This window comes from Pseudomonas sp. WC1 (assembly GCF_050586565.1).
Lineage (GTDB): Bacteria > Pseudomonadota > Gammaproteobacteria > Pseudomonadales > Pseudomonadaceae > Aquipseudomonas.
The window spans coordinates 1-57443 of sequence record NZ_JBOBDQ010000011.1 but is presented as its reverse complement, the minus strand read 5'-3'; the positions used below and the strand labels follow the sequence as shown (position 1 = coordinate 57443).

The window sequence follows — 57443 nt, the reverse complement described above, 5'->3', positions numbered from 1 at the left end:
GTTGACCACCTTGGTCGGTGCCGCGGCACGCGCGCGGTGCCCCAGGCGGGTAAGCTGGATGCCACGTATATGCTCCAGCGGCAGGTTGGGGATATTGACGTTGAGCACGGTGCGCGGCGGCAGCTCCAGGCGCGACTGCGCCTCGACCAGGCGCCGGGCGATGTAGGCGGCGGTCGGCAAGTTGTCGGGCAGGCGCGACAGCAGCGAGAAGGCCAGCGAGGTGCCGCCGAGGAAGCGCCCCTCCAACGCCGCAGCCACCGTGCCCGAATAGAGCACGTCATCCCCCAGGTTGGCGCCCAGGTTGATGCCGGACACCACCATGTCCGGGGTTTCCGGCAACAGGCCGTTGAGCCCCAGGTGCACGCAGTCGGTCGGCGTGCCGTTGAGGCTGATGAAGCCGTTGGCCAGCGTCTGCGGATGCAGCGGCCGGTCCAGTGTCAGCGAGCTGCCGGCACCGCTTTTGTCTTGATCCGGGGCAATCACCACGCACTCGGCATAGTCCACCAACGCTTCATGCAGCGCGGCGAGGCCGGGTGCGGTAACTCCGTCGTCATTCGAAATCAGAATACGCATGGGCTGTCCGTCTGCCCTGCCGGCACCAGATCGACGAGTTCGCGCACCACCACGGTGGCGAAGCATCCGGCCGGAAGGACGAATTCCAGTTGCAGGATATCAGGCTCGGGATAATGCCACGTCAGCCGCCCAATAGGGAGCCGCAGGATGCGCCGTTCGTGATCCATGCCCGCTCGCGCCAGCCAATCGCACAGCGCCGGATGACGTCCGGCGACCGTGGACTCGAGGTCGAGGGTCGCGCCCTGGCTCGGTGCCGCACCGGCGCCCCACAGCGGGCCCGTCGGGTGCAGGTCGAGAATGGCCAGGCGCGGGTCGTTGCACTCGGCCTCGCCGGCCACGAAGAAGCTGCGCTTGTCGGTGAAGGCCAGCAGGTCGCCGACCTGGGCGCGCTGCCAGCTGCCATCGGCGACACGGGCGGCCAGCACCTGGTTGAACAGGTAGCTGCGCCCGGCCGACAGCAGCCGCGAACGCAGGTTGCGCTGCTCGGGCAGCGCCTGGCGAGCGGCCCAGCCCTGTGCGTCGTGCACGTTGCCACCGGCATGGCCGAAGCGCTGGCTGCCGAAGTAGTTGGGCACGCCCTGCTGCTTGAGTTGCTCCAGGCGGGCATCAAGGGCCTGGTGGTCGGCCTGCAGCGCGGTCAGGCGCAAGGTGAAGCCATTGGCCGAATGCGCGCCACGCTGCAGCTTGCGCTGGTGGCGCACCTGCTTGAGCACGCGCAGGGTGTCGTCCTCGGCACGGGACAGGTCTGGGTCGGCCTTGCCCGGCAGGTGCAGGCTGAACCACTGGCGGGTCAGGGCCTGGCGGTCCTTGAGGCCGGCATAGCTGATGGCACGCACCGGCACGCCGGCGGCGCGGGCCAGGCGGCGAGCCGCCTCCTCGGTGTTGAGGTCACGCTTCTCGACCCACAGCCACAGGTGCTCGCCCTGGCCGGACAGCGGGATATCGAGGACTTCATCGACCTGGAAGTCTTCAGCCACCGCCTTGAGCACCGCGGTGCCCAAGACATCGCCCGAGGCCCGAGGGCCTAGCAGTTCCAGTTCGGTCATGCTGGCAGCAGCAGGGCGACCGCATGCACGGCGATGCCCTCCTCGCGGCCGGTGAAGCCCAGCTTTTCTTCAGTGGTGGCCTTGACGTTGACCTGGTCGAGCTCGACCTGCAGGTCTGCGGCGATGTGCTGGCGCATGGTCTCGATGTGCGGGGCCATCTTTGGTGCCTGGGCGACGATGGTGGCGTCGACATTGCCGACCTTCCAGCCCTTGTCACGCACGACAGCGACCACGTGGCGCAGCAGCACCCGGCTGTCGGCGCCCTTGAACTGCGGGTCGGTGTCGGGGAAATGCTTGCCGATGTCGCCCAGCGCCGCGGCACCCAGCAAGGCATCGCTCAGGGCGTGCAGCAGCACGTCGCCGTCGGAGTGGGCCAGCAGGCCGAACTTGTGGGGGATACGCACCCCGCCCAAGGTAATGAAATCACCGTCGCAGAAACGATGGACATCGTAGCCGTGGCCAATACGCATAGAAGAACGCCCTGATTGAGTCAGGGCGTGATTCTACCTGCTTTTGCGGTATTGGGGCTGCTTCACGGGCCTGCGGCTCAGACCCTGCCCAGTGCCACCGCATGATGGCGCAGGTGTTCATCGATGAAGCTGGCGATGAAGTAGTAGCTATGGTCGTAGCCTGGCTGCAGGCGCAGGGTCAGCCCATGGCCGCCCTTACGGGCCGCCTGCTCCAGCGCCTCTGGCTTGAGCTGCTTTTCAAGGAAGTCATCGCGATCCCCCTGGTCCACCAGCAGCGGCGGGCATTCATCCGCCTCGGCCAGCAGCACACTGGCATCCCACTCGCGCCACTGCGCCCGGTCTTCGCCCAGGTAGCGGCTGAAGGCCTTCTCACCCCAAGGGCAATCCATTGGATTGCTGATCGGTGAGAACGCCGACACCGAGCGGTAGCGCCCCGGGTTGCGCAAGGCGCAGACCAGCGCGCCATGCCCGCCCATCGAGTGGCCACTGATACTGCGCTGGCTTGACGCCGGGAAATGCTCCTCGATCAACTCCGGCAACTCGTGCACCACGTAGTCGTGCATCTGGTAGTTGCGCGCCCAGGGCTGCTGGGTGGCATTGAGGTAGAACCCCGCGCCGAGGCCGAAGTCCCAGGCACCGTCCGGATCACCCGGCACCTGCTCGCCACGCGGGCTGGTGTCCGGGGCGACGATGATCAGCCCAAGCTCCGCGGCCAGGCGCTGGGCGCCGGCCTTCTGCATGAAGTTCTCGTCGGTGCAGGTCAGGCCGCTGAGCCAGTACAGCACCGGCAGCTTTTCGCCCTGCTCGGCCTGGGGCGGCAGGTACACCGCGAACACCATGTCGCAGGCAAGCACCTTGGAGCTGTGCCGGTAACGCTTGTGCCAGCCGCCAAAGCTTTTCTGGCAAGAGATGTTTTCCAGCGTCATGGCGAGGGCCTCAGAAGTGGATTACGCTGCGGATGCTCTTGCCTTCGTGCATCAGGTCGAAAGCTTTGTTGATGTCCTCCAGGCCCATGGTATGGGTAATGAAGGTGTCCAGCGGGATCTCGCCTTTCTCGGACATTTCCACGTAGCTCGGCAGCTCACTGCGGCCACGCACGCCGCCGAAGGCCGAACCGCGCCAGACGCGACCGGTGACCAGCTGGAACGGACGGGTGGCGATTTCCTGGCCGGCACCGGCCACGCCAATGATCACCGACTCGCCCCAGCCCTTGTGGCAGCATTCCAGCGCCGCGCGCATCAGTTGCACATTGCCGATGCACTCGAAGGAAAAGTCCACGCCGCCGTCGGTGAGATCGACGATCACTTCCTGGATCGGGCGGTCGTAGTCTTTCGGGTTGATGCAGTCGGTGGCGCCCAGCTGGCGGGCGATCTCGAACTTGGCCGGGTTGATGTCGATGGCGATGATGCGCGAAGCCTTGGCCTTGACCGCGCCGATCACTGCCGACAGACCGATGCCGCCGAGGCCGAAGATGGCCACAGTGTCACCCGGCTTGACCTTGGCGGTGTTGAGCACCGCGCCGATACCGGTGGTCACGCCGCAGCCGAGCAGGCAGACCTTTTCCAGCGGGGCCTCTTTCTGGATCTTGGCCACGGAGATTTCCGGCAGCACGGTGTACTCGGAGAAGGTCGAGGTGCCCATGTAGTGGAACAGCTGCTGGCCCTTGTAGCTGAAGCGGGTGGTGCCGTCGGGCATCAGGCCCTTGCCCTGCGTGGCGCGGATGGCCTGGCACAGGTTGGTCTTGCCCGACAGGCAGAATTTGCACTTGCCGCATTCCGGGGTGTACAGCGGGATCACGTGGTCGCCGACCGCCACCGAGGTCACGCCCTCGCCAACCGCCTCGACGATCGCCCCGCCCTCATGGCCGAGAATCGACGGGAAGATGCCTTCCGGGTCGGCGCCAGACAGGGTATAGGCGTCGGTATGGCAGACACCCGAGGCGACGACGCGCAGCAGCACTTCGCCGGCCTTGGGCATGGCCACGTCCACTTCGACGATTTCCAGGGGTTTCTTGGCCTCGAAGGCTACAGCAGCGCGTGACTTGATCATCAAAGGTCTCCAGACAAGAGTGTCGATTGCAGGCAAGCAGTGTAATTCACTGCCTTTTGATGAATAATCCGGCCATTCACAAAACATTATTGCCACACAGGGATAATCCATTGAGCAGCCGCTGGGAAGGCATCGACGAATTCGTCGCCGTGGCAGAAATGGGCCAGTTCACCGCCGCTGCCGAACGCCTCGGAGTGTCTTCGTCGCACATCAGTCGGCAGATCGCCCGCCTGGAGGAACGCTTGCAGACCCGCCTGCTGTACCGCAGCACGCGGCGGGTGACCCTCAGCGAAGCCGGGCAGACCTTTCTCCAGCACTGCCAGCGCCTGCAGGATGGCCGCGAGGAAGCGTTGCGCGCCATGGGCGACCTGGCCAGCGAACCCAAAGGCCTGCTGCGCCTGACCTGCGCGGTAGCCTATGGCGAGCGCTTCATCGTGCCGCTGGTGACGCGCTTCATGGCGCTGTACCCGCAGTTGCGGGTGGAGGTGGAGTTGAGCAACCGCACCCTCGACCTGCTGCATGAGGGCATGGACCTGGCGATCCGCCTGGGCCGCCTGCAGGATTCCCGGCTGGTGGCCACGCGCCTGGCGCCGCGACGCATGTACCTGTGCGCATCACCGGCCTACCTGGCACGCTATGGGCGGCCGCACAGCGTGTCGGAGTTGGCGCGGCACAATTGCCTGGTCGGCAGCTCCGACCTGTGGGCGCTGCAGCAGGAGGGTCGCGAGATCAGCCAGCGGGTACAGGGCAACTGGCGCTGCAACAGCGGCCAGGCGGTGCTGGATGCGGCGCTGCAGGGGATGGGCCTCTGCCAGTTGCCGGATTACTACGTGCTTGAGCACCTGCATAGCGGGGCGCTGGTGTCGTTGCTGGAGGGGCACCAACCGCCGAATACAGCGGTATGGGCGTTGTATCCGCAACAACGGCATCTGTCGCCGAAGGTGCGGCGGTTGGTGGACTATCTCAAGGAAGGGTTGGCGCAGTTGCCGGAGTATCGCACCACGCCTTTGCAGGAGCGGCCTTAGCCGCGATGCGGGCAACGCGGTCAGGCACCCGCTTCGCGGGTGATCGCGGCTGAAGCCGCTCCTACAGGTACGGCGTCAGACCATCGCTCAGCGACGCCCAGCCCAGCGCTGGCGCAGCCACTCCAAGTCCTCTGGCCGAGTCACCTTGATATTGTCGCTGCGCCCTTCGACCAGGCGCGGCGCATACCCGGCCCACTCGATGGCGGACGACTCATCGGTGACTGCTACATCGGACACCAGGCACTCGGCCAGCGCCCGGTGCAACATGCCGAGGCGGAACATCTGCGGGGTGTAGGCTTGCCAGACGGTGCTGCGATCGACCGTCGCCGCCACCCTGCCCTCGCCGTCGGCACGCTTGAGCGTGTCCCGAGCGGGTACGGCGAGCAATCCACCGACGGGATCTTCAGCCAGGGCTGACAGCAACTTGTCCAGATCGCCACGCGCCAGATTCGGCCGCGCGGCGTCGTGCACCAGCACCCAGTCGTCATCCGACGCGCCCTGGGCGTGCAGCAGCAATAGCGCATTGAGCACCGAGTCAGCGCGCTCGTCACCACCCGGGGCACGCTGGATACGCGGATCGCTGGCACAGCGCAGGCCGGGCCAATAAGGGTCGTGTTCGGCAATGCTGACCACCACGCCCTTGAGCATGGAATGGTCGAGGAAACAGTCGAGGCTATGCTCGAGAATGGTCTGACCGCCCAGTTGCAGATACTGCTTGGGACGGTCGGCAGCCATGCGGGCGCCAATGCCCGCGGCGGGAATCACGGCCCAGAAGGCCGGCAGTTTGTTTGTCATTTCTGTGGCAGCTGGTAGAGGGTTTCGCCCTCCTTGACCATCCCCAGTTCATGACGAGCCCGTTCTTCCACGGTCTCCATACCTTTCTTCAACTCCAGGACCTCGGCATCCAGCACGCGATTGCGTTCCAGCAGGCGTTCGTTTTCCGCATGCTGGTCGGCGATCTGCTGCTTGAGTTCGGTCACTTGCGCCAGGCTGCCATTACCTACCCAAAGGCGATATTGCAGGCCGCCGAGCAGCAGGAGCAGGACGAGGAACAACCAATAGGGACTGCGCATGAAGATATCCAGGGTAAAAAAGGCCGCCGCAGCGAGCTTCCGATAGCACGAAGCCTGGCCGAGGCCAGGCTTCGTCGACAGAAACCCGTGGAGGCAACCGAACGATCAGTACGAACGTTCAGCAGGCCCCGGCTGCTGCCTTTTTACCATCTCTTGCTCAGCCGCGAAACTCGGCACGGCCGCGATACACGGCTTTGGCGCCCAGTTGCTCTTCGATGCGCAGTAGTTGGTTGTACTTGCTGACGCGGTCGGAGCGGCACAGCGAGCCGGTCTTGATCTGGCCAGCGGCAGTGCCCACGGCCAGGTCGGCGATGGTCGAGTCCTCGGTTTCACCGGAACGGTGCGAAATCACCGCGGTGTAGCCAGCGGCCTTGGCCATCTGGATGGCTTCGAGGGTCTCGGTCAGCGAGCCGATCTGGTTGAACTTGATCAGGATCGAGTTGCCGATGCCCTTCTCGATGCCTTCCTTCAGGATCTTGGTGTTGGTCACGAACAGGTCGTCGCCGACCAGCTGGACTTTCTCGCCGATCTTGTCGGTGAGGATCTTCCAGCCAGCCCAGTCGGACTCGTCCAGGCCGTCTTCGATCGAGATGATCGGGAAGCGCTCGGTCAGGCCCTTCAGGTATTCGGCGAAGCCTTCGGCGTCGAACGACTTGCCTTCACCGGACAGGTTGTACTTGCCGTCTTCGTAGAACTCGGAAGCCGCGCAGTCCAGGGCCAGGGTCACGTCGGTGCCCAGCTTGTAGCCGGCTTTCTCGACAGCTTCGGCGATGGCGCCCAGGGCGTCTTCGTTGGAAGCCAGGTTCGGGGCGAAGCCACCTTCGTCACCGACGGCGGTATTCAGGCCACGGGCCTTCAGTACGGCCTTGAGGTGGTGGAAGATCTCGGTGCCCATGCGCAGGCCGTCGGAGAAGGTCTTGGCGCCAACTGGCTGGACCATGAACTCCTGGATGTCGACGTTGTTGTCGGCGTGCTCGCCGCCATTGATGATGTTCATCATCGGCACCGGCATGGAATACTGACCCGGCGTGCCGTTGAGGTTGGCGATGTGCGCGTACAGCGGCAGGTCCTGATCCTGGGCGGCGGCCTTGGCGGCAGCCAGGGACACGGCGAGGATGGCGTTGGCGCCCAGCTTGGCCTTGTTCTCGGTGCCGTCCAGCTCGATCATCGCGCGGTCCAGGGCTTTCTGGTCCGATGGGTCCTTGCCCAGCAGCAGGTCGCGGATCGGGCCGTTGATGTTGGCGACGGCCTTCAGCACGCCCTTGCCCAGGTAACGGCTCTTGTCGCCATCACGCAGCTCCAGCGCTTCGCGCGAGCCAGTGGAAGCACCCGACGGCGCGCAGGCGCTGCCGATGATGCCGTTGTCGAGCAGTACATCGGCTTCCACGGTGGGGTTGCCACGCGAATCGAGAACTTCACGACCTTTGATGTCGACGATCTTTGCCATTGTTGTAAGCACTCCAGAATTGACGAAAACAACGCAGCTTTTGGGAATTCTTGCCGTTCACCAGGCGACATGGCACGGGCAGGCCTGGCGAAGGGAGCCCCTGACCGAAAGGTCAGGGGTGGAACGGGCGGTACTTTACCCGAGAAATGAGCTTTACGCGGTTTCTACCGTCGGAAAACTTTTCACCAGGTCGTCCAGCTGCTTGAGCTGTGCCAGGAACGGCTCAAGCTTGTCCAGGCGCAGGGCGCACGGGCCATCGCACTTGGCGTTGTCCGGGTCCGGATGCGCTTCGAGGAACAGGCCGGCCAGGCCTTGGCTCATGCCAGCCTTGGCCAGGTCGGTTACCTGGGCGCGGCGGCCACCGGCGGAGTCGGCGCGACCGCCCGGGGTCTGCAACGAGTGGGTCACGTCGAAGAACACCGGGTACTCGAACTGCTTCATGATGCCGAAGCCGAGCATGTCCACAACGAGGTTGTTGTAGCCGAAGCTCGAGCCGCGCTCACAGAGGATGAGCTGGTCGTTGCCGGCCTCGACGCACTTGGCGAGGATGTGCTTCATCTCGTGGGGCGCCAGGAACTGCGCCTTCTTGATGTTGATCACCGCACCGGTCTTGGCCATCGCCACGACCAGGTCGGTCTGGCGCGACAGGAAGGCCGGCAGCTGGATGATGTCGCACACCTTGGCCACCGGTTCGCACTGGTAGGGTTCGTGCACGTCGGTGATCACCGGCACGTTGAAGGTCTGCTTGATCTCCTCGAAGATCTTCAGGCCCTCTTCCATGCCCGGGCCGCGGTACGAGTTGACCGACGAACGATTGGCCTTGTCGAAGCTGGCCTTGAACACATACGGGATACCGAGCTTCTCGGTAACCCGCACGTACTCCTCGCAGACCTTCAGGGCCAGGTCACGGGACTCCAGGACGTTCATGCCGCCGAAAAGGACGAACGGCTTGTCGTTGGCGATCTCGATGTTACCGACGCGAATGATCTTCTGAGTCATGGATCAGGCCTTGTTCTTCTGTGCCAGGGCAGCCTTGACGAAACCGCTGAACAGCGGATGACCGTCACGTGGCGTCGAGGTGAACTCCGGGTGGAACTGGCAGGCGACGAACCATGGGTGATCCTTGGACTCGACCACTTCAACCAGCGCGCCGTCTTCGGAGCGACCGGACACCTGCAGGCCAGCTTCGACCAGCTGCGGCAGCAGGTTGTTGTTGACTTCGTAGCGGTGGCGGTGACGCTCCGTGATGATGTCCTTGCCGTAGCAGTCGTGCACCTTGGAACCGGCAGCCAGTTGGCAGTCCTGAGCGCCCAGGCGCATGGTGCCGCCCAGGTCGGACGCTTCGGTACGGGTCTCGACCGCGCCGGTGGCATCGGCCCACTCGGTGATCAGACCAACGACCGGGTGGCCGCTGTTGCGGTCGAACTCGGTGGAGTTGGCGTCTTTCCAGCCCATCACGTTACGGGCGAATTCGATCACGGCAACCTGCATGCCGAGGCAGATGCCCAGGTACGGGACCTTGTTCTCACGGGCGTACTGCACCGCGGTGATCTTGCCTTCAACACCGCGCAGGCCGAAACCGCCCGGGACCAGGATGGCATCGGCGCCTTCGAGCAGGCTGGTGCCCTGGTTCTCGATGTCTTCGGAGTCGATGTAGCGCAGGTTGACCTTGGTGCGGTTGGTGATGCCGGCGTGGCTCATCGCTTCGATCAGCGACTTGTACGCGTCCAGCAGCTCCATGTACTTGCCGACCATGGCGATGGTCACTTCCTGCTCAGGGTTGAGCTTGGCGTCGACGACCTTGTCCCACTCGGACAGGTCGGCGCTGTTGCACTGCAGGCCGAAGCGCTCGACGACGAAGTCGTCCAGGCCCTGGGCATGCAGCACGCCTGGGATCTTGTAGATGGTGTCGACGTCTTCCAGCGAAATCACCGCACGCTCTTCGACGTTGGTGAACAGCGCAATCTTGCGGCGCGACGAGGCGTCGACCGGGTGGTCGGAGCGGCAGATCAGCACGTCAGGCTGCAGACCGATGGAGCGCAGTTCCTTGACCGAGTGCTGGGTCGGCTTGGTCTTGGTCTCGCCGGCGGTGGCGATGTACGGGACCAGGGTCAGGTGCATCAGCATGGCGCGCTTGGAGCCCACTTCGACGCGCAGCTGGCGGATGGCCTCGAGGAACGGCTGCGACTCGATGTCGCCCACGGTGCCGCCGATCTCGACCAGCGCGACGTCGGCATCGCCGGCACCCTTGATGATGCGGCGCTTGATTTCGTCGGTGATGTGCGGGATGACCTGGATGGTCGCGCCCAGATAATCACCACGGCGCTCCTTGCGCAGCACGTGCTCGTAGATACGGCCGGTGGTGAAGTTGTTGTTCTGGGTCATCGTGGTGCGGATGAACCGCTCGTAGTGGCCCAGGTCGAGGTCGGTCTCGGCGCCGTCGTGGGTGACGAACACTTCACCGTGCTGGAACGGGCTCATGGTGCCCGGGTCGACGTTGATGTACGGGTCCAGCTTGAGCATGGTGACTTTAAGCCCCCGCGCTTCCAGGATGGCCGCCAGGGAAGCCGAGGCAATGCCTTTCCCCAATGAAGAAACAACACCGCCCGTGACGAATATGTAGCGCGTCATGAAAAACCCTAGAAGTCTGCGTTAAGGCGGCCAGCGCCGCCGGAGAAAGCGAAGGAAGGCCGAAGCCCCCGATCACCTGCGTCAATCACAGTGCATCTCGAAAAACTGCCGCGTCTGTACAGACCAGGGGTGTCCCCGGCATGGAGCTCGCTCGTCATTTTAAGAAATCAGCCCAGCAAAAAACTGCTTGGTAATCGGCAACTGCTGTGTTTTCGCGGAACCCACAGAAGTTGTATCAAGAAGGGAGGGTAGTCTACCGGAATGTACCCTTCAGCTCAAACCTTGCACGTTCGTCGGCGGTTGCCAGTGCAGTTGACATTCGGCCTGAGCGAGTCCGGGCAGATTGGCCACCGCCAGCAATTGCTCGCCCCGGTACAGCAGTGGCAGGCGCGAGCGCACGAAGTGCGGGACCTGCAGCTCGTTGAGAAGACGCTTGAGGTCACGCCGGCCACGGCCACTGACCTCCAGCATTTCGCCGCCTTGACGGTAGGCGATGCGCAGGCCTGTGTTGTCCATGCAGCCTTCCAGCCACACCTGGCCGTTGCCCGGCAGCGCCAGGGGCGTGGACGGGTTCGGCCACGCCCATTCACCCGTCGGAGCTTGGAGCCATTGCCCGTCCAGCCACCAGATGCGCCCGTGGCTGCGCTGCAACTGACCGTCGGTCAGGCGCCAGATCGGGCAGGCATCGCCTGCCGCGCCACGCAGGTCATCCCAACCGGCCCAGTGGCGACTGTCAGGCAGGCGGGTGCGGCGACCGAGCCAGCATTGCAGGGCATTGCGCTGGCGCGCCGGTGACAGCGCCTCGAGTACGGCGAGGTCGAGGGAGGCAAGACCGAGCCAGGGCAGCGGCGCATTGTCGCACGCCGGAGCCAGGTCAGTGGCGGCCAGCTCGTCAAGCAGGCCGAGGGCCTCGCCCAGGTGCTCGGCGCTGCGCGCCAGGTTGCCCTCAGCCTGGGGCCAGCGACCGCGCAGCAGCGGGAAGACCTCTGCGCGCAGGAAGTTGCGGGCGAAGGTGGTGTCGGTATTTGAGGGATCGTCAACCCACACCAACCCCCTGCTCTGGGCATAAGCGTGCAAGCGCTCACGCGAAACCTTCAGCAGCGGGCGCACGAGCCTGCCCTGCCCCAACGAGCGCGCCTCGGGCATGGCCGACAGACCACGCAAGCCGGCGCCGCGCAGCAGACGAAACAGCAAGGTTTCGGCCTGATCGTCACGGTGCTGGCCGGTGAACAGCACAGCGCCTGGGGCAAGCTGCTTTTCGAACGCGGTGTAACGGGCATCGCGGGCAGCCTGCTCAAGACTGGCGCCCGGGGCTACCTGAACGTGAACAACGTCGAGCTCGACGCCCAGGGCATCACAGACGGTCTTGCAGTGAGCGGGCCATGCATCAGCGGCGGCTTGCAGACCATGATGCACATGGACGGCACGCAAGGGGGGCGCGGGATGATTGCGGGCGTAATCGGCCAGCAGGTGCAGGAGGACGGTGGAGTCGAGGCCGCCGGAGAAGGCGACGTACCAGGCGGTGGCATCGAGCCAACGGGCAAACTGGCGAGTGAGGTTGATCACCTGGACCTCACCGTGATGGAGATCGCGGGGGGCGTTTCACACCCCTTTCGCCGGCAAGCCGGCTCCCACAGAAGTATGCATTCCCCTGTGGGAGCCGGCTTGCCGGCGAAAGGGCCGCAAAGCGACCCCTGGAATCCATCAGAGACCGTAGCTCATCAGGCGGTCGTAACGGCGCTTGAGCAGCGCGTCGTTGTCGAGCTTGCCGAGCATGTCCAGCTGTTCGATCAGGTCGGCGCGGATGCTCGCGGACATCTTGGCCGGATCACGGTGGGCGCCGCCCAGCGGCTCCTGGATGACCTTGTCGACGATATTCAGGCTCTTCAGGCGCTCGGCGGTGATGCCCATGGCCTCGGCGGCGTCGGCGGCCTTGTCGGCGGTCTTCCACAGGATAGAGGCGCAGCCTTCCGGCGAGATCACCGAGTAGGTGGAGTACTGCAACATGTTCAGCTGGTCGCACACGCCGATGGCCAGTGCGCCGCCGGAACCACCCTCACCAATCACGGTGGCGATGATCGGCGTCTTCAGACGCGCCATGACGCGCAGGTTCCAGGCAATGGCCTCGCTCTGGTTGCGCTCTTCTGCGTCGATGCCCGGATAGGCACCCGGGGTGTCGATGAAGGTCAGGATCGGCATCTTGAAACGCTCGGCCATTTCCATCAGGCGACAGGCCTTGCGATAGCCTTCGGGACGCGGCATGCCGAAGTTGCGGCGCACCTTCTCACGCACCTCGCGGCCCTTCTGGTGGCCGATGACCATGACCGGCTTGTCGTCCAGGCGCGCGGTGCCACCGACGATGGCGGCGTCGTCGGAGAAGTGACGGTCGCCGTGCAGCTCTTCGAACTCGGTGAAGAGGTGGTCGATATAGTCGAGGGTGTAGGGGCGGCGCGGGTGACGGGCCAGACGGGCGATCTGCCAGCTGGTCAGGTTGCCGAAGATGCTCTCGGTCAGGGTGCTGCTCTTGTCCTGCAGACGGGCAATTTCATCGCTGATGTTCAGCGAGTTGTCGTTACCCACCAGGCGCAGCTCTTCGATCTTGGCTTGCAGGTCGGCAATCGGCTGTTCGAAATCGAGGAAATTCGGGTTCATAGGCTTCCGTCTTGGGTCTACGGCCAGGCGGCCGGCCGGTTGATCCGTTTGGCGCCCTACCTTAAGGGATCAGGCGCATATAGGTCGAGATTAAAATTCGTCGTTTCAACGGTATTGCAGGAAGACGTTCTCACGTCCGAACTGGTCACGCAGTGCCTGAATCAGGCCGTCGGCCGGGTCGATGGACCACTGGTCGCCGAATTGCAGCATGGCCTTGGCGTCGCTGCCGGTGTACTCCAGGGTGATCGGGCAGCCACCACGGTGGCGGGTGATCAGCTCGCCCAGCCAGTTCAGGCGGTCCCCCTTGAGCGCGTCGTGGGCGACCTTCAGGCGCAGGCTTTCGGCCAGCTTGGTACGGGCATCCTCCATGGTCATCACCGTCTTGACCCGCAGGCGCAGGCCACCGGAGAAATCGTCGTTACTGACCTCCCCCTCCACCACCACCATGGCGTCGGTCTGCAGCAAGGCCTGGGCGCCCATGAAGGCATCGGCGAACAACGAGGCCTCGATGCGCCCGGAACGGTCGTCGAGGGTGACGAAGCCCATCTTGTCGCCCTTCTTGTTCTTCATCACGCGCAGGGCAATGATCATCCCGGCGATGGTCTGGGTATCCCGCGCGGGCTTCAAGTCGACAATACGCTGGCGGGCGAAACGGCGGATCTCGGTCTCGTACTCATCAATCGGATGCCCGGTGAGGTATAGGCCGAGCGTGTCCTTTTCGCCTTTCAGGCGCTCTTTGAGCGTCAACTCCCTCACCTTGCGGTGGTTGGCGTAGACGTCGACATCCGCCTCGTCGAACATGCCGCCGAACAGGTCGACATGGCCACTGTCGGCGGTATGGGCCGCCTGTTCGGCAGCCTTGACGGCCTCACCCAGCGCCGAGAGCAGGGTCGCGCGGTTGATGTCGATGTTGGCCTGGTAGGCCTTGATCTCGTCATGGAAGTGCGGGCCGAGACGATCCAGCGCGCCACTGCGGATCAACGCATCGAGGGTACGTTTGTTGACGCGCTTGAGGTCGATGCGCTCGCAGAAATCAAATAGGTCCTTGAACGGGCCGCCCTGGGCACGCGCCTCGACGATCGCCTCCACCGGCCCCTCGCCCACCCCCTTGATCGCCCCCAGGCCATAGACGATGCGGCCATCGTTGTTGACGGTGAACTTGAAGTCGGAGAAGTTCACGTCCGGCGCGTCGAGGCGCAGCTTCATGCTGCGTACTTCCTCGACCAGCACCACTACCTTGTCGGTGTTGTGCATATCCGCCGACAGGACCGCGGCCATGAACGGCGCCGGGTAGTGGGTCTTCAACCACGCTGTCTGGTAAGAGACCAGGCCATAGGCCGCAGAGTGAGATTTGTTGAACCCGTAACCGGCGAATTTCTCTACCAGATCGAAGATGTTACCGGCCAGATCCGCATCAATGTTGTTGGCCACGCAGCCTTCGATGAAACCGCCACGCTGCTTGGCCATTTCCTCGGGCTTTTTCTTACCCATGGCCCGGCGCAGCATGTCGGCGCCGCCGAGGGTATAGCCGGCCATCACCTGGGCGATCTGCATCACCTGTTCCTGGTACAGGATGATGCCGTAGGTCGGCGCAAGAACGGGCTTGAGGCCTTCGTACTGGTAGTCCGCATGCGGGTAGGCCAACTCGGCGCGGCCGTGTTTGCGGTTGATGAAGTCGTCCACCATGCCCGACTGCAGCGGACCGGGGCGGAACAGCGCCACCAGTGCGATAAGGTCTTCCAGGCAGTCAGGCTTGAGCTTCTTGATCAGCTCTTTCATGCCGCGCGACTCGAGCTGGAACACTGCGGTGGTTTCAGCCTTCTGCAGCAACTCGTAGGTCTTGCGGTCGTCCAGCGGAATGAAGTCGATGTTGACGTCGGGCAGGTTCTTCTTGGCCTGCTCGCGGTTGATGATTTCCATCGCCCACTTGATGATCGTCAGCGTACGCAGGCCGAGGAAGTCGAACTTCACCAGGCCCGCGGCCTCGACGTCGTCCTTGTCGAACTGGGTCACCAGGCCGCCGCCTTCTTCATCACAGGCGATCGGCGAAAAGTCGGTAAGCTTGGTCGGGGCGATCACCACGCCACCGGCGTGCTTGCCGGTACCGCGGGTGACACCTTCGAGCTTGAGGGCCATGTCCCAGATTTCGCGGGCATCCTCGTCGCCCTTGAGGAAGTCGCGCAGGATCTCTTCCTGCTCGTAGGCCTTCTCCAGGGTCATGCCCACTTCGAACGGGATCATCTTCGACAGGCGGTCGGCCAGGCCGTAGGACTTGCCCTGCACCCGCGCCACGTCACGCACCACCGCCTTGGCGGCCATGGTGCCGAAGGTGATGATCTGGCTCACCGCGTTGCGCCCGTAGGCCTCGGCCACGTAGTCGATCACCCGGTCGCGGCCATCCATGCAGAAGTCGACGTCGAAGTCGGGCATGGAAATACGTTCAGGGTTGAGGAAGCGCTCGAACAGCAGGTCGTAGGCCAACGGGTCGAGGTCGGTGATCTTCAGCACGTAGGCCACCAGCGAGCCGGCACCCGACCCCCGGCCCGGGCCGACCGGCACGTCGTTGTTCTTCGCCCACTTGATGAAGTCCATAACGATCAGGAAGTAACCGGGGAAGCCCATCTGGATAATGATATCCAGCTCGAACTTCAGGCGGTCCAGGTAGACCTGGCGCTTCTCTTCGTAGTTGGGCGTGGTCTCCTTCGGCCAGAGCACCGCCAGGCGCTCTTCCAGGCCTTCGTGGGAGACATGCCGCAGGTAGTCGTCGATGCCCATGCCGTTGGGCGTCGGGAAGTCGGGGAGGAAGTACTTGCCCAGCTGCACGGTGATGTTGCAGCGCTTGGCGATCTCAACGGTGTTGGCAATGGCATCCGGCAGGTCACTGAACAGCTCGGCCATCTCTTCGGCGGACTTTAGGTACTGCTGGTCGCTGTAGCCACGCGGGCGGCGCGGGTCGTCCAGGGTCCAACCCTCGCCGATGCACACGCGGGTCTCGTGGGCGTCGAAGTCCGACTGCTTGACGAAACGCACGTCGTTGGTCGCCACCAGTGGCGCGCCGAGCTTGTCGGCCAAGGCCACGGCAGCGTGCACGTATTCCTCGTCACCAGCGCGGTTGGTACGCTGCACCTCGACGTAGAAGCGCTCGGGGAACATGCTCATCCAGTCAGCGAGCAGTACCTGGGCTTCGTCCTGACGATTGGCCATCAGCGCCATGCCGATGTCGCCTTCCTTGCCCGCGGACAGGGCAATCAGCCCCTCGCTGGCCGGGGCGATCCAGTCGCGCTGGATGATCACCAGCCCATTGCGCTGGCCATCGGTCCAACCGCGCGAGATCAGCTCGGTGAGATTGCGGTAACCCTTGGGGTTCATGGCCAGGAAACAGATGCGCGACAGTGGCGCCTCCGGGTCAACCCCTGCCAGCCACAGGTCGGCGCCGCAGATCGGCTTGATGCCGGCGCCCATGGCGGTCTTGTAGAACTTCACCAGCGAGCACATGTTGCTCTGGTCGGTGATCGCCACCGCCGGCATGTTCATCCCGGCCAGGGCCTTGGCCAGCGGCTTGATCCGCACCAGGCCGTCGACCAGGGAGAATTCGGAGTGCACGCGAAGGTGAACGAAGGAGACCGACATGGAGGATCCTGTAGCAGTGCTGAACGACAAGGGCGGGATTGTAGCGTATTGCTCTGCGCTTGCCTCGCCTGCAGGTCAGCGGTTGATTGCAGAATGCATCGCGGGGCAAGCCCGCTCCCACGCCAAGCCTGCAATGGAATCGGCTGCGTGGGAGCGGGCTTGCCCCGCGATGCATGGCGATAATCAGATCAGAAAGGTGGAAACGCCCTCACGAGCTTCCCAGGCAGCTCGAACAGGAGCGAACGAACGCCGATGAATGGGCGTCGGCCCTAGACGGGCCAGGGCCTCAAGGTGCACTGGGGTCGGATACCCCTTGTGCCCGCCGATCCCATAACCCGGGTAGATCAGCTCGAACGCGCTCATCTCGCGGTCACGGGTGACCTTGGCCAGAATCGAGGCGGCGGCGATTGCCGGCACCTGCGAATCACCCTTGACCACCGGAGCCGCCGGTACCGAAAGCTTCGGACAGCGGTTGCCATCGATCAGCGCCAGTTTCGGCGTGACGTGCAGCCCTTCGACCGCACGCTGCATGGCCAGCATGGTCGCATGGAGGATGTTCAGTCGGTCGATTTCCTCGACCTCGGCGCGAGCGATGCAGAAACTCAGCGCCTTTTCGCAGATCTCGTCGAACAGCGCATCGCGCTTGGCCTCGGTGAGTTTCTTCGAGTCGTTCAGCCCGAGGATCGGCCGGCGCGGGTCGAGAATAACCGCTGCGGTTACCACCGCGCCGCACAGCGGACCCCGCCCCACTTCGTCTACACCTGCCACCAGTTCCTCGACCAGGTTGAAATCCAGTCCAATCTGCATGTCAGCGGTCCTTCAACAGGGCAAGCACCGCGTCGGCCGCCTGGTTGGAGGCGTCGCGGCGCAGGGTGCGGTGAATCTGGTCGAAGCTGTCGGTCTGCTGCGCGCCATCCTTGACCAGCGGTGCCAGGGTTTGCGCCAAGGCCTCGCTGGTGGCGGCGTCCTGCAGCAGCTCGGGTACCAACAGCCGCTGGGCAAGCAAGTTGGGCAGCGACACGTAGGGGCTCTTGACCATGCGTTTGAGGATCCAGTACGTCAACGGTGCCAGGCGATAGGCCACCACCATCGGCCGCTTGTACAGCATCGCTTCCAGGGTGGCGGTACCCGAGGCGATCAGCACCGCGTCGCACGCCGCCAGCGCCTTGTGCGACTGGCCGTCGAGCAGGGTCAGCGGCAGCTCGCGCCCTTCGAGCATCTGCTCGACCTGGGCGCGGCGCGCGGCATTGGCGCACGGCAGCACGAAACGTGCGCCAGGCACCAGCTCGCGCAGGCGCTGGGCCGCATCAAGGAACAAGGCGCCCAGGCGCCCCACTTCGCCGCCGCGGCTGCCGGGCATCAGGGCGATCACCGGGCCATCACCCAGGCCCAGCTCGGCACGCGCCGCGCCACGGTCAGCTTCGAGGGGAATGGTGTCCGCCAACGGGTGGCCGACGAAGCGCACCGGCACACCCTGCTCTTCATAGAAGCGCGCCTCGAACGGCAGCAGGGTGAGCATCAGGTCGCACCCCTCGCGAATCTTCAGCACACGCTTCTGCCGCCAGGCCCAGACCGACGGGCTGACGTAGTGCACCGTCTTGATCCCGGCCTGGCGCAGCTTGAGTTCGATATTCAGGGTGAAATCAGGTGCATCGATACCGATGAACACGTCAGGCTTTTCACCGATCAGTGTCTCGATCAACAGCTTGCGCCGCTTGAGCAGCTCGCGCAGACGCCCAAGCACCTCGACCAGGCCCATGACGGCCAGGCGTTCCATCGGGAAGTAGGAGGTCATGCCTTCGGCCTCCATCAATGGCCCGCCGACGCCGATGAATCGCACATCGGGGTGGCGCGCCTTGATGGCACGCATCAAGCCGGAACCGAGGATGTCGCCGCTGGCCTCGCCCGCGACCAGCGCCACGCAAAGTTGGGCCATGTCAGCGCGTGATGCCGCGGGCGGAGTTGGCGATCGATTGACGGAACAGGTCGACTTCCGGGAACTGGCTCACCAGCTCGTCCAGCTCCTTGAGCGCCTCTTCGACGGTCAGGCCCTGGCGATAGACAACCTTGTAGGCGCGGCGCAGTGCATGCAGCACCTCGTCGCTGAAACCACGACGGCGCAGGCCTTCGAAGTTCATGCTGCGCGCCTCGGCCGGGCTGCCGAACACCGTCACGTAAGCCGGCACGTCCTTGCCGATCGCGGTACCCATGCCGGAAAAGGCATGCGCGCCGATATGGCAGTACTGGTGCACCAATGTGTAGCCCGACAGGATCGCCCAGTCGCCCACGTGCACGTGCCCGGCCAACGCGGTGTTGTTGACCAGGATGCAGTGGTTGCCGATGACGCTGTCATGGCCGATGTGGGCATAGGCCATGATCAGGTTGTGATCGCCCAGCGTCGTTTCCGAACGGTCCTGCACGGTGCCGCGATGGATGGTGACACCCTCGCGGATCACATTGTGGTCACCGATCACCAGGCGCGTCGGCTCACCCTTGTACTTCAGGTCAGGGGTGTCTTCACCGATCGAGGAGAACTGGTAGATGCGGTTGTGCTTGCCAATACGAGTCGGCCCTTTAAGCACGACGTGCGGGCCAATGACGGTGCCCTCCCCGATTTCCACATCGGGGCCTACGATCGACCAGGGGCCAACCTCGACGCCCTCGGCCAGCTTGGCCGAGGGATCGATGATCGCCCGTGGATCAATCGAACTCATAGGGAGCGTTCCGCACAGGTGATCTCGGCCGAGCAGACTGGCTTGCCGTCCACCAGGGCACGGCATTCGAACTTCCAGATCATGCTCTTGCGGCTGAGGAACTTCGCTTCCAGGACCAGTTGGTCGCCCGGCAGTACCGGTTGGCGGAAACGCAGCTTGTCGGAGCCGACAAAGTAGTAAAGCGTGCCGTCAGCCGGCTTGGCGTCGAGCATCTTGAATCCGAGAATCCCGGCCGCCTGGGCCATCGCCTCGATGATCAGCACGCCCGGCATGATCGGATGCGCCGGGAAGTGGCCATTGAAGAACGGCTCGTTGATGCTGACATTCTTGTAGGCACGAATGCTTTGGGCCTCGAAGTCCAGCTCCGTCACCCGGTCCACCAGCAGGAACGGGTAACGGTGAGGCAGGTATTCGCGAATCTCGTTGATGTCCATCATTTCGGGGGGAAGCCTGTATAAGAATAGGGAGCGCAGGTGCTGACCACACGCTCCTTTTGCAGATCCAAAGAGGAGCCAGCTAGCGACTGTAACGCTCACTCAGTAAATGGTATCAGCCTTCTGATGTCGGCTGGCCACCTGAGGTCACGGTGTCGACACGCTTTTCCAGCTGCTGGAGACGCTTGGACATCTCATCCAGCTGGCGAATGCGAGCGGCGCTCTTGCGCCATTCGGCCAAAGGTTGCATGGCAGTTCCGGAAGAGTAGCCACCCGGTTCGGTAATCGAACGGGTCACCATGGTCATGCCGGAGACGAAAACATTGTCGCAGACGTCGATGTGACCGACCATCCCGACACCACCGGCAATCATGCAGTGCTTGCCGATACGGGTGCTGCCCGAGATACCGACGCAGGCCGCCATCGCCGTGTGGTCACCGACCTGCACGTTATGGGCGATCTGGATCTGGTTGTCGAGCTTGACGCCATCACCGATGCGCGTGTCCGACAGGGCGCCGCGGTCCACCGCAGTGTTCACGCCAATCTCGACATCGTCGCCCAGGGTGACGCCGCCGATCTGCGCGATCTTGCGCCAGATGCCTTTCTCGTTGGCAAAGCCAAAGCCCTCGCCACCGATCACCGCGCCGGACTGGATGACCACGCGCTTGCCAATGGTCACGTCGTGATACAGCGTGACACGGGGTGCCAACCAGCCACCCTCGCCGATGATGCAACGGGCACCGATGAAACAGTGCGCGCCGACCGTCACGTTGGCGTCGATTCGCGCGCCGCTTTCGACCACCGCGAACGGACCGATGCTGGCGCTGGCATCCACCTGGGCATCCTCGGCAACCACGGCGCTGGGATGGATTCCCGCCACAGCCTTGGGCTTCGGATCGAACAGGTGCGAGATGCGCGCGTACGCCAAATACGGGTCGGCCACGATCAAGGCATTGCCGGCAAAACCTTCGGCGTCCTCGGCCTTGAGCAATACCGCGCTGGCCGTGGAATCGTCCAGAAACTTGCGGTACTGCTTGTTGGCGAGGAAACTCAGCTGCCCGGAAACGGCCTCCTGCAAGGTGGCCAACCCGGTGATTTCCAGCGCCTCGGGGCCTTTGAGCTCGGCGCCGAGGGCTTCGGCCAGCTGGCCGAGTGTCATGGTTACGGTCATATCAACGGGCTTGGTTCATGCGCTCGATGACCTGGCGGGTGATGTCGTACTGCGGCTTGACATCGATGACCGCGCCACGCTCGAGCACCAGGTCGAAGCCGCCCTTCTTGATCACTTCCTCGACAGCGCCATCAAGCTTGGGCTTGAGCTGCTTGAGCATGTCGCGATCCGCCACGGCCTTGGCTTCGTTGAGTTCCTTGGACTGGAACTGGAAGTCGCGGGCCTTTTGCTTGAACTCGAGTTCGAGACGCTCGCGCTCTGGCTGAGGCATCTTGTCGCCGCCCTTGATCAGGCGATCCTGGATGCCCTTGGCGCTGCTTTCCAGGCCCTTGAGCTTGGTCAGTTGCGGGCCGAACTTCTTCTCGGCGTCAACGGCGTATTTCTTGGCCGCGTCGGATTCCAGCAGGGCCATCTGATAGTTCAGCACGGCAACCTTCATTTCGGCGAAAGCCGGGGTGGCGACCAGCGCCGCGGCCACAAGGGCCAGTTGAGTCAACTTACGCACGATGCACTCCTGGATAATCCGTTGTCGTTATGCAAGGGCCGACCTCAGAAGGTCTGGCCCAGAGAGAATTGGAACACTTGCGTGTCGGCGTCGTCCGGCTTCTTGATCGGCATCGCCAGGCTGAAGCTCAGCGGGCCCAGCGCGGTGATCCAGGTTACGCCCAGACCGACGGAACTGGCCATGTCCGAGAAACCGACCTTGGTGCAGTCCGGCTTGGAACCGCAGTTGGTGTCGAACACGTTACCCACGTCCCAGAACACGGAGGTGCGCAGCGAACGCTGGTCCTTGACGAACGGCAGCGGGAACAGCAGCTCCACACCGCCCTGGACGAGGACGTTGCCACCGAACGGCAGCGGATCCTGGTCCGGGTCGGCGATGGTGCCCGGGTTCTTGCCGCTACTAGGCGTGCTGCGTGGGCCCAGGGTGCTGTCCTTGAAGCCGCGCACGGAGTTGAAACCGCCCGCGTAGTAGTTCTCGTAGAACGGCAGCCCCGAAGTGCCGCCAAAACCGTCACCGTAGCCCAGCTCGGTGTGCAGGCGCAGGGTGTAGTCGTTGTTGATCGGCTTGAACAGCTGGCCACGGTAGTCGAGCTTGTAGAACGACAGGTCGCTGCCCGGCACGGTGGTCTCGAGGGTCAGGCTCTGCGAGTGACCACGGGTGGCCAGCACGCCCTTGTTAAGGGTCGACTCGGACCAGCCGATCGACGCCTTGAAGTTGAGGAAGTTGTCGCCTTCGTCCTGGATGAACTTGAAGATCTCATCGACGGTGTAGCGGCCGGTCTTCAGCTTGTCCTGCTGCACGGTCAGGCCGTAGGTCAGGCGCGAAGTCTCGCTGATGGGGTAGCCGAGGCTGACGCCGGCACCCAGGCTGTCCACCGCATAGCTGGCCACGTCGACGTCGAGGTCGTCGTAGTCGGTGCTGCGGTAGAAGGCGTTGTAACCCAGGCTCACACCGTCGGGGGTGAAGTAGGGATCAACGTAGCCGAAGTTGTAGCGGGTCTGGTATTCGGAACGGGTCAGGCCGATGGAGACCTTGTTACCGGTACCCAGGAAGTTGTTCTGGCTGATCGAGCCACCCAGGATCAGGCCCGCGCTCTGGGCGAAACCGACGCTGGCGGTGATCGAGCCGGAGGCTTGCTCTTCGACGCTGTAGTTGACGTCGACCTGGTCGTCGGTGCCCGGCACCGGCGGCGTCTCGACGTTGACTTCCTTGAAGAAGCCCAGGCGCTCGAGGCGGGTCTTGGATTGGTCGATGAGGTAGGTCGAAGCCCAGCCGCCTTCCATCTGGCGCATTTCGCGGCGCAGCACTTCGTCTTCGGTCTTGGTGTTGCCGCGGTAGTTGATGCGGTTGACGTAGGCACGCTTGCCCGGATCGACGACGAACATGATGTCGACGGTGTGATCCTGGTCGTTCGGCTGTGGCACGCCGTTGACGTTGGCGAAGGTATAGCCTTCGTTACCCAGGCGACGGGTGATCAGGTCAGAGGTGGTGGTCATCACCTTGCGCGAGAACACCTGGCCCGGCTGCACCAGCAGCAGCGACTTGACCTGGTCTTCCGGCACTTTCAGGTCACCGGACAACTTCACGTCGCGGACGGTGTACTTCTCGCCCTCGTTGATGTTGACGGTGATGTAGACGTGCTTCTTGTCCGGGGTGATCGACACCTGGGTGGACGCGATGTCCATGTTGATGTAGCCGCGGTCCAGGTAGTAGGAACGCAGGCGCTCCAGGTCACCGGACAGTTTTTCGCGGGCGTACTTGTCGTCGTTCTTGAAGAACGACAGCCAGTTGGTGGTCTTGAGCTCGAACAGCTGGCCTAGGGTCTCGTCGTCGAAGACCGTATTGCCCACCACGTTGATGTGCTGGATCGCGGCCACGGTGCCTTCGTTGATCTTGATCTTCAGGCCGACGCGGTTGCGCGGCTGCGGCACGACTTCGGCGTCGACTTCGGCGGAGTAGCGGCCCTGGGCCACGTACTGGCGCTGCAGCTCGTTACGCACGCCTTCGAGCGTCGCGCGCTGGAAGATCTCGCCTTCGGCCAGGCCCGACTGCTTCAGCCCCTTCATCAGGTCTTCGGTGCTGATCGCCTTGTTGCCTTCGATCTCGATGCTCGACACCGAAGGGCGCTCGACCACGTTGATGATCAGGACATTGCCGTCGCGGTTCAGCTGGATGTCCTGGAAGAAGCCGGTCTTGAACAGCGAGCGGGTGGACTCGACCAGACGGCGGTCGTCGACCTGGTCACCGACGTTCAGCGGCAACGCGCCGAACACGCTGCCGGCGGAAACCCGCTGCAGGCCGTTGACACGAATATCGGAGATGGTGAAGGACTCGGCGTGAACTTCAGCGATCATCAGTGCGGAGAGCACCGCAGTTAGCAGCAGACGTTTCATGAAGTCCTTTTATTCCAACTGGCAATAAACAACCCGCCGCGAGAAAGCGGCAGGTTTCGCGATTGAGCGAAGCTTTTATAGTCGACCCAGATCGTTGATCAGGGCGAGCAACATCACCCCGACGACCAAACTGATACCGATCTGGACCCCCCAACCTTGCACCCGATCCGAGAGCGGACGACCGCGCGCCCACTCGATCAGGTAGAACAGCAAATGCCCCCCATCCAGTACCGGGATGGGCAGCAGGTTCAGAACCCCCAGGCTTATGCTCAGGTAGGCCAGGAAATTCAGGAAATCCCCAACGCCCGACTGGGCTGAAGCGCCCGCCACTTTAGCAATGGTTATCGGTCCGCTCAAGTTTTTTACCGAGAGCTCTCCGAACAGCATTTTCTTCAGCGATTCGAGGGTCAGGACACTCATGTTCCAAGTGCGGGACAAGCCCTCGCCCACCGCCTCCAGCGGCCCGTAACTGACCTCGCGAAGCATCTTCGCCGGCCATTCGCTCGCCTTGACCCCGGCGCCCAGATATCCAGCAGACGCCTGGCCTTCGCCCTTGCGTGCCAGGGTGACCGGTACCTCAAGGGCTGCGCCGTCGCGCTCGATGCGCAGGTTCACCGTGCGCTCGGGGCGGGCGCGGACCGCGTCGACCACCTGCTGCCAGTCGCCCAGCGCCATACCGTCGATCGCCAGCAGCTTGTCACCGGTCTTGAGCCCGGCGGCGGCGGCCGGGCCTTTCGGATCGATCTCCGCCAGCACCGGAACCATCGCCGGTCGCCAGGGACGCAGGCCCAGGGACTGGATCGGATCAGGCTCATCGGCGCCCTTGAGCCAATTGTTCAGGGTAATGTCGAGCTGGCGTTCGGCCGTTGCCCCTTCATCGAGCACACCTACTCGCAGCGTGCCGCTCTCCCCGAGGCGACGCACCAGCTGCAGATTGACCGCCGACCAGCCGTTGGTCGGCTTGCCATCAATGGAAACAATTTCCTGACCGACGCCGAGGCCAGCGCTGGCCGCCAGGCTGCCGGCCTCGACCGCACCAATGACCGGGCGCACCTGCTGCGAGCCGAGCATGGCCAGCACCCAGAAGAACAGGATCGCGAGGAGGAAGTTGGCGACCGGACCGGCCGCCACGATAGCGATGCGCTGGCGCACCGATTTACGGTTGAACGATTGTTCGACCAGCGCCGGCGGCACCTCGCCCTCGCGCTCGTCGAGCATCTTGACGTAGCCGCCCAGGGGAATCGCGGCAACGACGAACTCGGTGCCCTGGCGATCGTGCCAGCGCAGCAACGGCGTACCGAAGCCCACCGAGAAGCGCAGGACCTTGACCCCGCAGCGCCGCGCCACCCAGAAGTGGCCGAACTCGTGGAAGGTGACCAGCACGCCGAGCGCAATCAGCGTGCCGACAATCATGTAGAGCGCAGTCATGTCCTATCTCCGGATGACATTCGGCGGAGCCGGCCGCAGGCTTCAGCGGCCGTGGCGTCGCAACCATTCCCGGGACAGCTCCCGGGCACGCTGGTCGGCGGCGAATACCGCGTCGAGCGTGGGCAATGCCACCACAGGCTCCTGGTCGAGCACTTGTTCGATCATACCCGCGATCTCCGGGAAGCGGATACGCCGCTGGAGAAACGCTTCGACAGCCACTTCGTTGGCGGCATTGAGCACCGCCGGCGCACTGTTGCCCGCCTCGGCAGCCTGACGCGCCAGGCGCAGGCATGGGAAGCGCTGTTCGTCGGGGGCCTGGAAATCCAGACGGGCGATGGCGAACAGGTCCAGCGGCGCCACGCCCGAATCGATGCGCTCCGGCCAGGCCAGGGCATTGGAGATCGGCGTGCGCATGTCGGGGTTGCCCAACTGGGCGAGCACCGAGCCATCGACATAGTCCACCAACGAGTGGATGACACTCTGCGGGTGCACCACCACTTCGACCTGCGAAGGCTTGGCATCGAACAGCCAGCAGGCCTCGATCAGCTCCAGGCCTTTGTTCAGCATGCTCGCCGAGTCGACCGAGATCTTGCGCCCCATGGACCAATTCGGGTGAGCGCAGGCCTGTTCCGGCGTGACATCCAGCAAGGCTTCAGCCGGGGTTTCGCGGAACGGGCCGCCGGAGGCCGTCAGCAGGATCCGGCGCACGCCGACAGCGCCCAGGCCCCGGGCGTAGTCGCCGGGCATGCACTGGAATATCGCGTTGTGCTCGCTGTCGATCGGCAGCAGCACCGCGCCGCTACGCTGCACCGCCTGCATGAACAGGGCCCCGGACATCACCAGGGCTTCCTTGTTGGCCAACAGTACCTTCTTGCCCGCCTCGACCGCGGCCAGGGTTGGACGCAGGCCGGCAGCACCAACGATGGCGGCCATCACGGTATCGACCTCCGATGCGGAGGCGACCTGGCACAGCCCGGCCTCACCTTCCAGCACCTCGGTGGCACATCCGCTCCTGGCCAGCCCCGCGCGCAGCCGCCCGGCCGCCTCGGCACTCGGCACCACGGCGTACGCCGGGAGATGGCGCTCGCACAGGGCCAGCAGCTCGTCGATGCGCGAATAGCCGCTCAAGGCGAACACCTGGTAACGGTCAGGATGGCGAGCGATGACGTCCAACGTGCTCAAGCCAATGGAGCCGGTGGCCCCCAGCACGGTAATGCGTTGCACGCGACTCACATCACACCCCACTCAGCCGCCCACAACAATACGGCAAACATCGGAATCGCCGCGGTCAGGCTGTCGATGCGATCAAGCACGCCGCCATGGCCCGGCAGCAGGTTGCTGCTGTCCTTGATGCCTTCACGGCGCTTGAACATGCTTTCGGTCAGGTCGCCGACCACCGAAGACATCACCACCACCACGGCGCCCAGCAAGCCCAGCAGCACCTGGCCGACACTCCAGTCACGGGCAATGCCCACGCCCAGGGTGATCAGCAGGCTGACCGCGAGGCCGCCATACACGCCCTCCCAGCTCTTGCCCGGGCTGACCTGTGGCGCCAGCTTGCGCTTGCCGAAGGCACGGCCGGAGAAATAGGCACCAATGTCGGCCGCCCAGACCAGCACCATGACCGCCAGGATCAGCCAGTTGCCCAGCGGCCAGTGCTTGAGCAGCACCAGACCCTGCCAGGCGGGCAGCAACACCAGCAGGCCGATCAGCAGGCGGCAGGCGGCACTGCTCCACAGCTCGCCGCTGCGCGGATAGGTCAGCACCAGCCACGTGGCCAGCGCCCACCAGATCACCGAAGCGCCCAGCACCCAGGGCGCGAGATCCGGCATCAGGTAGAGCAGCATCAGCCCGCCCGCGACCACGGCGGCATAGGCGATGCGCAACGGTTGCGCCACCAGGCCGGCCAGGCGCGCCCACTCCCAGGCACCGAGCGTCACCACGAAACCGATGAAGAGGGCGAAATCCCCACCATTGAGCAGGAAGAAACCACCCACCGCGATCGGCAGCAGGATCAGCGCGGTAATGATGCGTTGTTTAAGCATTAAGCACGGGCTCCGGCTTCGACCTGCTCGCTGGTCTTACCGAAGCGGCGCTGGCGCGAAGCGAAATCGGCCAGCGCATTGCGCATGGCCTCGTGTTTGAAGTCCGGCCAATAGAGGTCGGAGAAGTACAGCTCGGCGTAGGCCAGCTGCCACAAGAGGAAATTGCTGATGCGGTGCTCGCCACCGGTGCGGATGCACAGGTCAGGCAATGGCAGGTCACCCGTCACCAGGCAGGTCTGCAACAGATCCGGCGTGATGTCCTCCGGCCGCAGATGGCCGGCCTGCACTTCACGCGCCAGGCGCTGGGCAGCCTGGGCAATATCCCACTGGCCACCGTAGTTGGCGGCGATCTGCAGGATGAAGCGGTTGCTGCCGGCGGTCGCAGCCTCAGCCTCGCGCATAGCAGCCTGGAGTTCAGGGTGGAAGCGTGAGCGGTCGCCGATGATGCGCAGGCTGATGTTATTGTCGTTCAGGCGCTTGGCCTCTCGGCGCAGCGCCTTGAAGAACAGGTCCATGAGGGCACTGACTTCGTCCGCCGGTCGCTGCCAGTTCTCACTGGAGAACGCAAAAAGCGTGAGCACCTCGACCTTGGCCTCGGCGCACACTTCAATTACGGCGCGCACCGCATCGACACCCGCTTTATGCCCGGCAACGCCGGGCATAAAGCGCTTCTTCGCCCAGCGATTATTCCCATCCATGATGATCGCCACGTGACGCGGCACCACGGAGGGCACAGTCTGCTTGGTCTTTTCCATGAAGGCGTCCTGACCCTTAGATGGCCATCAGGTCCTTTTCTTTTGCTTCGGTGGCCTTGGCGATCTGCGCCTCGAAATCCTTGATCAGCTTGTCGATGTCGGCACTGGCACGACGCTCTTCGTCTTCACTGATTTCCTTGTCCTTGGACAGCTTCTTCAGGTCACCCATGGCGTCACGACGAATGTTGCGCACGGCAACGCGGGCATCTTCGGCTGCGGCGCGGGCCTGCTTGGTGAAGCCCTTGCGGGTTTCTTCGGTCAGCGGGGGCATGTTGACCAGCAGCAACTCACCCAGGTTGGTCGGGTTGAGGTTCAAGCCGGCACTGCCGATGGCCTTGTCGATGGCGCCCAGCATGTTGCGCTCGAAAGGCACCACTTGCAGGGTCTGGTTGTCTTTCACGGTCACGTTGGCCACGCTGGTCAGCGGGGTGTCGGTGCCATAGTAAGGCACCATCACGCTACCCAGGACGCTGGGGTGCGCCTTGCCAGTGCGGATCTGGCCAAATGCGTGGATCAGCGACTCCAGCGACTTTTGCATGCGCGCCTGGGCGTCTTTCTTGATTTCGTTGATCATTTTTGAACTTCCTCGATCAGAGTTCCTTCCGCGCCGCCATGCACGATGTTCAGCAGGGCGCCGGGTTTGTTCATGTTGAAGACGCGCAACGGCATCTTGTGATCGCGGCACAGGCAGATTGCCGTCAGGTCCATTACACCCAGCTTGCGATCCAGCACTTCATCGTAGGACAGATGATCGAACTTCTCGGCATGCGGGTCCTTGAATGGATCTGCAGTGTATACACCATCGACCTTGGTTGCCTTCAATACCACGTCGGCATCGATTTCGATGGCGCGCAGGCAAGCGGCGGAGTCGGTGGTGAAGAACGGGTTGCCGGTACCGGCAGCGAAGATCACGACTTCTTTCGAGTTCAGGTGGCGCATGGCCTTGCGGCGATCATAGTGATCGGTGACGCCGACCATGGAGATGGCCGACATGACGATCGCGGTGATGTTCGCCCGCTCCAGCGCGTCGCGCATGGCCAGTGCGTTCATCACGGTGGCCAGCATGCCCATGTGGTCGCCAGTGACCCGATCCATGCCGGCCGCGCTGAGCGCCGCACCACGGAACAGGTTGCCACCACCGATCACCAGGCCGACCTGGACGCCGATGCCTACCAGTTGGCCGACTTCCAGCGCCATGCGATCCAGGACCTTGGGGTCGATCCCGAACTCTTCCGAGCCCATCAGGGCCTCGCCGCTAAGTTTGAGTAGAATGCGTTTATAGCGAGCCTGATGACCACTGCCCTGCTGAGCCATTGCGAATCTCTCCTGCGGCGTTTGTAAAAATCTGGCGGGCTGCTTCAGCCTGCGCGTAACTCTAGCGTGACGCAGCTACTGCGTCAGCGAGCAGCGGTCTGGTAAACCACTCCCGCTTTGACAAAGAGGCTGCGCGCGTGAGCGGGCAGCCTCTTTGGGGCGACAGACGAGTCCGTCTTACTGCTTGGCGGCAGCTACCTGTGCGGCAACTTCGGCAGCGAAGTCGTCAACCGGCTTCTCGATGCCTTCGCCAACCTTGAAGTAGGTGAAGGAAACGATTTCGGCACCGGCTTTCTTGGCCAGCGCGCCGACTTTGACTTCCGGGTCCATCACGAAGGCTTGCTCTTTCAGCGAGGCTTCGGCTTTGAACTTGGAGATACGACCGTTGATCATGTTTTCAACGATGTTTTCCGGCTTGCCGGCGATCTTGTCAGCGTTCAGCTGCAGGAAGACGTTCTTCTCGCGCTCGATGGCCTCGGCAGAGATTTCCGACGCATCCAGGAACTCTGGGTTCGAAGCGGCAACGTGCATGGCAATGTTCTTGGCCAGATCGACGTCACCGCCTTTCAGGACAACAACTGCACCGATCTTGTTACCGTGCAGGTAGGCACCGACAACGTCACCTTCAACGCGCACCAGGCGACGGATGTTGACGTTCTCACCGCACTTGGCGACCAGGGCTTCACGAGCGGCTTCACGCGAAGCGATCAGCGGAGCGGCGTCGGTCAGCTTCTCGGCGAAGGCCTGCTCGATGCTTTCGGCGACGAAGTTCTTGAAGTCGTCTTGCAGGGCCAGGAAGTCGGTCTGCGAGTTCACTTCCAGCAGGACGGCGGATTTACCGTCGGTCTTGACGGCGATGGCGCCTTCGGCGGCAACGTTGCCAGCCTTCTTGGCGGCCTTGATGGCGCCCGAGGCACGCATGTCGTCAATGGCTTTCTCGATGTCGCCGCCGGCCTTTTCCAGGGCCTTCTTGCAATCCATCATGCCTTCGCCGGTACGCTCGCGCAGTTCTTTGACCAGCGCTGCAGTAATTGCTGCCATTTCAAAATCCTCTTGGAAAGTTTTTCAACCATTCCACCCGTTCGTCACGGGCGTTAAATTCTGCAAATCCGCTGTTTTTACCTCAGCCGGCCCATGATGCGGGGCCTTCGCTGACAGCAGGATTTCAAGGTGGCAAAAAGGGGGCAAAGCCCCCTTTTTGCGTGCCAAGTAGACGCTAAGCGTCAATTACTCGGCAGCAGGTGCAGCCGCTTCTTCAACATAGACTTCAGTGCCGCCGGCAACGTTGTTGCGGCCGCGGATGACGGCGTCGGCCATCGAAGTCATGTACAGCTCGATAGCGCGGATGGCGTCATCGTTACCTGGGATGATGTAGTCAACACCTTCAGGGCTGCTGTTGGTATCGACAACGCCGATAACCGGAATGCCCAGCTTGTTGGCTTCGGTGATGGCAATGCGCTCGTGGTCGACGTCGATCACGAACAGGGCATCAGGCAGGCCGCCCATGTCCTTGATACCACCCAGGCTGCGGTCCAGTTTCTCCAGATCGCGCGAACGCATCAGGGCTTCTTTCTTGGTCAGCTTGGTGAAAGTACCATCTTCGGCCTGGGTTTCCAGGTCACGCAGACGCTTGATCGAAGCGCGGATGGTCTTGTAGTTGGTCAGCATGCCGCCCAACCAACGGTGATCAACGTATGGCGAACCGCAACGAGCAGCTTGCTCGGCGACGATCTTGCCGGCGGAACGCTTGGTGCCGACGAACATGATCTTGTTCTTGCCCTGGGCCAGGCGCTCTACGAAGGACAGAGCCTCGTTGAACATCGGCAGGGTTTTTTCCAGGTTGATGATGTGGATCTTGTTGCGCGCGCCGAAAATGTACTTGCCCATTTTCGGGTTCCAGTAACGGGTCTGGTGGCCGAAGTGCACACCGGCCTTCAGCATATCGCGCATGTTGACTTGGGACATGATAGTTCCTTGATAAGTCGGGTTGGGCCTCCACGTATCCCAATGACCAACCCGTGTTTCCAGGGAAACCGGGCACCCAGGCCATCGTGTCGACACGTGTGTGGGTTTGAGCTGACGGAGGACATCCCCCGAAAGCGGCGCATTTTATACCACAGCCGGCGAGCGAACGGAACCCGGATGATGCTTCGTCCGTCAGCGGCTTTTGCAGCCCCCGCCTTTTGGGGCCAGAATGCCCTCAATAGACCACCGGATCTGCTGGACTATCCCGACAGATCGACGCCGCGCTCTGGTAGAATCCGGCCTTTCCCGTTTGTTCGCGCCGCCCGCGGCGCCGTAGAGAGCCTGTAATGACCGTCACCATCAAGACCGCAGAAGACATCGAGAAGATGCGCATCGCCGGCCGCCTGGCCGCCGAAGTGCTGGAAATGATCGAGCCACACGTCAAGCCCGGTATCACCACCGAGGAGCTCGACCGCCTCTGCCACGACTACATCGTCAACGAGCAGAAGGCCATCCCGGCGCCACTGAACTACAAAGGCTTCCCCAAGTCGATCTGCACCTCGATCAACCACGTGGTCTGCCATGGCATCCCCAATGACAAGGCACTCAAGGATGGCGACACCATCAACATCGATGTGACCGTGATCAAGGACGGCTACCACGGTGACACCAGCCGGATGTTCCATGTCGGCACCGTCGCGCCGTGGGCCGAACGCCTTTCCAAGGTCACCCAGGAGTGCCTGTACAAGGCCATCGAACTGGTCAAGCCCGGCTGCCGCCTGGGCGACATCGGCGAGGTGATCCAGAAGCACGCCGAAAAGAACGGTTTCTCGGTGGTCCGCGAGTTCTGCGGCCACGGCATCGGCAAGGTGTTCCACGAAGAGCCACAGATCGTCCACTACGGCCGCGCCGGCACCGGCATGGAGCTCAAGGAAGGCATGACCTTCACCATCGAGCCGATGATCAACCAGGGCAAGGCCGACACCAAGGTGCTGGGCGACGGCTGGACCGCCATCACCAAGGACCGCAAGCTCTCGGCCCAGTGGGAACACACCCTGGTGGTGACCGCCACGGGCTACGAGATCTTCACCCTGCGCAAGGACGACACCATCCCGCGCACCTCGGCCTGATACTGAACCACAGGAACGCGACTCGATGCCCCAGGTGGATCCCGAACTGTTCGACCGCGGCCAGTTCCAGGCGGAACTGGCCCTCAAGGCAAGCCCCATCGCCGCTTTCAAGAAGGCCATCCGCATGGCCAGCGAGGTGCTCGACAAGCGTTTTCGCGAAGGCCGCGAGATCCGTCGGCTGATCGAGGACCGCGCCTGGTTCGTCGACAACATCCTGCAACAGGCCTGGCACCAGTTCAGCTGGGGCACGCCAGACGGCATCGCCCTGGTGGCGGTTGGCGGCTACGGCCGTGGCGAGCTGCATCCGTATTCGGACATCGACCTGCTGATCCTGCTCGACGCCGCCGAGCACGAGCAGTACCGCGATGCCATCGAGCGCTTCCTCACCCTGCTCTGGGACATTGGCCTGGAGGTCGGCCAGAGCGTGCGCACCGTCGACGAGTGCGCCGAGCAGGCCCGGGCCGACCTCACGGTCATCACCAACCTGATGGAAAGCCGCACCATCGCCGGCCCCGAGCCCCTGCGCCAGCGCATGCTCGACGCCACCAGCACCGCGCACATGTGGCCCAGCAAGGAGTTCTTCCTGGCCAAACGTGCCGAACTCAAGGCCCGCCATCACAAGTACAACGATACCGAGTACAACCTCGAACCCAACGTAAAGGGCGGCCCGGGCGGCCTGCGCGACATCCAGACCGTGCTCTGGGTAGCCAGGCGCCAGTACGGCACGCTGAACCTGCACGCGCTGGCCGGTGAAGACTTCCTGCTGGAGAGCGAAAACGAGCTGCTGGCCTCGTCCCAGGCCTTCCTCTGGCGTGTGCGTTACGCCCTGCACATGCTGGCCGGGCGCGCCGAAGACCGCCTGCTGTTCGACCACCAGCGCAGCATCGCCGCGCTGCTGGGCTACACCGACGAGAACCCCAAGCGCGCCATCGAACAATTCATGCAGCAGTACTACCGGGTGGTGATGAGCATCAGCCAGCTGTGCGACCTGATCATCCAGCATTTTGAAGAGGTGATCCTGGCCGATGACAGCGGCGCCACGCAGCCGGTCAATGCGCGGTTTCGCCTGCACGATGGCTATATAGAAGCGGTCAACCCGAACGTTTTCCGGCGCACCCCGTTCGCCATGCTGGAAATCTTCGTACTGATGGCCCAGCACCCCGAAATCAAGGGCGTGCGCGCCGACACCGTGCGCTTGCTGCGCGAACATCGCCACCTGATCGACGACAAGTTCCGCCACGATATCCGCAACACCAGCCTGTTCATCGAGCTGTTCAAGTGCGAGATCGGCATCCATCGCAACCTGCGGCGAATGAACCGCTACGGCATCCTCGGCCGCTACCTGCCAGAGTTCGGCCTGATCGTCGGGCAGATGCAGCACGACCTGTTCCACATCTACACGGTCGATGCCCACACCCTCAACCTGATCAAGCACCTGCGCAAACTGCAATACACGCCCGTCTCGGAGAAATTCCCGCTGGCCAGCAAGCTCATGGGCCGCCTGCCCAAGCCCGAGCTGATTTACCTGGCAGGGCTTTACCATGACATAGGCAAGGGTCGCCAGGGTGACCACTCCGAACTGGGCGCCGTCGACGCGCAAGCGTTCTGCCAGCGCCACCAGTTGCCGGCCTGGGACAGCCGCCTGATTGTCTGGCTGGTGCTGAACCACCTGGTAATGTCCACCACCGCCCAGCGCAAGGACCTCTCCGACCCACAAGTGATCAACGATTTCGCGCTGCATGTCGGTGACGAGACGCGCCTGGATTACCTCTACGTGCTGACCGTGGCCGACATCAATGCCACCAACCCCAGCCTGTGGAACTCCTGGCGAGCGAGCCTGCTGCGCCAGCTCTATACCGAAACCAAGCGCGCCCTGCGCCGTGGCCTGGAAAACCCGCTGGACCGCGAAGAGCAGATCCGCCAGACGCAAAGCGCGGCGCTGGACATCCTGGTGCGCGAGGGCACCGACCCGGATGACGTCGAGCAGCTCTGGTCGCAACTGGGCGACGACTACTTTCTCAAGCACACTGCCGCCGATGTGGCCTGGCACAGTGATGCGATCCTCCAGCAACCGGCCGATGGCGGCCCGCTGGTGCTGATCAAGGAGACCACCCAGCGCGAATTCGAGGGCGGCACGCAGATCTTCATCTACGCCCCCGACCAGCACGATTTCTTCGCCGTGACCGTGGCCGCCATGGCCCAGCTCAACCTGAACATCCACGATGCCCGGATCATCACCTCGAGCAGCCAGTTCACCCTCGACACCTATATCGTGCTCGACAACGACGGCGGCTCGATCGGTGACAATCCACAGCGGGTCAGGCAGATCCGCGACGGCCTGACCGAGGCGCTGCGCAATCCCGAGGACTACCCGGCGATCATCCAGCGCCGGGTGCCACGCCAGCTCAAGCACTTCGATTTCCCGCCGCAGGTGACCATCCTCAACGACGCCCAGCGCCCGGTGACCATCCTCGAGATCACCGCGCCCGACCGCCCCGGCCTGCTGGCCAGGATCGGGCGGATCTTCCTCGAGTTCGACATCTCACTGCAAAACGCCAAGATCGCCACTCTCGGCGAGCGCGTGGAAGACGTGTTCTTCATCACCGACGCCGACAACCAGCCGCTGTCCGACCCGCAGCTGTGCAGCCGCCTGCAGGAAGCCATCGTCCAGCAGTTGCAGGCCGGCCAGGCCAGCGACGCCAGCCCTACCCGCATGACCTTTTGACGCTAACGAGACCTTGCGCCGATGAACCACGCCCTGACCCAGCTCCAGCCCTACCCGTTCGAGAAACTGCGCGCCCTGCTGGGCACCGTGAAACCGGCAGCCGACAAGCGCGCCATCGCCTTGTCGATCGGTGAGCCGAAACATGAATCGCCGGCGTTCGTCGCCAGGGCCATGGCCGACAACCTCGACAAGCTGGCGGTCTACCCCAGCACCATCGGCCTCCCGGCCCTGCGCCAGGCCATCGGCCAGTGGTGCGAACGGCGCTTCGGCGTGCCAACGGGCTGGCTGGACGCCGACCGTCATATCCTGCCGGTCAATGGCACCCGCGAAGCACTGTTCGCCTTCACCCAGGCCGTGGTCAACCGCGACGACGACGGCCTGGTGGTCAGCCCCAACCCGTTCTACCAAATCTACGAAGGTGCGGCCCTGCTGGCGGGCGCCACCCCGCACTACCTGCCATGCCTGGAAAGCAACGGCTTCAACCCCGACTTTGACGCCGTGCCGGACGAGACCTGGGAACGCTGCCAGGTCCTGTTCCTGTGCTCCCCGGGCAACCCCACCGGCGCCCTGGTGCCGATGGATACCCTGAAGAAGCTGATCGCCCTCGCCGACAAGCACGACTTCGTGATCGCCGCCGACGAGTGCTACAGCGAGCTGTACTTCGACGAGGACGCGCCGCCACCGGGCCTGCTGAGCGCATGCGCTGCGCTTGGTCGCAGTGACTTCAAGCGCTGCGTGGTGTTCCACAGCCTGTCCAAGCGCTCCAACCTGCCCGGCCTGCGTTCGGGCTTCGTGGCTGGCGACGCCGAGATCATCAAACCATTCCTGCTGTACCGGACCTACCACGGTTGCGCAATGCCGGTGCAAACCCAGCTGGGCAGCATCGCCGCCTGGCAGGACGAGGCCCACGTGCGCGAGAACCGCGACCAGTACCGCGCCAAGTACGACGCGGTGCTCGACATCCTGCAGCCGGTAATGGATGTACAGCGCCCGGATGGCAGCTTCTACCTGTGGGCCAAGGTACCGGGCAGCGACGCAGAATTCACCCGCGACTTGTTCGAGGCAGAGCATGTCACTGTGGTGCCGGGGTCGTACCTGTCCCGCGAGGTGAACGGCATAAACCCAGGCGCCGGCCGCGTGCGCATGGCGCTGGTTGCTCCGCTGGCCGAGTGCATCGAAGCCGCAGAGCGTATTCGCGCATTCCTGAGCCGTTAATGTCATAACGCCCCTCTTCGGAGGGGCGTCGCCCCAGCAATATGCACAGCTCATGGCCTGCCCGCATCCCAGATACTTGCCACCCTCTCCAACCAGACGGTGACAACAAATGGTCGATTCCCTCCTTGCCTCATCCACCTATCGCCTGCGCAAGAAGCTGTACTCAGCCCATGCGCAGCACACACGCCGTAAGCGCTCGATAGGCGTAACCTCGGTATTCTGGTCTGCCGGCCAGACACTCAGGATCTCGTTCCTGAACGGTACCTGCCCCTGGCACAAGCAGGCGATCGTCGCCACTGCGTGCCATTGGCTCAGGTACGCCAACCTGCATTTCAAGCTTGTCAACGATGGTGACAGCCAGGCCGAAATCCGCATTCGTACCGATGTCGCCGAAGACATCAACTACAGCGTCCTGGGCAACCAGTCGCTGAATGAGGCGGACGAGAGCATGGCCATTGGCGCCAAGCTCTCAGACCCGCGCTTCGAAGCAATCGTCCTGCATGAGTTCGGCCATGCGCTGGGCATGGATCACGAGCATCAGCATCCCCACGCCAACATTCCCTGGGACCTCGCGGCACTGCGTCCGCTGTTGAGAGAAATCCTCGCCAAGGAAGTGGACGACCAGGAGGCGCTCGACGATGCGATCGAGGACGAGCTCGCCACCCAGTTTCTTCCGGTGCCTGACGATGGCACCCGATTGCTGCTGCCCTACGACAGGCAGTCAATCATGCATTATCAGGTCAGGCAGACGCACACAGTCGGTAACTGGAAGGCAAGGCGAAACCAGGTAATCAGTGAAAAAGACAAACGCTTCATGCGCCTGGTCTATCCCCACCCCTGTCAGTTGCGCTGCTAACGAACCTGCCCCAGGTTCGCCTCACTCATGTCCAACTCGCCCAGCACCTGGCGCACCACTTCATCGCCCACCCGGTGCTGGCGATGCAACTCATATAGCTCCAAGCGCTGCGCCCGCAGCGCACGGAGCCTCAGGCGGCGCTCCAACTGGTCCATCTGCTCGGCCAGCGCACGGGCCTCGGCGGTGTCGTTGTAGCTGTCCAGTTCATCCCGGTATTCGGCCATCAGCCGCGCTTTCAGCTCGGTGGCCAGGGTGGCCTGGGCGGCGTCCTGGGGCGCATTGGCATCGATCACCTCCTCGGCTTCCAGGGCATGGATAGCCGCTTCGGCGGTGCGCCGCCAGGCCTCCTGCACCTCCTGGTGCAAGCGTTCGTCAGGGCTCTTGGTCACGCCACGCAGCAGGATCGGCAGGGCAATCACCGCGCTGACCAGCGACAGCAGGATCACCCCGGCGGCAATGAAGATCAGCAGGTCGCGCTCGGGGAAGGCTTTGCCCGCCCCCATCAGCAACGGCACCGACATCACGCCCGCCAGGGTCACCGCCCCGCGCACGCCGCCAAAGGTCAGCAGCCAGCAGGAGCGCGCGGTCGGCATCAGCACCAGCGCCGGCTTGCCGCGCCAGCGCCGCACCACGCCGATCGCCCGCCAGATGCTCTGCACCCAGACAAAACGCAGCAGCACCAGCGCGGCGAAGATCGCCACCACGTCCAGGCAGCGCCAGGCCAGGGTCGGCCACACCGTCGCCTCGTCGGTGACCACCGCCTTGATGATGTCCGGCAACTGCAGGCCGAGCAGCAGGAAGATCAGGCCGTTGAAAGCGAACTCCAGCAACGACCAGACACTGCGATTGAGCAGGCGGGTGCTGGTCTGACGCGGCAGCAGGTCGAGCCAGCTCTGCATCATGCCCGCGGCCACCGCCGAGAGGATGCCCGACACGCCCAGGCGCTCGGCCAGCACGTAGGCGGCGAACGGCAGCAGCAGCATGAACACCACGTGGGTGGCCGGATCGTCCCAACCGCGGGTGATCATCCACATGCGCAGGCGCCCCACCAGCCAGCTCAGCGCCACGCCCACCGCCAGGCCGCCAAGGGCGACGAGCACGAAGGTCAGGCTGGCCTCGGTCAGCGAGAACACGCCGGTGATGGCGGCGGCCAGGGCGAACTTGAAGGTTACCAGGCCCGAGGCGTCGTTCATCAATGCCTCGCCCTGGAGCATGTGCATCAGGGGCGTGGGCAGGCGGTCCTGGGTGATGGCCGAGACCGCCACCGCATCGGTGGGCGACAGCACCGCCGCCAGGGCAAAGGCCACCGGCAGGGGAATGCTCGGCAGCAGCCAGTGGATGAAGTACCCGGCGCCGACCACGGTGAACAGCACCAGCCCCACGGCCAGAGCCACCACCGGCCCGCGGATACGCCACAGCTCGCGCTTGGGCATACGCCAGCCATCGGCGAACAGCAACGGCGGCAGGAACAGGAACAGGAACAACTCCGGGTCCAGCGCCACGTGCAGGCCCAGGGTTGGCCAGGCCAGCAAGGCACCGGCACAGATCTGCACCAGCGGCAGCGGCAGCGGCAACACCCGCCCCACCAGTTTCGACACGCTCACCAGCATCAGCAGGATAAGAACGGTATAGGCTGACTGCATGGGCAAGCTTCCTGTGTGATCGGAGAAACGACAGCGAAACATCGCCATTGAAACAATATGTTAGCGAGGACCTTCTATTGTGGACCGCTGCACGTTAGTCGCAACCCACCGGCGAATATGTAACACAATGCTACTTGAGACGATGTGACATACATCCCCCCGTACCTTCGGGCCCGCAGCCGTGGCGCCAACCCCATCGATACCGCATAATCGCTCCCACCCAATCTTCAAGGAGTATCGGGGACGCCAGCCCCCAGCCGGCAGCCCCAGGCATTTCAATGGCTTACACTCTCTACGGCATCAAAGCCTGCGACACCATGAAAAAAGCCCGTACCTGGCTTGAAGAAAAGGCCATTGGCTACGACTTCCACGACTACAAGACCCAGGGCATCGACCGCGACAGCCTGAACCGCTGGTGCGACGAGCATGGCTGGGAAGTCGTGCTGAACCGTGCCGGGACCACCTTCCGCAAGCTCGACGACGCCAGCAAGGCCGACCTCGACCAGGCCAAGGCCGTCGAACTGATGGTCGCCCAACCGTCGATGATCAAGCGCCCGGTGCTCGACCTCGGCGAGCGCACGCTGGTCGGCTTCAAGCCCGACCTGTACGCGGCGGCGCTGGCCTGATCACGCATTACGCTCCATCCCTTTTCGCATGAGGTAATCGCATGTCTCAATCGCTGTTCAGCCTGGCCTTCGGTGTCGGCACCCAGAACCGCCAGGGCGCCTGGCTGGAAGTCTTCTACGCACAGCCTGTGCTCAATCCGTCCGCCGAACTGGTCGCGGCCATCGCGCCGGTTCTCGGTTATGAAGGTGGCAACCAGGCCATCGCCTTCAGCACCGCCCAGGCCGCCCAGCTGGCCGACGCGCTCAAGGGCGTCGACGCCGCCCAGGCCGCCCTGCTGACCCGCCTGGCCGAAAGCCACAAGCCGCTGGTCGCCACCCTGCTGGCCGAAGACGGCGCCCTGGCCTCCACCCCCGAGGCCTACCTCAAGCTGCACCTGCTGTCGCACCGCCTGGTCAAGCCGCACGGTGTGTCGCTGGCCGGCATCTTCCCGCTGCTGCCCAACGTCGCCTGGACCAACCAGGGCGCGGTCGACCTGGCCGAGCTGGCCGAGCGGCAACTGGAAGCGCGCCTGAAAGGTGAACTGCTGGAAGTATTCTCGGTAGACAAGTTCCCGAAGATGACCGACTACGTGGTGCCCGCCGGCGTGCGCATCGCCGACACCGCCCGTGTGCGCCTGGGCGCCTACATCGGCGAAGGCACCACCATCATGCACGAAGGCTTCGTCAACTTTAACGCCGGCACCGAAGGCCCGGGCATGATCGAAGGCCGCGTCTCCGCCGGCGTGTTCGTCGGCAAGGGCTCGGACCTGGGCGGCGGCTGCTCGACCATGGGCACCCTGTCCGGCGGTGGCAACATCGTCATCAAGGTCGGCGAAGGCTGCCTGATCGGCGCCAACGCCGGTATCGGCATCCCGCTGGGCGACCGCAACACCGTCGAAGCCGGCCTGTACATCACCGCCGGTACCAAGGTGAACCTGCTGGACGAGAACAACCAGCTGGTCAAGGTGGTCAAGGCACGCGATCTGGCCGGCCAGACCGACTTGCTGTTCCGCCGCAACTCGCTCAATGGCGCCGTGGAGTGCAAGACCCACAAGTCGGCCATCGAGCTGAACGAGGCATTGCACGCTCACAACTGAGGCTCTGCCTGGGTTTGAGGTGATAAGATCGGGTCTGCTCCTACGGGCAGACCCGATTTTTCATTCCAGGCCCCGCGAACATGTTCCAGCCCTCCCCCTGGCGTACCGACTTCCCGGCCATCGCCGCCCTGCAACGGCAGCACCAGACCTATCTGGACAGCGCCGCCACCGCGCAGAAACCCCAGGCCTTGCTTGATGCCCTGAGCCATTACTACGGGCATGGTGCAGCCAATGTGCACCGCGCCCAGCACCTGCCCGGCGCCTTGGCGACACAGGCCTTCGAGGGCACACGGGACAAGGTCGCCGCCTGGCTCAATGCAGCCGATGCGCGCCAGATCGTCTTCACCCACGGCGCTACCTCTGCATTGAACCTGCTGGCCTATGGCCTGGAACATCGCTTCGAGGCAGGCGACGAAATCGCCGTCAGCGGCCTGGAGCACCACGCCAACCTGCTGCCCTGGCAACAACTGGCGCACCGCCGCAACCTGCGACTGGTGGTCCTCCCGGTCACTGACCAGGGGCATGTCGACCTGGAGCAGGCCCTGCAACTGATCGGCCCGCGCACTCGCCTGCTGGCGATCAGCCAACTGTCCAACGTGCTGGGTACCTGGCAACCGCTGGCGCCTTTGCTGGCACATGCCCGCGCCCAGGGCGCGCTGAGCGTTGTCGATGGCGCCCAAGGCGTGGTTCATGGCCGGCATGACGTGCAGCAACTGGCGTGCGACTTCTATGTGTTCTCCAGCCACAAACTCTATGGTCCGGACGGAGTGGGCGTACTTTACGGCCGCCAGGATGCGCTGGCGTTGCTGCATCACTGGCAATACGGCGGAGAAATGGTGCAGATGGCGGACTACCAGAACGCCAGCTTCCGCCCCGCGCCACTGGGTTTCGAAGCCGGCACCCCGCCGATTGCCGGGGTTATCGGCCTGGGGGCCACCCTGGACTACCTGGCCAGCCTCGACGCCAATGCCGTGGCCGCGCATGAAAGCAGCCTGCACCAGTATCTGGTACGGGGCCTGGCCGATCGCGAGGGGGTTCGCCTGCTCGGCTCACCCGAGGCGGCTTTGGCCAGTTTCGTCATCGATGGCGTGCACAACGCCGATATCGCCCACCTGCTGACCGAACAGGGCATCGCCGTGCGCGCCGGGCACCATTGCGCCATGCCACTGCTCAGGCACCTGGGGCTCGATGGCGCGATCCGCGTTTCGCTGGGGCTGTACTCCGACAGTGACGACCTGCAGCGCTTCTTCGCGGCGCTCGACAAAGGCCTGGAGCTGTTGCGATGAACCTTTCGCCAGAGGCCAGCCAAGCGCTGGAAGCTTTCGAACAGGCGCGTGGCTGGGAACAACGGGCGCGGTTGCTGATGCAGTGGGGCGACCGCCTGGAACCGCTGGGTGACAGCGACAAGACCGAAGCCAACCGGGTGCATGGCTGCGAGAGCCTGGTATGGCTGGTGGCTATGCAGGACGACGGCCAGTGGCGGTTCAAGGCAGGCAGCGATGCGCGGATGCTGCGGGGGTTGCTGGCACTTCTTCTTGTGCGGGTACAAGGCTTGGCCAGCGATCAGTTGGAAGCGATCGACCTGAGCGCCTGGTTTACCCAATTGGGGCTGGAGCGGCAGTTGTCACCGTCGCGCAGCAATGGGCTGCATGCGGTGCTACTGAGGATGGCCGAACTCGCCACCCAGGCCTGAATCACTGCCCCACGATAGCTTAATCAGCCTTGACCCGCTCCGAAGGGCGCCGCGCCCCGGCCACAAGCTTCTCAACGGCCTTGCTCGCCGCCACCATGCCGAAGGTCGCGGTCACCATCATCACCGCGCCGAAACCACCTGCGCAGTCCAGGCGTACGCCTTCACCGACAAAGCTCTTCTGCAGGCACACACTGCCGTCTCCCTTGGGGTAGCGCAGCTGTTCGCTGGAGAACACGCACGGCACGCCATAGTTGCGGCTGGTGTTGCGCGAGAAGTTGTAGTCACGGCGCAAGGTCGAGCGCACCCGTGAAGCCAGCGGGTCGTTGAAGGTCTTGTTAAGGTCGCCGATCTGGATCTGGCTCGGGTCGATCTGCCCGCCGGCGCCACCGGTGGTGACGATGGCGATCTTGCGCCGGCGACACCAGGCGATCAGCGCGGCCTTGGCCATCACGCTGTCGATGCAGTCGATCACGCAGTCCATCTGCTCGGTGATGTACTCGGCCATGGTCTCGCGGGTGACGAAATCGGCCACCGCGTGCACCGTGCAAGCCGGGTTGATCGCCCGCAGACGCTCGGCCATCACCTCGACCTTGAGGCGGCCCACCTGCCCTTCGAGGGCGTGGGCCTGGCGGTTGGTGTTGCTCACGCAGACATCGTCGAGGTCGAACAGGCTGATCTCGCCCACGCCACTGCGCGCCAGGGCCTCGGCTGCCCACGAGCCGACCCCGCCGATACCGACGATGGCCACATGGGCCTGGCGCAGGCGTTGCAGGCCGTCGTCGCCGTAGAGCCGGGCGACGCCGGCGAAGCGTGGATCTTCTGTGCTCATGTGGGTACCTCGAAAAAACCGGCGCGCATTATATGCCAAGGCATGCGCTCCAGGGGGAGCACAGCGCGTGAACACGCCGCAAGGGCGTGGCAGAGCGGCCCGGGGTTGGAACAAAACCTACCGAGCCTGCTTTAATGTCCTATCAAGCAAATATATCTGGACGACAAGCGAGCGGCCTCAGAACTACATTCCTTGTCGATAATCCAACAGATTACCTTCTCCGGCACTTGTAGGACCCACGGCCTGCGACAGCGACCCTCGCTCCCCTCTTCGGAACCTCGAACACCTATGTCATCACGTAAATTCGGTCTCAACCTGGTGGTGGTCCTGGCGATCGCCGCGCTGTTCACCGGGTTCTGGGCCTTGATCAACCGCCCGGTTTCCGCCCCCGCCTGGCCGGAACAGATCTCCGGGTTTTCCTATTCGCCCTTCCGCCTGGGGCAAAGCCCGCAGAAAGGCCAGTACCCCAGTGAGGACGAGATCCGCCAGGACCTCGAGCAACTGAACAAGCTGACCGACAACGTGCGCATCTACACCGTTGAAGGCACCCAGGCCGAGGTACCGCGCCTGGCCGAAGAGCTCGGCCTGCGCGTGACCCTGGGCATCTGGATCAGCAACGACCAGGCGCGCAACGAGCGCGAGATCGAAAAGGCTATCGGCCTGGCCAATACCTCGCGCAGCGTGGTGCGGGTGGTGGTCGGCAACGAAGCGTTGTTTCGCGAGGAAGTCACCGCCGAACAGTTGATCGGATACCTCGACCGGGTGCGCGCCGCGGTGAAGGTGCCGGTGACCACCAGCGAGCAGTGGCACATCTGGAAGGAACATCCGGAACTGGCCAGGCACGTCGACCTGATCGCCGCGCACATCCTGCCCTACTGGGAGTTCGTGCCCATGAAGGACTCGGTGCAGTTCGTCCTCGACCGTGCCCGCGAGCTGCGCAAGCAGTTCCCACGCAAGCCTCTGCTGCTCTCGGAGGTTGGCTGGCCCAGCAATGGCCGTATGCGCGGCGGCGCCGACGCCACCCAGGCCGACCAAGCCATCTACCTGCGTACCCTGGTCAACACCCTCAACCGCCGTGGCTACAACTACTTCGTCATCGAGGCCTACGACCAGCCGTGGAAGGCCAGCGACGAAGGTTCGGTTGGCGCCTACTGGGGTGTGTACAACGCCGAGCGCCAGCAGAAGTTCAACTTCGAGGGGCCGATCGTGGCGATCCCGCAATGGCGCGCCTTGGCCGTGGCCTCGGTGGTGCTGGCGATGATCGCCCTGGCCGTCCTGCTGATCGACGGCTCGGCCCTGCGCCAGCGCGGGCGTACCTTCCTCACCTTCATCACCTTCCTGTGCGGGTCGGTGCTGGTATGGATCGCCTACGACTACAGCCAGCAGTACAGCACCTGGTTCAGCCTCACCGTGGGCGTGCTGCTGGCGCTCGGTGCCCTCGGCGTTTTCATCGTGCTGCTGACCGAGGCCCACGAACTGGCCGAGGCGGTGTGGATCCACAAACGCCGACGCGAATTCCTGCCCGTGCAGGGCGACAGCGCCTATCGCCCCAAAGTCTCGGTGCATGTGCCGTGCTACAACGAGCCGCCGGAGATGGTCAAGCAGACCCTAGACGCCCTCGCCGCGCTGGACTACCCGGATTACGAAGTGCTGGTGATCGACAACAACACCAAGGACCCGGCCGTGTGGGAGCCGCTCAAGGCCCACTGCGAGAAGCTCGGCACGCGCTTCAAGTTCTTCCACGTCGCGCCCCTGGCCGGCTTCAAGGGCGGGGCGCTGAACTACCTGATCCCGCACACCGCCAAGGACGCCGAGGTGATCGCGGTGATCGACTCGGACTACTGCGTCGACCGTAATTGGCTAAAACACATGGTGCCGCACTTCTCCGACCCGAAGATCGCCGTGGTGCAGTCGCCGCAGGACTACCGCGACCAGCACGAGAGCGCCTTCAAGAAGCTGTGCTACAGCGAGTACAAGGGCTTCTTCCATATCGGTATGGTCACCCGCAACGACCGTGACGCGATCATCCAGCACGGCACCATGACCATGACCAGGCGCAGCGTGCTCGAGGAGCTCGGCTGGGCCGAATGGTGCATCTGCGAAGACGCCGAACTGGGCTTGCGAGTGTTCGAAAAAGGCCTGTCGGCGGCCTACGCCCACAACAGCTACGGCAAGGGCCTGATGCCCGACACCTTCATCGACTTCAAGAAGCAGCGCTTCCGCTGGGCCTACGGCGCCATCCAGATCATCAAGCACCACGCCGGCGCCCTGCTGCGCGGCAAGGGCAGCGAGCTGACCCGCGGCCAGCGCTACCACTTCCTGGCCGGCTGGCTGCCATGGATCGCCGATGGCATGAACATCTTCTTCACCGTCGGCGCGCTGCTGTGGTCGGCGGCGATGATCATCGTGCCGCATCGGGTCGATCCGCCGCTGATGATGTTCGCCATCCCGCCGCTGGCGCTGTTCTTCTTCAAGGTCGGCAAGATCCTGTTCCTCTATCGCCGCGCGGTGGGTGTCGACCTGAAGGACGCCTTCGCCGCCGCCCTGGCAGGGCTGGCGCTGTCGCATACCATCGCCAAGGCGGTGCTGTACGGTTTCTTCACCAGCAGCATGCCGTTCTTCCGCACGCCAAAGAATGCTGATAGCCATGGGCTGCTGGTGGCGATTGCCGAGGCCCGCGAAGAGCTGTTCATCATGCTGATGCTGTGGGGCGCGGCGCTAGGGATCTATCTGGTTCAGGGGCTGCCGAGTTCGGACATGCGCTTCTGGGTGGCGATGCTGCTGGTGCAGTCGTTGCCATACCTGGCGGCGTTGGTGATGGCGCTGCTGTCGTCGCTGCCCAAGCCGGCGGACAAGGTCAGCGAAGCACAAGTCGTTTGATGCGGCGTGGGAGCGGCGGTACGCCGCTCCCGCCAAGCACATCGTGTCCGCAAACATCATTTGATATAAGATAACGCCCAGTTTCCTGCCCTGCCTTGCCCCCGGAGTCTTGCAATGACGGCCCCTGCCGAGCTTTCGCCTACCCTGCAACTGGCCTGCGACCTGATCCGCCGCCCGTCGGTCACCCCGGTCGATGCCGACTGCCAGACCCAGATGATGAACCGCCTGGGCGCCGTCGGCTTCCAGCTCGAGCCGATGCGCATCGAAGACGTAGATAACTTCTGGGCCAGCCATGGCTCCCAGGACGGACCTGTGCTGTGCTTCGCCGGCCACACCGACGTGGTGCCCACCGGCCCGGTGCAGCAATGGCAGCATGAGCCGTTCGAAGCGCTGATCGATGCCGACGGCATGCTCTGCGGCCGTGGCGCCGCCGACATGAAGGGCAGCCTGGCGTCGATGGTGGTGGCCAGCGAACGCTTCGTGCACGACTACCCGAACCACCGCGGCAAGGTCGCGTTCCTGATCACCAGCGACGAGGAAGGCCCGGCCCACCATGGCACCAAGGCCGTGGTCGAGCGTCTGAAGGCGCGCAACGAGCGCCTGGACTGGTGCATCGTCGGCGAGCCGTCCAGCACCACCCTGCTCGGTGACGTGGTCAAGAATGGCCGTCGCGGCTCGCTCGGCGCCAAGCTGACCGTGCGCGGCAAGCAGGGCCACGTGGCCTACCCGCACTTGGCGCGCAACCCTATCCACCTGGCCGCGCCGGCCCTGGCGGAACTTGCGGCCGAGCACTGGGACGAAGGCAATGCGTTCTTCCCGCCGACCAGCTTCCAGATTTCCAACCTCAACTCCGGCACTGGCGCCACCAACGTGGTACCGGGCGAGCTGACCGCGCTGTTCAACTTCCGTTTCTCCACCGAATCGACGGTCGAGGGCCTGCAGCAACGCGTCGCGGCGATCCTCGACAAGCACCAGCTGGAATGGAGCATCGATTGGGCGCTGTCGGGCCTGCCGTTCCTCACCGAGCCGGGCGAACTGCTCGATGCGGTGTCGTCGAGCATCAAGGCCGTCACTGGTCGCGAGACCCGCCCATCCACCAGCGGCGGTACCTCCGATGGCCGTTTCATCGCCACCATGGGTACCCAGGTGGTCGAGCTCGGCCCGGTCAACGCCACCATCCACCAGGTGGACGAGCGTATCCTGGCCAGCGACCTCGACCTGCTGACCGAGATCTACTATCAGACCCTGGTACGGTTGCTCGCCTGATGCTCGCCTGCCCTCTCTGCCAGGCGCCCCTGGCGCAGCTCGACAACGGCGTGGCCTGCCCCGCCGGCCACCGCTTCGACCGCGCCCGCCAGGGCTACCTGAACCTGCTGCCGGTGCAACACAAGAACAGCCGCGACCCGGGTGACAACCAGGCCATGGTCGAAGCCCGTCGTGACTTCCTCGACGCCGGGCACTACGCCCCGGTGGCGAGTCGCCTGGCGCAACTGGCTGCCGAGCGCCAGCCGCAGGCCTGGCTGGACATCGGCTGCGGCGAAGGCTACTACACCGCGCAGATTGCCCAGGCGCTGCCTGCGGCCGACGGCTACGCCCTGGACATCTCCCGCGAAGCGGTGAAGCGCGCCTGCCGCCGAGCCCCTGGAGTGACCTGGATGGTGGCCAGCATGGCCCGCGTTCCCATGGCCGATGCCAGCTGTGGCTTCATCGCCAGCGTGTTCAGCCCGCTCGACTGGCAGGAGGCCAGGCGCCTGCTCGCCCCGGGCGGCGGGCTGATGCGGGTCGGCCCGACCAGCGGTCACCTGATGGAGCTGCGCGAGGTGCTCTACGATGAAGTGCGTCCCTACGCCGACGACAAGCACCTTGCCCTGGTCCCTGAAGGCATGACCCACGCCCACAGCGAGGTCCTCGAGTTCCGCCTGAGCCTGGTCGAGGCCAAGGCCCGCGCCGATCTGCTGGCGATGACCCCGCACGGCTGGCGGGCCAGCGCCGAGAAGCGCGCACAAGTGATCGACCAACCCGAACCTTTCGTGGTCACCGTTTCCATGCGTTATGACTATTTCGTGCGCCAAGACTGAGCACACTGGAGCCACCCATGCGTCAACCCGATATCGAGATCTACCTCAAGGACGCCGAGGTCGATCACAAGCAGATCGCCGACTGGCTGACCCAGGCCCTGGGCCCGTGCAGCGAATGGAAGCAGAAAGGCCAGACCTTCAAGTGCACAGCCGGTAACATCCCGGTTACCTGGTTGCCAAAGGCTGTGGGGAAATGGAACAGCCTGTACCTGGAAAGTGACCAGACCCCCTGGGTCGACGACATCGCCTGCGCGCGTGCGGCATTCGCCGCGCTGAACGTCGAAGTGCGTTGCGCGCCAGGTAGCTGGGCGGAAGAAGACGGGGAAGAAGATGCCGATCGCTGGATCCGCATCAGCGCCGACGGTGAAGAGGAAATCACCTGGCGTACCAGCTGAGGCCGTTCGCATCAGGCTGCAAGTTCCACGGACAACTTGCAGCTTGAGCGTGCAGCCGGAAGACTCAGAGCCCGACTACATCCTCTGCCTGCAGGCCTTTCTGGCCCTGCACGAGTGCGTACTCCACCTGCTGTCCCTCGACCAGGGTGCGATGCCCCTCACCGCGGATAGCCCGATAGTGGACGAACACGTCCGCACCACCTTCGCGCTGAATGAAGCCATAACCCTTGGCATCGTTGAACCACTTCACATTCCCAGTCTCACGAGACGACATCTGAACTACTCCGGATTTTTATTTTGAAGATCGCCTTGCTGGCATGGGCTCACCGCCCGTGCCGACGCAGCTTGCGCGAATATCCTGCAAGCGGCAGGCCGAGTATATGACAGGGAACAAAAAAAATTCATGACAGGGTCATTTTTGGCGGAATTTTGCTGAACTTACGCAGATACGGCAGACTAACGTGCTGAAAAGACACTGCAACTTCCACCCAGGGCCCACCCCATGACCCGTTCTCCCCTGCGCCGCCTCATCTTCGGCGCCCTGCGTCGCGTTCTCTACCTGTGGGTGCGCTCCGAAACCATCAACCAGTCCTCGCTGACACTCAAGCTCGACCGCAGCCGACCGGTGTTCTACGCCCTCTCCTCGCCTTCGCTGACCGACCTGGCCGTGGTTGACCACGAATGCACCAAGGCAGGGCTGCCACGCCCGGTGCTGCCGGTGGCCGTCGGCCCCTTGCAGGAGCCCGCGGCGTTCTTCTACCTGACCCCCGACCCCGACTGGCTCGGCCGCCAGGACAAGCGTGGCGCGCCGCCCACCCTCGAACGCCTGGTCGCGGCGATCAGCCAGCACGCCGAGGAAGACGCGCAGATCATTCCGGTCAGCGTGTTCTGGGGCCAGACCCCGGCCAGCGAGTCGAGCCCGTGGAAACTGCTGTTCGCCGACAGCTGGGCGGTCACCGGCCGCCTGCGCCGGCTGCTCAGCGTGCTGATCCTCGGGCGCAAGACCCGGGTGCAGTTCTCCGCGCCAATCCACCTGCGCGAGCTGGTGCAGCACAACAAGGGCCACGAGCGCACCGTGCGCATGGCCCAACGCATGATGCGCGTGCATTTTCGCAACCTGAAGACTGCGGTCATTGGGCCGGACATCTCGCACCGTCGCAACCTGGTCAAAGGGCTGGTGCACGACCCGTTGGTGCGCCAGGCGATCAGCGACGAGGCCGACCGCGAGAAAATCCCCTACGCCAAGGCCGAGGCCAAGGCGCTGCACTATGGCAATGAGATCGCCTCGGACTATACCTACACCGCGATCCGCTTCCTTGAAGTGGTGCTGAGCTGGTTCTGGAACAAGATCTACGACGGCATCAAGGTAAACCACATCGAGCAGGTGCAGGGCATCGCCCCCGGCCACGAAGTGATCTACGTGCCCTGCCACCGCAGCCACATCGACTACCTGCTGCTGTCCTACCTGCTGTTCCGCAACGGCCTGACGCCGCCGCACATCGCTGCCGGCATCAACCTCAACATGCCGGTGATCGGCGGCCTGCTGCGCCGCGGCGGGGCGTTCTTCATGCGCCGCACGTTCAAGGGCAACCCGCTGTACACCGCCGTGTTCAACGAATACCTGCACACCCTGTTCACCAAGGGCTTCCCGGTGGAGTACTTCGTCGAAGGCGGGCGTTCGCGCACCGGGCGCATGCTGCAGCCGCGCACCGGCATGCTGGCAATCACCCTGCGCAGCTTCCTGCGCTCCTCGCGCACGCCGATCGTCTTCGTGCCGGTGTACATCGGCTACGAGCGGGTGCTCGAAGGCCGCACCTACCTGGGCGAGCTGCGCGGCGCCAGCAAGAAGAAGGAATCGATCTTCGACATCTTCAAGGTCATCGGCGCGCTCAAGCAGCGCTTCGGCCAGGTATACGTCAACTTCGGCGAGCCGATCCGCCTGAACAGCTTCCTCGACCAGCAGCAACCCGGCTGGCGCGAACAGGCGCTGGGCCCGCAGTTCCGCCCGGACTGGCTCAACGAAACCACCACCCGCCTGGGCGAAACGGTTGCCCGCCACCTCAACGAGGCTGCGGCAATCAACCCGGTCAACCTGGTGGCGCTGGCCCTGTTGTCGACCAGCCGCCTGGCCCTGGACGAACGAGCCCTGACCCGCGTGCTCGACCTGTACCTGGCCCTGCTGCGCCAGGTGCCCTACTCGCCGCACACCACCCTGCCCGAGGGTGACGGCAAGGCACTTATCGAGCACGTACTGGGCATGGACCTGCTGGCCGAGCAGAAGGATGCGCTGGGTCGCATCCTCTACCTGGACGAAGCCAACGCGGTACTGATGACCTACTACCGCAACAACGTACTGCACATCTTCGCCCTGCCGGGGCTGCTGGCGAGCTTCTTCCTCAGCAGCTCGCGCATGAGCCGCGAACTGCTGGGCCAGTACGTGCGAGCGCTGTATCCGTACCTGCAGGCCGAACTGTTCCTGCGCTGGACGCCCGAGCAACTGGACGAGGTGATCGACCAGTGGCTGGCGGCGCTGGTCGAACAGGGGCTGCTGCGCAAGGAGCAAGACATCTACATGCGCCCCTCGCCCAGCTCGCGGCAGTTCGTGCTGCTGACGCTGCTGGCGCGCACCATCACCCAGACCCTGCAGCGCTTCTACATGGCCACTTCGCTGCTGCTCAACAGCGGCCAGCACACGCTGAGCGCCGAGGAACTGGAGGAGCTGTGCGTGATGATGGCCCAGCGCCTGTCGATCCTGCATGGCTTGAATGCGCCCGAGTTCTTCGACAAGACTCTGTTCCGCCACTTCATCCAGACGCTGGTACGCGAAGGGGTCTTGCGACCCGACAGCACCGGCAAGCTGGGCTACCACGACAAGCTCGCCGAACTGGCCGAAGGCGTGGCCAAGCGCGTGCTGTCGGCGGAGCTGCGCCTGTCGATCCGCCAGGTGGCCTTGCACCGCGATGAAACACCGGAACCTGCCGCGCTTGCCTGACTGGCCCGATCACGGCCTGAACGATACGCTGAACCTGTTCCATTCTGCCCATAAGGAAAGCCCCATGATCCGCTCCTCCCTGCGCTTCACCACCCTGTGCGCCGGCCTGCTGTTGTCGGCCAGCGCCCTGGCCCTGTCGCTTGGCGACCTGTCCCAGAGCGACGCCTCCGGCGGCCTGAAGGACGCCCTCACCCAAGGCGCGCAGATCGCCGTCAAGCAACTGAGCACCCCCGGTGGTTTCAGCAACAACCCGGACGTGCGTATCGAGCTGCCAGGCAACCTCGGCAAAGCGGCCAAGGCCATGAAGATGTTCGGCAAAGGCGACCAGGTCGATGCCCTGGAAACCAGCATGAACAAGGCCGCCGAGGCTGCCGTGCCGCAAGCCCAGGCGATCCTGGTGGACGCGGTGAAGAAGATGACCGTGACCGATGCCAAGGGCATCCTCAGCGGTGGCCAGGATTCGGCCACCCAGTACCTGAACAAGAGCAGCCGTGAGCAGATCCGCGCCAAGTTCCTGCCGATCGTCAAGCAGGCCACCGACAAGGTCGGCCTGGCCCAGCAGTACAACAGCTTTGCCGGGCAGGCCAAGGGCCTTGGCCTGATCAAGGATGACGCCAATATCGAGAACTATGTGACCGAGAAGGCGCTGGACGGCTTGTTCGAGATGATCGGCAAGCAGGAAGAAAGCATTCGCCAGAACCCGGCCGGTGCGGCCACCAGCCTGGCCAAGAAGGTGTTCGGCGCGCTGTGATGTCGAGCTGAAAACCAGTGGGGCTGCTGTGCAGCCCTATCGCTGGCAAGCCAGCTTCCACAGGTACTGCGCAACTCGTGTGGGAGCCGGCTTGCCGGCGATAGGAGGGCAAAGCCCTCCCGCTCGTTCCTCAGTTTTTCTTGACCCTGAACCACGCCGCATACAGCGCCGGCAGGAACAGCAGGGTCAGCACCGTGGCGACGATCAACCCACCCATGATCGCCACCGCCATCGGCCCGTAGAACACACTCCTCGACAACGGAATCATCGCCAGCACCGCCGCCAGCGCGGTCAGCACGATCGGCCGGAAGCGCCGCACCGTGGCCTCGATGATCGCCTGCCAACGCTCCATCCCTGCGGCGATATCCTGTTCGATCTGGTCCACCAGGATCACCGAATTGCGCATGATCATGCCCGCCAGGGCGATGGTCCCGAGCATGGCGACGAAACCGAACGGCTGGCGGAACACCAGCAGGAACAGAGTCACACCAATCAGCCCCAGGGGCGCGGTGAGGAACACCATGAACATCCGCGAGAAACTGCGCAGCTGGATCATCAGCAGGCTCAGCACTACCACGATGAACAGCGGCATGCCGGCGTTCACCGAACGCTGGCCACGCTCGGAGTCTTCCACCGTGCCGCCCACTTCAAGCAGGTAGCCATCAGGCAGCTCGTCCTTGATCTGCGCCAGCGTCGGCTGGATCTGCTTGATCAAGGTCGCCGGCTGTTCCTTGTCGTAGATATCGGCGCGCACGGTGACCGTGGGCAGGCGGTTGCGGTGCCAGATGATGCCTTCCTCGAAGCCGTACTCAAGGGTCGCCACCTGCGACAGGGCCACGCTCTGGCCGTTGTCGGTGGGCACCGCCAGGCTGCCCAGGTTGCCCAGCTCACGGCGCTCCTCTGGCGTACCGCGCAGGAGAATCTCGATCAGCTCGTTGTCTTCGCGGTACTGGCTGACGTTGCTGCCGGTCAGTGAACTCTGCAGGAAGCTCGACAGGTGCGCGGTGCTCACGCCCAGCGCCCGGGCACGGTCCTGGTCGATATCCAGGTACACCGCCTTGCTCGGTTCTTCCCAGTCCAGGTGCACGTTGACCACATGCGGGTTCTCGCGCACCTTAGCCGCCACCTCGCGGGCCAGGGCGCGGACCTTCTCGATGTGCTCGCCGGTGACCCGGAACTGCACCGGATAACCTACGGGCGGGCCGTTTTCCAGGCGCGTCACCCGCGAGCGCAGGTCGGGGAACTGCTGGTCCAGGGTGCCGATCAGCCAGCTGCGCAGGCGTTCACGGTCCTCCAGCGACTTGGCCAGCACCACGAACTGGGCAAAACTCGCCGCAGGCAGTTGCTGGTCCAGCGGCAGGTAGAAACGCGGCGAACCGGTGCCGACATAGGCGACGTAGTTGGCGATACCGTCCTGCTGCTTGAGCAGCGCCTCCAATTGCTTGACCCGCTCGGCGGTGTTGTTCAGCGAAGCGCCTTCGGTCAGCTTCAGATCGACCATCAGCTCCGGCCGCCCGGAAGCCGGGAAGAACTGCTGCGGCACGAAGCGGAACAACAGGATGCTGCCGACGAACGCGGCGATGGTCAGCACGATCACTGTCTTGCGTCGCCGCACGCACCACTCGACCACGCGCCGGACTCGTTGGTAGAACGGTGTTGCATAGGGGTCGGGGGCGTGCCCGTCGGCGCCGTGGCGAGCGGCGTGAAGCTTGGCCAGGTCCGGCAGCAGGCGCTCGCCCAGGTAGGGCACGAACACCACCGCCGCCACCCAGGACGTGAGCAAGGCAATGGTCACCACCTGGAAGATCGAACGGGTGTATTCCCCAGTACTCGAAGCCGCCGTGGCGATCGGCAGGAAGCCCGCTGCGGTGATCAGGGTACCGGTGAGCATCGGGAACGCCGTGCTGGTCCAGGCGTAGCTCGCAGCCTTGAGCCGGTCGTAGCCCTGTTCCATCTTGATTGCCATCATCTCCACCGCGATGATCGCATCGTCGACCAGCAGGCCCAGGGCCAGCACCAGCGCCCCCAGCGAGATCTTGTGCAGGCCAATGCCGAAGTAGTGCATGGCGGCAAAGGTCATGGCCAGCACCAGCGGGATCGCCAGCGCCACCACCAGGCCGGTGCGCAGGCCCAGCGAGAAGAAGCTCACCAGCAGGACGATGGCCAGGGCCTCGACCAGCACCTGCACGAACTCACCGACCCCGGCCTTCACCGCTGCCGGCTGGTCGGACACCTTGCGCAGTTCCATGCCTGCCGGCAGGCTCTGCGCCAGGCGGGCGAACTCGCCTTCCAGGGCCTTGCCAAGCACCAGGATGTCGCCGCCGTCCTTCATCGACACCGCCAGCCCGATGGCGTCCTCGCCCATGAAGCGCATGCGCGGCGCGGGTGGGTCGTTAAAACCGCGCTGCACCTCGGCGACGTCACCGATGCGGAAGGTGCGATCACCAATGCGGATAGGGAACTGGCGAATCTGCTCGACGCTGTCAAAGCGCCCGCTGACCCTCAGTTGCAGGCGCTCGCTCGAGGTTTCGAAGAAACCTGCGGTACTCACCGCGTTCTGTTCGCGCAGCGCCTGCTGCACGGCGGCGAGCGGCACCCCGAGGGTGGCCAGCTTGACGTTGGACAGTTCGATCCAGATCTTCTCGTCCTGCAGGCCGATGAGCTCCACCTTGCCCACGTCCTTGACCCGCTGCAGCTGGATCTGGATACGGTCGGCGTAGTCCTTGAGCACCGCGTAGTCGAAGCCGGCGCCGGTCAGGGCGTAGATATTGCCGAAGGTGGTGCCGAACTCGTCGTTGAAGAATGGCCCCTGCGCTTCGGGGGGCAGGGTGTGCTTGATGTCCGCGACCTTCTTGCGGATCTGGTACCACAGCTCGGGGATATCCTTGGAATGCATCGCGTCACGGGCCATGAACGTGACCTGGGACTCACCGGGCCGTGAGAACGAGACGATCTTCTCGTACTCGCCGGTCTCCATCAGTTTCTTCTCGATACGTTCGGTGACCTGGCGCGACACCTCCTCGGCGGTCGCGCCTGGCCACAGGGTACGGATGACCATGGCCTTGAAGGTGAAGGGTGGATCCTCGCTCTGCCCCAGCTTGGTGTAGGACATGGCGCCTACGGCCGCCAACAGGATCATCAGGAACAGTACGATCTGGCGGTTGCGCAGCGCCCAGGCGGAAAGGTTGAAACCCATCGGGACTTACTCCTTGGCCGCCAGGTTCACTTCACGGTTGCTGCGGTCCACAGGCCGCACCTGTTGCCCCTCGCGCAGCACATGGCCGCCCGCAGCCACCACCCAGTCGCCGGCCTCCAGGCCTTCGAGCACCGGCACGCTGTCCGCGCCATAGGCACCCAGACGCACAGCGGCGCGCTGCAGGCGGTTGTCCTTGCCAACCCGCCAGACATAGGCCTGCCCCGCCTCGGCGGTCACTGCCGACAGCGGGACTGCCAGCGGCGAACGTTCGGCATGATCGATGAACACCCGCGCGCTCTGGCCCAGCTCGGCAGGGGTGGCGTTGGAGATAAAGGCAATGCGCGCGGCAAATGTGCGCGAACGCGGGTCCGCCGCAGGGGAAAGCTCGCGAATCCGGCCTTCGAAAAGCCGGTTCGGGTGCGACCACAGTTCCACGCTGACTGTCTGCCCGACAGCAAAGCGGGCGAACTGTTGCTCCGGCAGGCCTATGACCACTTCGCGCTCACCATCGGCGGCCAGCGTGAACACCGTCTGCCCCGCTGCCACCACCTGGCCCACCTCGACCTGACGCTTGGCGATCACGCCGGCCTGGGGCGCGCGCAACACGGCGTACTCAGCCTGGTTACCGGCCACTTCGTACTCGGCCTTGGCCTGCTTCAGGCGGGCCATGCCAGCGCGGTAAAGGTTCTCGGCATTATCGAACTGGGAATGGCTGACCATCTGCCGATCCAGCAGTTTCTGGTAGCGGTCGCGCTCGGCGCGCACCAGCGCCAGGTTGGCTTCGGCCGCGGCCAGCTGGGCGCGGTTAGCCTCCAGTTGCAGGCGCACGTCCTGCGGGTCTAGTTCGGCCAGCGGCTGCTCGGCCTTGACCCGCTGCCCCTCCTCCACCAGGCGTTTGCTGACCTTGCCTCCGATGCGGAACGCCAGTTCAGGCTCGAAGCGCGCCCGCACCTCGCCCGGGTAACTGTCGGCGGATGCGCCGGCCGGCTGGGGTTGGACCACCAGCGCCGGGCGCGGTGCGGCAGGTGGCGCGGCCTCCTGGCCGCAGGCGGTGAGCAGCAGCACGGCAACGGCCGGCAGGGCGAGGGACAACGCACGACGCAACATGATGAATGACCTTTGGCAGAGGGCGCATCGAATATTTATACTGGCGAGTATATTAAGTCAGCGAATCGAGCCGGGGAAGCAGGCGCTTCAGAGAAAATCGATATTTAGTGGTGCGACGTACGCTGCAGCCGACCGCCCCTGGACCCGGTAAGATGTGCCCCTTTCACAGAGAATGCGGTCCCTCATGTCCAACGACGCACCCATCGGCCCCGGCCGGCCCAAGGACCTTGCCAAGCGCGAGGCCATCCTCGAAGCCGCCAAGCGCCTGTTTCTCAGCCTTGGCTATGCCAACACCAGCATGGATGCGGTCGCTGCGGCGGCAGGTGTTTCAAAACTCACCGTGTATAGCCATTTCACCGACAAGCAGACCCTGTTCGGCGCGGCGGTCATGGCCACCTGCCAGAACCAGTTGCCTGACCTGATGTTCGAATACCCCGAAGGCGCGGCGGTGGAAGACGTGCTGCTGAACATTGCCCGAGGCTTCCAGGCGTTGATCAGCAGTGACGAGGCCGTCCAGCTGAGCCGCCTGATCTTTGCCTTGGGCAGCCAGGACCCGGGGTTTGGCCAGTACTTCTACGCGGCGGGGCCCAAGCGGGTGATGAGCGGGATGGAAGCGCTGCTGCGTTGTGTCGACCAGCGGGGGCTGTTGCGGATCGACAACCCGTGGCAGGCGGCGGAGCATTTCTTCTGCCTGGTGAAGGGGGCGCCGGATTATCGGTTGCTGCTGGGGTGCTCGCCGGCGCTGGAGGGGGATGAGGCTGAGGCGCATGTGCGGGAGGCGGTGGGGGTTTTTATTCGGGCGTTTCGGGGGTAAGGGTTCGGGTTCGGGTTCGGGTTCGGGTTCGGAAGCCATTGTTTTGAATTTTTTATGCTCACTCGTAGGCGATGTCGACATTTCGGCACCTTTCCGCCTTTACGGCGGCCGACTTTT

At 64.0% G+C, this 57443-nt stretch carries 49 protein-coding genes (1 of these 49 running past the window's edge); 16 read left to right on the top strand and 33 right to left on the bottom strand.

Features of this window, described 5'->3' with window-relative positions; translation table 11 throughout:
* The 5 genes from surE to ACQ4OD_RS07595 form a co-directional block, all read right to left on the bottom strand.
* Positions 1–573, bottom strand: the 5' portion of a protein-coding gene (surE, locus tag ACQ4OD_RS07615) for a 5'/3'-nucleotidase SurE (protein ID WP_046854410.1). The gene continues 177 nt to the left of window position 1, outside the view; 573 of the gene's 750 nt are visible here — the first part of the coding sequence; it begins with the start codon at positions 571–573; the stop codon falls past the left edge of the window.
* Positions 561–1619 carry a tRNA pseudouridine(13) synthase TruD gene (truD, locus tag ACQ4OD_RS07610; protein WP_430944115.1) on the bottom strand — a complete coding sequence of 353 codons (1059 nt, stop codon included), beginning with the start codon at positions 1617–1619 and terminating at the stop codon, positions 561–563. The genes surE and truD overlap by 13 nt, the downstream gene beginning before the upstream one ends.
* Positions 1616–2089, bottom strand: a complete 474-nt coding sequence (gene ispF, locus ACQ4OD_RS07605) for a 2-C-methyl-D-erythritol 2,4-cyclodiphosphate synthase (RefSeq protein ID WP_102684063.1) — start codon at positions 2087–2089, stop codon at positions 1616–1618. The genes truD and ispF overlap by 4 nt, the downstream gene beginning before the upstream one ends.
* Before the next feature lie 77 nt (positions 2090–2166).
* Positions 2167–3015 carry an S-formylglutathione hydrolase gene (gene fghA, locus ACQ4OD_RS07600; protein ID WP_110701900.1) on the bottom strand — a complete coding sequence of 283 codons (849 nt, stop codon included), beginning with the start codon at positions 3013–3015 and terminating at the stop codon, positions 2167–2169.
* A 10-nt stretch (positions 3016–3025) separates the two neighbouring features.
* The gene (locus ACQ4OD_RS07595) at positions 3026–4138 is read right to left on the bottom strand and encodes an S-(hydroxymethyl)glutathione dehydrogenase/class III alcohol dehydrogenase (protein WP_016712915.1); all 1113 of its coding nucleotides are present in this window, start codon (positions 4136–4138) and stop codon (positions 3026–3028) included.
* Positions 4139–4248: 110 nt separating this feature from the next.
* On the opposite strand from ACQ4OD_RS07595, the gene ACQ4OD_RS07590 reads away from it, so the two are divergent.
* On the top strand, positions 4249–5163 hold the full coding sequence (locus ACQ4OD_RS07590) for a LysR substrate-binding domain-containing protein (RefSeq protein WP_102684061.1): 915 nt from the start codon (positions 4249–4251) through the stop codon (positions 5161–5163).
* A gap of 87 nt (positions 5164–5250) precedes the next feature.
* Here ACQ4OD_RS07590 and ispD read toward each other — a convergent pair whose 3' ends face one another.
* The 23 genes from ispD to rpsB form a co-directional block, all read right to left on the bottom strand.
* Complete coding sequence (gene ispD, locus ACQ4OD_RS07585; protein WP_139669207.1) at positions 5251–5958, bottom strand: 2-C-methyl-D-erythritol 4-phosphate cytidylyltransferase; 708 nt, start codon at positions 5956–5958, stop codon at positions 5251–5253.
* Positions 5955–6236 (bottom strand): cell division protein FtsB, encoded by a 282-nt coding sequence (gene ftsB, locus ACQ4OD_RS07580; protein ID WP_011535259.1) that lies wholly within the window; start codon positions 6234–6236, stop codon positions 5955–5957. The genes ispD and ftsB overlap by 4 nt, the downstream gene beginning before the upstream one ends.
* A gap of 157 nt (positions 6237–6393) precedes the next feature.
* Entirely contained in the window at positions 6394–7683 is a 1290-nt protein-coding gene (gene eno / locus ACQ4OD_RS07575; protein ID WP_027920020.1) for a phosphopyruvate hydratase, read from the bottom strand.
* A 153-nt stretch (positions 7684–7836) separates the two neighbouring features.
* On the bottom strand, positions 7837–8682 hold the full coding sequence (kdsA, locus tag ACQ4OD_RS07570) for a 3-deoxy-8-phosphooctulonate synthase (protein ID WP_028690660.1): 846 nt from the start codon (positions 8680–8682) through the stop codon (positions 7837–7839).
* A 3-nt stretch (positions 8683–8685) separates the two neighbouring features.
* Entirely contained in the window at positions 8686–10314 is a 1629-nt protein-coding gene (locus ACQ4OD_RS07565; RefSeq protein WP_046854404.1) for a CTP synthase, read from the bottom strand.
* A gap of 270 nt (positions 10315–10584) precedes the next feature.
* Positions 10585–11880, bottom strand: a complete 1296-nt coding sequence (gene tilS / locus ACQ4OD_RS07560; RefSeq protein ID WP_430944114.1) for a tRNA lysidine(34) synthetase TilS — start codon at positions 11878–11880, stop codon at positions 10585–10587.
* 138 nt (positions 11881–12018) lie between these two features.
* Positions 12019–12966 carry an acetyl-CoA carboxylase carboxyltransferase subunit alpha gene (locus ACQ4OD_RS07555; RefSeq protein ID WP_023628729.1) on the bottom strand — a complete coding sequence of 316 codons (948 nt, stop codon included), beginning with the start codon at positions 12964–12966 and terminating at the stop codon, positions 12019–12021.
* Positions 12967–13071: 105 nt separating this feature from the next.
* The gene (gene dnaE, locus ACQ4OD_RS07550) at positions 13072–16596 is read right to left on the bottom strand and encodes a DNA polymerase III subunit alpha (RefSeq protein WP_102684058.1); all 3525 of its coding nucleotides are present in this window, start codon (positions 16594–16596) and stop codon (positions 13072–13074) included.
* A gap of 183 nt (positions 16597–16779) precedes the next feature.
* Entirely contained in the window at positions 16780–17403 is a 624-nt protein-coding gene (gene rnhB, locus ACQ4OD_RS07545; RefSeq protein ID WP_139669201.1) for a ribonuclease HII, read from the bottom strand.
* Between the two features lies 1 nt (position 17404).
* Positions 17405–18532, bottom strand: coding sequence for a lipid-A-disaccharide synthase (gene lpxB, locus ACQ4OD_RS07540; RefSeq protein ID WP_046854401.1), 1128 nt, complete (start codon positions 18530–18532; stop codon positions 17405–17407).
* A 1-nt stretch (position 18533) separates the two neighbouring features.
* On the bottom strand, positions 18534–19310 hold the full coding sequence (gene lpxA / locus ACQ4OD_RS07535) for an acyl-ACP--UDP-N-acetylglucosamine O-acyltransferase (RefSeq protein ID WP_102684056.1): 777 nt from the start codon (positions 19308–19310) through the stop codon (positions 18534–18536).
* Positions 19307–19747 carry a 3-hydroxyacyl-ACP dehydratase FabZ gene (gene fabZ, locus ACQ4OD_RS07530; RefSeq protein ID WP_011535269.1) on the bottom strand — a complete coding sequence of 147 codons (441 nt, stop codon included), beginning with the start codon at positions 19745–19747 and terminating at the stop codon, positions 19307–19309. The genes lpxA and fabZ overlap by 4 nt, the downstream gene beginning before the upstream one ends.
* 112 nt (positions 19748–19859) lie before the next feature.
* Positions 19860–20915, bottom strand: a complete 1056-nt coding sequence (lpxD, locus tag ACQ4OD_RS07525; RefSeq protein ID WP_430944113.1) for a UDP-3-O-(3-hydroxymyristoyl)glucosamine N-acyltransferase — start codon at positions 20913–20915, stop codon at positions 19860–19862.
* A 1-nt stretch (position 20916) separates the two neighbouring features.
* The gene (locus ACQ4OD_RS07520) at positions 20917–21420 is read right to left on the bottom strand and encodes an OmpH family outer membrane protein (protein ID WP_023629834.1); all 504 of its coding nucleotides are present in this window, start codon (positions 21418–21420) and stop codon (positions 20917–20919) included.
* A 44-nt stretch (positions 21421–21464) separates the two neighbouring features.
* Entirely contained in the window at positions 21465–23813 is a 2349-nt protein-coding gene (bamA, locus tag ACQ4OD_RS07515; protein WP_102684054.1) for an outer membrane protein assembly factor BamA, read from the bottom strand.
* 75 nt (positions 23814–23888) lie between these two features.
* Positions 23889–25241: an RIP metalloprotease RseP gene (gene rseP, locus ACQ4OD_RS07510; protein ID WP_430944112.1), complete on the bottom strand. Its 1353-nt coding sequence runs from the start codon at positions 25239–25241 to the stop codon at positions 23889–23891.
* A 42-nt stretch (positions 25242–25283) separates the two neighbouring features.
* Entirely contained in the window at positions 25284–26474 is a 1191-nt protein-coding gene (gene ispC, locus ACQ4OD_RS07505) for a 1-deoxy-D-xylulose-5-phosphate reductoisomerase (protein WP_139669195.1), read from the bottom strand.
* A complete protein-coding gene (locus ACQ4OD_RS07500) occupies positions 26471–27286 on the bottom strand; it encodes a phosphatidate cytidylyltransferase (protein ID WP_038706689.1) in 816 nt (271 codons plus the stop codon). The genes ispC and ACQ4OD_RS07500 overlap by 4 nt, the downstream gene beginning before the upstream one ends.
* Positions 27286–28041: a polyprenyl diphosphate synthase gene (gene uppS, locus ACQ4OD_RS07495; protein WP_102684051.1), complete on the bottom strand. Its 756-nt coding sequence runs from the start codon at positions 28039–28041 to the stop codon at positions 27286–27288. Before uppS ends, ACQ4OD_RS07500 begins: the two co-directional genes overlap by 1 nt.
* A gap of 16 nt (positions 28042–28057) precedes the next feature.
* A complete protein-coding gene (gene frr / locus ACQ4OD_RS07490; RefSeq protein ID WP_046854394.1) occupies positions 28058–28615 on the bottom strand; it encodes a ribosome recycling factor in 558 nt (185 codons plus the stop codon).
* Positions 28612–29355, bottom strand: coding sequence for a UMP kinase (pyrH, locus tag ACQ4OD_RS07485; protein ID WP_023629889.1), 744 nt, complete (start codon positions 29353–29355; stop codon positions 28612–28614). The genes frr and pyrH overlap by 4 nt, the downstream gene beginning before the upstream one ends.
* Before the next feature lie 177 nt (positions 29356–29532).
* Complete coding sequence (gene tsf, locus ACQ4OD_RS07480; RefSeq protein WP_023629890.1) at positions 29533–30396, bottom strand: translation elongation factor Ts; 864 nt, start codon at positions 30394–30396, stop codon at positions 29533–29535.
* Positions 30397–30582: 186 nt separating this feature from the next.
* Positions 30583–31320: a 30S ribosomal protein S2 gene (gene rpsB / locus ACQ4OD_RS07475; RefSeq protein ID WP_023629884.1), complete on the bottom strand. Its 738-nt coding sequence runs from the start codon at positions 31318–31320 to the stop codon at positions 30583–30585.
* Positions 31321–31667: 347 nt separating this feature from the next.
* Between rpsB and map the strand changes: the two genes are divergently transcribed.
* From map to ACQ4OD_RS07455, 4 genes are all read left to right on the top strand, one after another.
* Positions 31668–32450 (top strand): type I methionyl aminopeptidase, encoded by a 783-nt coding sequence (gene map / locus ACQ4OD_RS07470; RefSeq protein ID WP_094011637.1) that lies wholly within the window; start codon positions 31668–31670, stop codon positions 32448–32450.
* Positions 32451–32475: 25 nt separating this feature from the next.
* Positions 32476–35175, top strand: a complete 2700-nt coding sequence (locus ACQ4OD_RS07465) for a [protein-PII] uridylyltransferase (RefSeq protein ID WP_139669194.1) — start codon at positions 32476–32478, stop codon at positions 35173–35175.
* 21 nt (positions 35176–35196) lie between these two features.
* The gene (dapC, locus tag ACQ4OD_RS07460) at positions 35197–36390 is read left to right on the top strand and encodes a succinyldiaminopimelate transaminase (RefSeq protein WP_430944111.1); all 1194 of its coding nucleotides are present in this window, start codon (positions 35197–35199) and stop codon (positions 36388–36390) included.
* 109 nt (positions 36391–36499) lie between these two features.
* Positions 36500–37246, top strand: a complete 747-nt coding sequence (locus ACQ4OD_RS07455; protein ID WP_430944110.1) for a M12 family metallopeptidase — start codon at positions 36500–36502, stop codon at positions 37244–37246.
* Here the strand turns inward: ACQ4OD_RS07455 and ACQ4OD_RS07450 are convergent.
* On the bottom strand, positions 37243–38889 hold the full coding sequence (locus ACQ4OD_RS07450) for a Na+/H+ antiporter (RefSeq protein ID WP_430944109.1): 1647 nt from the start codon (positions 38887–38889) through the stop codon (positions 37243–37245). The genes ACQ4OD_RS07455 and ACQ4OD_RS07450 overlap by 4 nt on opposite strands.
* A gap of 278 nt (positions 38890–39167) precedes the next feature.
* On the opposite strand from ACQ4OD_RS07450, the gene ACQ4OD_RS07445 reads away from it, so the two are divergent.
* From ACQ4OD_RS07445 to ACQ4OD_RS07430, 4 genes are all read left to right on the top strand, one after another.
* Positions 39168–39515, top strand: a complete 348-nt coding sequence (locus tag ACQ4OD_RS07445) for an ArsC family reductase (protein ID WP_046854389.1) — start codon at positions 39168–39170, stop codon at positions 39513–39515.
* Between the two features lie 41 nt (positions 39516–39556).
* A complete protein-coding gene (dapD, locus tag ACQ4OD_RS07440; protein ID WP_046854388.1) occupies positions 39557–40591 on the top strand; it encodes a 2,3,4,5-tetrahydropyridine-2,6-dicarboxylate N-succinyltransferase in 1035 nt (344 codons plus the stop codon).
* An 80-nt stretch (positions 40592–40671) separates the two neighbouring features.
* Positions 40672–41877, top strand: coding sequence for a cysteine desulfurase (locus ACQ4OD_RS07435; protein ID WP_430944108.1), 1206 nt, complete (start codon positions 40672–40674; stop codon positions 41875–41877).
* The gene (locus tag ACQ4OD_RS07430) at positions 41874–42284 is read left to right on the top strand and encodes a SufE family protein (protein WP_198755161.1); all 411 of its coding nucleotides are present in this window, start codon (positions 41874–41876) and stop codon (positions 42282–42284) included. The genes ACQ4OD_RS07435 and ACQ4OD_RS07430 overlap by 4 nt, the downstream gene beginning before the upstream one ends.
* Before the next feature lie 19 nt (positions 42285–42303).
* On the opposite strand, the gene tcdA is transcribed toward ACQ4OD_RS07430, so the two are convergent.
* On the bottom strand, positions 42304–43113 hold the full coding sequence (gene tcdA, locus ACQ4OD_RS07425; RefSeq protein ID WP_198755162.1) for a tRNA cyclic N6-threonylcarbamoyladenosine(37) synthase TcdA: 810 nt from the start codon (positions 43111–43113) through the stop codon (positions 42304–42306).
* 288 nt (positions 43114–43401) lie between these two features.
* Between tcdA and ACQ4OD_RS07420 the strand changes: the two genes are divergently transcribed.
* From ACQ4OD_RS07420 to ACQ4OD_RS07405, 4 genes are all read left to right on the top strand, one after another.
* The gene (locus ACQ4OD_RS07420) at positions 43402–45993 is read left to right on the top strand and encodes a glycosyltransferase (protein WP_430944107.1); all 2592 of its coding nucleotides are present in this window, start codon (positions 43402–43404) and stop codon (positions 45991–45993) included.
* Positions 45994–46107: 114 nt separating this feature from the next.
* The gene (gene dapE / locus ACQ4OD_RS07415; protein WP_139669173.1) at positions 46108–47259 is read left to right on the top strand and encodes a succinyl-diaminopimelate desuccinylase; all 1152 of its coding nucleotides are present in this window, start codon (positions 46108–46110) and stop codon (positions 47257–47259) included.
* A complete protein-coding gene (locus ACQ4OD_RS07410) occupies positions 47259–48071 on the top strand; it encodes a putative RNA methyltransferase (RefSeq protein WP_139669171.1) in 813 nt (270 codons plus the stop codon). The genes dapE and ACQ4OD_RS07410 overlap by 1 nt, the downstream gene beginning before the upstream one ends.
* Positions 48072–48088: 17 nt before the next feature.
* Positions 48089–48466 carry a hypothetical protein gene (locus ACQ4OD_RS07405; protein ID WP_102684040.1) on the top strand — a complete coding sequence of 126 codons (378 nt, stop codon included), beginning with the start codon at positions 48089–48091 and terminating at the stop codon, positions 48464–48466.
* A 64-nt stretch (positions 48467–48530) separates the two neighbouring features.
* Here ACQ4OD_RS07405 and ACQ4OD_RS07400 read toward each other — a convergent pair whose 3' ends face one another.
* A complete protein-coding gene (locus ACQ4OD_RS07400; RefSeq protein ID WP_011535295.1) occupies positions 48531–48740 on the bottom strand; it encodes a cold-shock protein in 210 nt (69 codons plus the stop codon).
* 228 nt (positions 48741–48968) lie between these two features.
* On the opposite strand from ACQ4OD_RS07400, the gene plsB reads away from it, so the two are divergent.
* Together plsB and ACQ4OD_RS07390 are read left to right on the top strand one after the other, a co-directional pair.
* A complete protein-coding gene (gene plsB / locus ACQ4OD_RS07395; RefSeq protein ID WP_430944106.1) occupies positions 48969–51458 on the top strand; it encodes a glycerol-3-phosphate 1-O-acyltransferase PlsB in 2490 nt (829 codons plus the stop codon).
* 64 nt (positions 51459–51522) lie between these two features.
* Positions 51523–52209: a DUF4197 domain-containing protein gene (locus ACQ4OD_RS07390; RefSeq protein WP_023631317.1), complete on the top strand. Its 687-nt coding sequence runs from the start codon at positions 51523–51525 to the stop codon at positions 52207–52209.
* A 130-nt stretch (positions 52210–52339) separates the two neighbouring features.
* Here ACQ4OD_RS07390 and ACQ4OD_RS07385 read toward each other — a convergent pair whose 3' ends face one another.
* Complete coding sequence (locus ACQ4OD_RS07385; protein WP_258599995.1) at positions 52340–55405, bottom strand: efflux RND transporter permease subunit; 3066 nt, start codon at positions 55403–55405, stop codon at positions 52340–52342.
* A gap of 6 nt (positions 55406–55411) precedes the next feature.
* Positions 55412–56512 carry an efflux RND transporter periplasmic adaptor subunit gene (locus tag ACQ4OD_RS07380; protein WP_198755165.1) on the bottom strand — a complete coding sequence of 367 codons (1101 nt, stop codon included), beginning with the start codon at positions 56510–56512 and terminating at the stop codon, positions 55412–55414.
* 172 nt (positions 56513–56684) lie between these two features.
* On the opposite strand from ACQ4OD_RS07380, the gene ACQ4OD_RS07375 reads away from it, so the two are divergent.
* On the top strand, positions 56685–57326 hold the full coding sequence (locus ACQ4OD_RS07375) for a TetR/AcrR family transcriptional regulator (protein ID WP_139669163.1): 642 nt from the start codon (positions 56685–56687) through the stop codon (positions 57324–57326).
* The last annotated feature ends 117 nt before the right edge of the window (positions 57327–57443 follow it).

Bases quoted from the DNA above. Each gene is read 5' to 3' on its own strand.
- ACQ4OD_RS07420 (WP_430944107.1), top strand. From the start codon at position 43,402: ATGTCATCACGTAAATTCGGTCTCAACCTGGTGGTGGTCCTGGCGATC.
- map (WP_094011637.1), top strand. From the start codon at position 31,668: ATGACCGTCACCATCAAGACCGCAGAAGACATCGAGAAGATGCGCATC.
- tcdA (WP_198755162.1), bottom strand. From the start codon at position 43,113: ATGAGCACAGAAGATCCACGCTTCGCCGGCGTCGCCCGGCTCTACGGC.
- dnaE (WP_102684058.1), bottom strand. From the start codon at position 16,596: ATGTCGGTCTCCTTCGTTCACCTTCGCGTGCACTCCGAATTCTCCCTG.
- fabZ (WP_011535269.1), bottom strand. From the start codon at position 19,747: ATGATGGACATCAACGAGATTCGCGAATACCTGCCTCACCGTTACCCG.
- ispD (WP_139669207.1), bottom strand. From the start codon at position 5,958: ATGACAAACAAACTGCCGGCCTTCTGGGCCGTGATTCCCGCCGCGGGC.
- lpxD (WP_430944113.1), bottom strand. From the start codon at position 20,915: ATGACCGTAACCATGACACTCGGCCAGCTGGCCGAAGCCCTCGGCGCC.
- frr (WP_046854394.1), bottom strand. From the start codon at position 28,615: ATGATCAACGAAATCAAGAAAGACGCCCAGGCGCGCATGCAAAAGTCG.
- ACQ4OD_RS07400 (WP_011535295.1), bottom strand. From the start codon at position 48,740: ATGTCGTCTCGTGAGACTGGGAATGTGAAGTGGTTCAACGATGCCAAG.
- ACQ4OD_RS07435 (WP_430944108.1), top strand. From the start codon at position 40,672: ATGTTCCAGCCCTCCCCCTGGCGTACCGACTTCCCGGCCATCGCCGCC.
- ACQ4OD_RS07375 (WP_139669163.1), top strand. From the start codon at position 56,685: ATGCGGTCCCTCATGTCCAACGACGCACCCATCGGCCCCGGCCGGCCC.
- dapC (WP_430944111.1), top strand. From the start codon at position 35,197: ATGAACCACGCCCTGACCCAGCTCCAGCCCTACCCGTTCGAGAAACTG.
- ACQ4OD_RS07595 (WP_016712915.1), bottom strand. From the start codon at position 4,138: ATGATCAAGTCACGCGCTGCTGTAGCCTTCGAGGCCAAGAAACCCCTG.
- plsB (WP_430944106.1), top strand. From the start codon at position 48,969: ATGACCCGTTCTCCCCTGCGCCGCCTCATCTTCGGCGCCCTGCGTCGC.
- bamA (WP_102684054.1), bottom strand. From the start codon at position 23,813: ATGAAACGTCTGCTGCTAACTGCGGTGCTCTCCGCACTGATGATCGCT.
- ispF (WP_102684063.1), bottom strand. From the start codon at position 2,089: ATGCGTATTGGCCACGGCTACGATGTCCATCGTTTCTGCGACGGTGAT.
- ACQ4OD_RS07410 (WP_139669171.1), top strand. From the start codon at position 47,259: ATGCTCGCCTGCCCTCTCTGCCAGGCGCCCCTGGCGCAGCTCGACAAC.
- ACQ4OD_RS07385 (WP_258599995.1), bottom strand. From the start codon at position 55,405: ATGGGTTTCAACCTTTCCGCCTGGGCGCTGCGCAACCGCCAGATCGTA.
- ACQ4OD_RS07500 (WP_038706689.1), bottom strand. From the start codon at position 27,286: ATGCTTAAACAACGCATCATTACCGCGCTGATCCTGCTGCCGATCGCG.
- lpxA (WP_102684056.1), bottom strand. From the start codon at position 19,310: ATGAGTTCGATTGATCCACGGGCGATCATCGATCCCTCGGCCAAGCTG.
- ACQ4OD_RS07465 (WP_139669194.1), top strand. From the start codon at position 32,476: ATGCCCCAGGTGGATCCCGAACTGTTCGACCGCGGCCAGTTCCAGGCG.
- ACQ4OD_RS07565 (WP_046854404.1), bottom strand. From the start codon at position 10,314: ATGACGCGCTACATATTCGTCACGGGCGGTGTTGTTTCTTCATTGGGG.
- ftsB (WP_011535259.1), bottom strand. From the start codon at position 6,236: ATGCGCAGTCCCTATTGGTTGTTCCTCGTCCTGCTCCTGCTGCTCGGC.
- ACQ4OD_RS07555 (WP_023628729.1), bottom strand. From the start codon at position 12,966: ATGAACCCGAATTTCCTCGATTTCGAACAGCCGATTGCCGACCTGCAA.
- ACQ4OD_RS07390 (WP_023631317.1), top strand. From the start codon at position 51,523: ATGATCCGCTCCTCCCTGCGCTTCACCACCCTGTGCGCCGGCCTGCTG.
- fghA (WP_110701900.1), bottom strand. From the start codon at position 3,015: ATGACGCTGGAAAACATCTCTTGCCAGAAAAGCTTTGGCGGCTGGCAC.
- ACQ4OD_RS07405 (WP_102684040.1), top strand. From the start codon at position 48,089: ATGCGTCAACCCGATATCGAGATCTACCTCAAGGACGCCGAGGTCGAT.
- lpxB (WP_046854401.1), bottom strand. From the start codon at position 18,532: ATGGCCCAACTTTGCGTGGCGCTGGTCGCGGGCGAGGCCAGCGGCGAC.
- eno (WP_027920020.1), bottom strand. From the start codon at position 7,683: ATGGCAAAGATCGTCGACATCAAAGGTCGTGAAGTTCTCGATTCGCGT.
- ACQ4OD_RS07380 (WP_198755165.1), bottom strand. From the start codon at position 56,512: ATGTTGCGTCGTGCGTTGTCCCTCGCCCTGCCGGCCGTTGCCGTGCTG.
- ACQ4OD_RS07455 (WP_430944110.1), top strand. From the start codon at position 36,500: ATGGTCGATTCCCTCCTTGCCTCATCCACCTATCGCCTGCGCAAGAAG.
- ACQ4OD_RS07450 (WP_430944109.1), bottom strand. From the start codon at position 38,889: ATGCAGTCAGCCTATACCGTTCTTATCCTGCTGATGCTGGTGAGCGTG.
- tsf (WP_023629890.1), bottom strand. From the start codon at position 30,396: ATGGCAGCAATTACTGCAGCGCTGGTCAAAGAACTGCGCGAGCGTACC.
- dapE (WP_139669173.1), top strand. From the start codon at position 46,108: ATGACGGCCCCTGCCGAGCTTTCGCCTACCCTGCAACTGGCCTGCGAC.
- ACQ4OD_RS07430 (WP_198755161.1), top strand. From the start codon at position 41,874: ATGAACCTTTCGCCAGAGGCCAGCCAAGCGCTGGAAGCTTTCGAACAG.
- truD (WP_430944115.1), bottom strand. From the start codon at position 1,619: ATGACCGAACTGGAACTGCTAGGCCCTCGGGCCTCGGGCGATGTCTTG.
- rpsB (WP_023629884.1), bottom strand. From the start codon at position 31,320: ATGTCCCAAGTCAACATGCGCGATATGCTGAAGGCCGGTGTGCACTTC.
- rseP (WP_430944112.1), bottom strand. From the start codon at position 25,241: ATGACTGCGCTCTACATGATTGTCGGCACGCTGATTGCGCTCGGCGTG.
- pyrH (WP_023629889.1), bottom strand. From the start codon at position 29,355: ATGGCTCAGCAGGGCAGTGGTCATCAGGCTCGCTATAAACGCATTCTA.
- uppS (WP_102684051.1), bottom strand. From the start codon at position 28,041: ATGGAAAAGACCAAGCAGACTGTGCCCTCCGTGGTGCCGCGTCACGTG.
- dapD (WP_046854388.1), top strand. From the start codon at position 39,557: ATGTCTCAATCGCTGTTCAGCCTGGCCTTCGGTGTCGGCACCCAGAAC.
- kdsA (WP_028690660.1), bottom strand. From the start codon at position 8,682: ATGACTCAGAAGATCATTCGCGTCGGTAACATCGAGATCGCCAACGAC.
- rnhB (WP_139669201.1), bottom strand. From the start codon at position 17,403: ATGCAGATTGGACTGGATTTCAACCTGGTCGAGGAACTGGTGGCAGGT.
- ACQ4OD_RS07445 (WP_046854389.1), top strand. From the start codon at position 39,168: ATGGCTTACACTCTCTACGGCATCAAAGCCTGCGACACCATGAAAAAA.